The 57671-nt window shown below is 58.8% G+C and carries 45 protein-coding genes (1 of these 45 cut by a window edge); 8 read left to right on the top strand and 37 right to left on the bottom strand.

What is annotated here, in order from left to right; genetic code table 11:
- The 14 genes from AC2CGQ_RS05215 to AC2CGQ_RS05150 all read right to left on the bottom strand — a co-directional run.
- Positions 1-3731: the 5' portion of a nitrate reductase subunit alpha gene (locus AC2CGQ_RS05215; RefSeq protein WP_484593508.1), read on the bottom strand. It extends 31 nt beyond the left edge of the window; the window shows 3731 of its 3762 coding nt (coding positions 1-3731); the start codon lies at positions 3729-3731; the stop codon falls past the left edge of the window.
- Between the two features lie 455 nt (positions 3732-4186).
- Positions 4187-6046 (bottom strand): carbohydrate binding domain-containing protein, encoded by a 1860-nt coding sequence (locus tag AC2CGQ_RS05210; protein WP_033632793.1) that lies wholly within the window; start codon positions 6044-6046, stop codon positions 4187-4189.
- An 11-nt stretch (positions 6047-6057) separates the two neighbouring features.
- On the bottom strand, positions 6058-6801 hold the full coding sequence (locus tag AC2CGQ_RS05205) for a glycosyltransferase family 2 protein (RefSeq protein WP_015378195.1): 744 nt from the start codon (positions 6799-6801) through the stop codon (positions 6058-6060).
- 7 nt (positions 6802-6808) lie between these two features.
- Positions 6809-7864 carry a glycosyltransferase family 4 protein gene (locus AC2CGQ_RS05200; protein WP_076740743.1) on the bottom strand — a complete coding sequence of 352 codons (1056 nt, stop codon included), beginning with the start codon at positions 7862-7864 and terminating at the stop codon, positions 6809-6811.
- A gap of 1 nt (position 7865) precedes the next feature.
- Complete coding sequence (locus AC2CGQ_RS05195) at positions 7866-8771, bottom strand: glycosyltransferase family 2 protein (RefSeq protein WP_484593507.1); 906 nt, start codon at positions 8769-8771, stop codon at positions 7866-7868.
- A gap of 3 nt (positions 8772-8774) precedes the next feature.
- Entirely contained in the window at positions 8775-9929 is a 1155-nt protein-coding gene (locus tag AC2CGQ_RS05190) for a hypothetical protein (RefSeq protein ID WP_015378197.1), read from the bottom strand.
- Between the two features lie 6 nt (positions 9930-9935).
- A complete protein-coding gene (locus tag AC2CGQ_RS05185; RefSeq protein WP_015378198.1) occupies positions 9936-10784 on the bottom strand; it encodes an ATP-grasp fold amidoligase family protein in 849 nt (282 codons plus the stop codon).
- On the bottom strand, positions 10765-12063 hold the full coding sequence (locus AC2CGQ_RS05180) for a flippase (RefSeq protein ID WP_044031032.1): 1299 nt from the start codon (positions 12061-12063) through the stop codon (positions 10765-10767). The genes AC2CGQ_RS05185 and AC2CGQ_RS05180 overlap by 20 nt, the downstream gene beginning before the upstream one ends.
- Positions 12064-12067: 4 nt before the next feature.
- Positions 12068-14248 carry a polysaccharide biosynthesis tyrosine autokinase gene (locus tag AC2CGQ_RS05175; protein ID WP_015378200.1) on the bottom strand — a complete coding sequence of 727 codons (2181 nt, stop codon included), beginning with the start codon at positions 14246-14248 and terminating at the stop codon, positions 12068-12070.
- A gap of 27 nt (positions 14249-14275) precedes the next feature.
- Entirely contained in the window at positions 14276-15409 is a 1134-nt protein-coding gene (locus AC2CGQ_RS05170) for a polysaccharide export protein (protein ID WP_031299728.1), read from the bottom strand.
- Between the two features lie 45 nt (positions 15410-15454).
- Positions 15455-16504: a UDP-N-acetylglucosamine--undecaprenyl-phosphate N-acetylglucosaminephosphotransferase gene (gene wecA / locus AC2CGQ_RS05165; protein ID WP_015378202.1), complete on the bottom strand. Its 1050-nt coding sequence runs from the start codon at positions 16502-16504 to the stop codon at positions 15455-15457.
- Between the two features lie 173 nt (positions 16505-16677).
- Entirely contained in the window at positions 16678-17640 is a 963-nt protein-coding gene (locus AC2CGQ_RS05160) for an NAD-dependent epimerase/dehydratase family protein (RefSeq protein ID WP_031299729.1), read from the bottom strand.
- A gap of 179 nt (positions 17641-17819) precedes the next feature.
- Positions 17820-18719: a winged helix-turn-helix domain-containing protein gene (locus AC2CGQ_RS05155; RefSeq protein ID WP_041922254.1), complete on the bottom strand. Its 900-nt coding sequence runs from the start codon at positions 18717-18719 to the stop codon at positions 17820-17822.
- A gap of 771 nt (positions 18720-19490) precedes the next feature.
- Entirely contained in the window at positions 19491-20885 is a 1395-nt protein-coding gene (locus AC2CGQ_RS05150) for a NarK family nitrate/nitrite MFS transporter (RefSeq protein WP_015378205.1), read from the bottom strand.
- A 349-nt stretch (positions 20886-21234) separates the two neighbouring features.
- On the opposite strand from AC2CGQ_RS05150, the gene narX reads away from it, so the two are divergent.
- Entirely contained in the window at positions 21235-23019 is a 1785-nt protein-coding gene (narX, locus tag AC2CGQ_RS05145; RefSeq protein WP_350982352.1) for a nitrate/nitrite two-component system sensor histidine kinase NarX, read from the top strand.
- Between the two features lie 10 nt (positions 23020-23029).
- Positions 23030-23680, top strand: coding sequence for a two-component system response regulator NarL (gene narL, locus AC2CGQ_RS05140; protein WP_004934684.1), 651 nt, complete (start codon positions 23030-23032; stop codon positions 23678-23680).
- On the opposite strand, the gene AC2CGQ_RS05135 is transcribed toward narL, so the two are convergent.
- On the bottom strand, positions 23677-25188 hold the full coding sequence (locus AC2CGQ_RS05135; RefSeq protein WP_015378207.1) for a YchO/YchP family invasin: 1512 nt from the start codon (positions 25186-25188) through the stop codon (positions 23677-23679). The genes narL and AC2CGQ_RS05135 overlap by 4 nt on opposite strands.
- A 429-nt stretch (positions 25189-25617) precedes the next feature.
- Here AC2CGQ_RS05135 and AC2CGQ_RS05130 point away from each other — a divergent pair, with 429 nt between their 5' ends.
- Positions 25618-26286, top strand: a complete 669-nt coding sequence (locus AC2CGQ_RS05130) for a prepilin peptidase (protein ID WP_350982348.1) — start codon at positions 25618-25620, stop codon at positions 26284-26286.
- Here AC2CGQ_RS05130 and AC2CGQ_RS05125 read toward each other — a convergent pair.
- From AC2CGQ_RS05125 to chaB, 10 genes are all read right to left on the bottom strand, one after another.
- Positions 26283-27893 carry a hypothetical protein gene (locus AC2CGQ_RS05125; protein ID WP_484593506.1) on the bottom strand — a complete coding sequence of 537 codons (1611 nt, stop codon included), beginning with the start codon at positions 27891-27893 and terminating at the stop codon, positions 26283-26285. The genes AC2CGQ_RS05130 and AC2CGQ_RS05125 overlap by 4 nt on opposite strands.
- A 220-nt stretch (positions 27894-28113) precedes the next feature.
- Positions 28114-29688: an ABC transporter substrate-binding protein gene (locus tag AC2CGQ_RS05120; RefSeq protein WP_004934699.1), complete on the bottom strand. Its 1575-nt coding sequence runs from the start codon at positions 29686-29688 to the stop codon at positions 28114-28116.
- A 132-nt stretch (positions 29689-29820) separates the two neighbouring features.
- Entirely contained in the window at positions 29821-30492 is a 672-nt protein-coding gene (locus AC2CGQ_RS05115; RefSeq protein ID WP_015378211.1) for an ABC transporter ATP-binding protein, read from the bottom strand.
- Positions 30489-31331, bottom strand: a complete 843-nt coding sequence (locus AC2CGQ_RS05110; RefSeq protein ID WP_004934707.1) for an ABC transporter ATP-binding protein — start codon at positions 31329-31331, stop codon at positions 30489-30491. Before AC2CGQ_RS05110 ends, AC2CGQ_RS05115 begins: the two co-directional genes overlap by 4 nt.
- Positions 31321-32190 (bottom strand): ABC transporter permease, encoded by an 870-nt coding sequence (locus tag AC2CGQ_RS05105; protein ID WP_033632776.1) that lies wholly within the window; start codon positions 32188-32190, stop codon positions 31321-31323. Before AC2CGQ_RS05105 ends, AC2CGQ_RS05110 begins: the two co-directional genes overlap by 11 nt.
- A complete protein-coding gene (locus AC2CGQ_RS05100; RefSeq protein ID WP_277495871.1) occupies positions 32187-33242 on the bottom strand; it encodes an ABC transporter permease in 1056 nt (351 codons plus the stop codon). The genes AC2CGQ_RS05105 and AC2CGQ_RS05100 overlap by 4 nt, the downstream gene beginning before the upstream one ends.
- Positions 33242-34810 carry an ABC transporter substrate-binding protein gene (locus AC2CGQ_RS05095; protein WP_044031025.1) on the bottom strand — a complete coding sequence of 523 codons (1569 nt, stop codon included), beginning with the start codon at positions 34808-34810 and terminating at the stop codon, positions 33242-33244. The genes AC2CGQ_RS05100 and AC2CGQ_RS05095 overlap by 1 nt, the downstream gene beginning before the upstream one ends.
- Positions 34811-34985: 175 nt before the next feature.
- On the bottom strand, positions 34986-35939 hold the full coding sequence (gene cbl / locus AC2CGQ_RS05090; RefSeq protein WP_004934716.1) for an HTH-type transcriptional regulator Cbl: 954 nt from the start codon (positions 35937-35939) through the stop codon (positions 34986-34988).
- A gap of 301 nt (positions 35940-36240) precedes the next feature.
- Positions 36241-36936: a gamma-glutamylcyclotransferase gene (locus AC2CGQ_RS05085; protein WP_021504033.1), complete on the bottom strand. Its 696-nt coding sequence runs from the start codon at positions 36934-36936 to the stop codon at positions 36241-36243.
- 252 nt (positions 36937-37188) lie between these two features.
- Complete coding sequence (gene chaB, locus AC2CGQ_RS05080; protein ID WP_004934720.1) at positions 37189-37416, bottom strand: putative cation transport regulator ChaB; 228 nt, start codon at positions 37414-37416, stop codon at positions 37189-37191.
- A gap of 130 nt (positions 37417-37546) precedes the next feature.
- On the opposite strand from chaB, the gene AC2CGQ_RS05075 reads away from it, so the two are divergent.
- Both AC2CGQ_RS05075 and chaA read left to right on the top strand, forming a co-directional pair.
- Positions 37547-38365 (top strand): siderophore-interacting protein, encoded by an 819-nt coding sequence (locus AC2CGQ_RS05075; RefSeq protein WP_060559805.1) that lies wholly within the window; start codon positions 37547-37549, stop codon positions 38363-38365.
- 293 nt (positions 38366-38658) lie between these two features.
- Positions 38659-39762: a sodium-potassium/proton antiporter ChaA gene (chaA, locus tag AC2CGQ_RS05070; RefSeq protein WP_004934723.1), complete on the top strand. Its 1104-nt coding sequence runs from the start codon at positions 38659-38661 to the stop codon at positions 39760-39762.
- 36 nt (positions 39763-39798) lie between these two features.
- On the opposite strand, the gene lpxO is transcribed toward chaA, so the two are convergent.
- The 6 genes from lpxO to putP all read right to left on the bottom strand — a co-directional run bounded on the left by lpxO (position 39799) and on the right by putP (position 47485).
- Positions 39799-40701: a lipid A hydroxylase LpxO gene (lpxO, locus tag AC2CGQ_RS05065; protein ID WP_021504035.1), complete on the bottom strand. Its 903-nt coding sequence runs from the start codon at positions 40699-40701 to the stop codon at positions 39799-39801.
- Between the two features lie 235 nt (positions 40702-40936).
- Positions 40937-41725 (bottom strand): phosphate starvation-inducible protein PhoH, encoded by a 789-nt coding sequence (gene phoH / locus AC2CGQ_RS05060; RefSeq protein ID WP_004934726.1) that lies wholly within the window; start codon positions 41723-41725, stop codon positions 40937-40939.
- Positions 41726-42444: 719 nt separating this feature from the next.
- Positions 42445-43743 carry an iron uptake transporter deferrochelatase/peroxidase subunit gene (gene efeB, locus AC2CGQ_RS05055; RefSeq protein WP_021504076.1) on the bottom strand — a complete coding sequence of 433 codons (1299 nt, stop codon included), beginning with the start codon at positions 43741-43743 and terminating at the stop codon, positions 42445-42447.
- A gap of 11 nt (positions 43744-43754) precedes the next feature.
- A complete protein-coding gene (gene efeO / locus AC2CGQ_RS05050; RefSeq protein WP_166445198.1) occupies positions 43755-44891 on the bottom strand; it encodes an iron uptake system protein EfeO in 1137 nt (378 codons plus the stop codon).
- Between the two features lie 20 nt (positions 44892-44911).
- Entirely contained in the window at positions 44912-45757 is an 846-nt protein-coding gene (efeU, locus tag AC2CGQ_RS05045; RefSeq protein ID WP_004934730.1) for an iron uptake transporter permease EfeU, read from the bottom strand.
- A gap of 243 nt (positions 45758-46000) precedes the next feature.
- A complete protein-coding gene (gene putP / locus AC2CGQ_RS05040) occupies positions 46001-47485 on the bottom strand; it encodes a sodium/proline symporter PutP (protein WP_166445199.1) in 1485 nt (494 codons plus the stop codon).
- A gap of 570 nt (positions 47486-48055) precedes the next feature.
- On the opposite strand from putP, the gene putA reads away from it, so the two are divergent.
- The 3 genes from putA (at position 48056) to AC2CGQ_RS05025 (ending at position 52819) form a co-directional block, all read left to right on the top strand.
- Positions 48056-52027, top strand: a complete 3972-nt coding sequence (putA, locus tag AC2CGQ_RS05035; RefSeq protein ID WP_015378229.1) for a trifunctional transcriptional regulator/proline dehydrogenase/L-glutamate gamma-semialdehyde dehydrogenase — start codon at positions 48056-48058, stop codon at positions 52025-52027.
- 163 nt (positions 52028-52190) lie between these two features.
- Positions 52191-52394, top strand: coding sequence for a type II toxin-antitoxin system HicA family toxin (locus AC2CGQ_RS05030; RefSeq protein WP_015378230.1), 204 nt, complete (start codon positions 52191-52193; stop codon positions 52392-52394).
- An 11-nt stretch (positions 52395-52405) separates the two neighbouring features.
- On the top strand, positions 52406-52819 hold the full coding sequence (locus AC2CGQ_RS05025; RefSeq protein WP_015378231.1) for a type II toxin-antitoxin system HicB family antitoxin: 414 nt from the start codon (positions 52406-52408) through the stop codon (positions 52817-52819).
- Between the two features lie 29 nt (positions 52820-52848).
- Here AC2CGQ_RS05025 and tcyN read toward each other — a convergent pair whose 3' ends face one another.
- The 6 genes from tcyN to AC2CGQ_RS04995 form a co-directional block, all read right to left on the bottom strand.
- Positions 52849-53601 carry an L-cystine ABC transporter ATP-binding protein TcyN gene (tcyN, locus tag AC2CGQ_RS05020; protein WP_015378232.1) on the bottom strand — a complete coding sequence of 251 codons (753 nt, stop codon included), beginning with the start codon at positions 53599-53601 and terminating at the stop codon, positions 52849-52851.
- Between the two features lie 3 nt (positions 53602-53604).
- Positions 53605-54267, bottom strand: a complete 663-nt coding sequence (gene tcyL / locus AC2CGQ_RS05015) for a cystine ABC transporter permease (RefSeq protein WP_015378233.1) — start codon at positions 54265-54267, stop codon at positions 53605-53607.
- On the bottom strand, positions 54267-55067 hold the full coding sequence (tcyJ, locus tag AC2CGQ_RS05010; protein WP_015378234.1) for a cystine ABC transporter substrate-binding protein: 801 nt from the start codon (positions 55065-55067) through the stop codon (positions 54267-54269). Before tcyJ ends, tcyL begins: the two co-directional genes overlap by 1 nt.
- Before the next feature lie 115 nt (positions 55068-55182).
- Positions 55183-56175: a D-cysteine desulfhydrase gene (locus AC2CGQ_RS05005; protein WP_015378235.1), complete on the bottom strand. Its 993-nt coding sequence runs from the start codon at positions 56173-56175 to the stop codon at positions 55183-55185.
- Between the two features lie 124 nt (positions 56176-56299).
- A complete protein-coding gene (fliZ, locus tag AC2CGQ_RS05000) occupies positions 56300-56809 on the bottom strand; it encodes a flagella biosynthesis regulatory protein FliZ (protein ID WP_004934751.1) in 510 nt (169 codons plus the stop codon).
- 54 nt (positions 56810-56863) lie between these two features.
- Positions 56864-57586: an RNA polymerase sigma factor FliA gene (locus AC2CGQ_RS04995; protein ID WP_004934752.1), complete on the bottom strand. Its 723-nt coding sequence runs from the start codon at positions 57584-57586 to the stop codon at positions 56864-56866.
- Positions 57587-57671 lie beyond the last annotated feature (85 nt).

The following is a 57671-nucleotide window of genomic DNA, read 5'->3' as shown; positions in this document are numbered from 1 at the left end:
GCGTAGTCGTTGCCTTCATCGTCCAACCAATCAATACGGTTCATCTTGCGCACCACCACGAACTCGTCGCGGTTGGAGCCGACGGTGCCGTAGTAGTTGAAGCCGTAGGCCAACTGCGCATAGCCGCCGATCATGTGGGTCGGCTTCGGACAGGCGCGGGTCACCGAGTTGTGGATGCCGCCGCGTTGGCTGGTGATCTCCGAGCCCGGCAGATTCACGATGCGCTCCTGTGCGTGGTACATCATGGTCATGCCGGCCGGGATACGCTGGCTGACCACCGCGCGCGCCGTCAGCGCGCCGTTGGCGTTGAAGGCCTCGATCCAGTCGTTGTCCGCGATGCCCAGATCTTTGGCGTCGTCTTCGCTCAGCCAGACGATCGGCCCGCCGCGCGACAGCGTCAGCATCAGCAGGTTGTCGCTGTAGGTGGAGTGGATACCCCACTTCTGGTGCGGCGTCAGGAAGTTCAGCGCCTTCTCCTTGTTGCCGTTCGGCTTGCTGTTGAGCAGCGGCCGCGCGGCGCGGGTATCGATCGGTGGCCTGTACGCCAGCAGGCTTTCGCCGAAGGCGCGCATCCACTCGTGGTCCTGATACAGCTGCTGGCGGCCGCTGAGGGTGCGCCACGGGATCAGCTCGTGCACGTTGGTGTAGCAGGCGTTATAAGAGACGTGCTCGTCTTCCAGGCCGGACCAGGTTGGGCTGGAGATGATTTTGCGCGGCTGCGCCTGAATGTCGCGGAAGCGAATTTTCTCGTCTTCCTTGTTCAGCGCCAGATGCCGGTGATCGCGGCCGGTGACGTTGCTCAGCGCTTCCCAGGCTTTCACCGCCACCTGGCCGTTGGTTTCCGGCGCCAGCGACAGGATCACTTCCGCCGCGTCTATCGCGCTCTCGATCTTCGGCCGCCCCGCCGCCGGGCCGTCGGCCTTGACGTAGTTCAGCTGCTTGAGGAAATCGACCTCGGTCTGGGTGTTCCAGCTGATGCCCTTGCCGCCGTTGCCCAGTTTGTCCATCAACGGCCCCAGGGAGGTAAAACGCTCGTAGGTGGCCGGGTAATCGCGCTCCACCGCGATGATGTGCGGCGCGGTTTTGCCGGGGATCAGTTCGCATTCGCCTTTCTTCCAGTCCTGCACGCCGTAAGGCTGCGCCAGTTCGGCGGCGGAGTCGTGCTGGATAGGCAAGGTCACCACGTCGGTTTCCTGGCCCAGATGGCCGACGCACACCTCGGAGAAGGCTTTGGCGATGCCCTTGTAGATTTCCCAGTCGCTCTTCGAATCCCAGGCCGGATCGACCGCCGCCGACAGCGGATGAATGAACGGGTGCATGTCGGAGGTGTTCATGTCGTCTTTTTCGTACCAGGTGGCGGTCGGCAGCACCACGTCGGAATACAGGCAGGTGCTCGACATGCGGAAATCGAGCGTCACCACCAGATCCAGCTTGCCTTCGCCGCCCTGCTCGCGCCATTCCACTTCCTGCGGCTTCACGCCGCCCTGCTGGCCGAGATCTTTCCCCTGGATGCCGTTCTCGGTGCCCAACAGGTATTTGAGCATGTATTCATGACCCTTGCCGGAAGAGCCCAGCAGGTTGGAGCGCCAGACGAACAGGTTGCGCGGGAAGTTCTGCGGATTGTCCGGCTGCTCGGCGGCAAAGCCCAGCGCGCCGCTCTTCAGGCTGTCGACGGTAAATTCGACCGGCGACTGGCCGACGGCGCGGGCCTGCTCCGCCAGGCGCAGCGGGTTAGCGCCCAGCTGCGGCGCCGACGGCAGCCAGCCCATGCGCTCGGCGCGCACGTTGAAGTCGATCAGGCTGCCGCCGAAGCGCGATTTGTCCGCCAGCGGCGACAGCAGCTCATCGGCGCCGACGGTTTCATAGCGCCATTGGCTGGAATGGTTGTAGAAGAACGAGGTGCTGTTCATGTGGCGCGGCGGGCGTTGCCAGTCGAGGCCGAACGCCAGCGGCAGCCAGCCGGTTTGCGGCCGCAGTTTTTCCTGGCCGACGTAGTGCGCCCAGCCGCCGCCGCTCTGGCCGACGCAACCGCAGAAGATCAGCATATTGATCAGGCCGCGGTAGGTCATGTCCATGTGATACCAGTGGTTGACGCCGGCGCCGACGATGATCATCGAACGGCCGTGGGTCTTCTCGGCGTTTTGCGCGAATTCGCGGGCAATGCGGATGATGTTGTGGCGCGATACGCCGGTGATCTGCTCAGCCCAGGCCGGGCTGTAAGCCTTGACCTCGTCATAGTCGGCGGCGCAGTTGGCGTCGCCCAGTCCGCGCTCCAGGCCGTAGTTTGCCAACGTCAGATCGTACACGCTGGTCACCAGCGCTTCGCTGCCGTCCGCCAACTGCAGGCGTTTCACCGGCAGCTTGTGCAGCAGGATCTCGTCCAGCGCCACGCTGTTGAAATGCTCGCTGTCGGCGCCGCCGAAGTACGGGAAACCCACCTCGGCGACGTCGTCATGCCTGCCCAACAGGCTGAGCTGCAGCTCGACTTCCTGTTGCGCCTTGCCTTCGCGCTGTTCCAGGTTCCACTTGCCCTTCTCGCCCCAGCGGAAACCGATGGAGCCCTGCGGCGCCACCAGCTCGCCGTTGCGGCTGTCGATAGCGACGGTTTTCCATTCGGGATTGTTTTCCTGGCCCAATCCGTCCACCAGATCGGCGGCGCGCAGCAGGCGGCCGGCGGCGTAGTGGCCGCCTTCACGCGGCTCCAGCAGCACCAGCATCGGCATGTCGGTATAACGACGCACATAGTCGCGGAAGTAGCCGACTTCGCGATCGAGATGGAACTCTTTCAGCATCACGTGGCCCATCGCCAGCGCCATCGCGCTGTCGGTGCCCTGCTTCGGATTCAGCCAGTGGTCGCACAGCTTGGCGACTTCGGCATAGTCCGGCGTCACCGCCACGGTTTTGGTGCCCTTGTAACGCACTTCGGTAAAGAAGTGGGCGTCCGGGGTACGCGTTTGCGGCACGTTGGAGCCCCAGGCGATAATGTAAGAAGAGTTATACCAGTCGGCAGACTCCGGCACGTCGGTCTGCTCGCCCCAGGTCATCGGCGAAGCCGGCGGCAGATCGCAATACCAGTCGTAGAAGCTCAGGCAGGCGCCGCCGATCAGCGACAGGTAGCGGGCGCCGGCGGCGTAGGACACCATCGACATCGCCGGGATCGGCGAGAAGCCGATAATGCGGTCCGGGCCGAAGGTTTTGGCGGTATAGACGTTGGCGGCGGCGATCAGTTCATTGACCTCCTGCCAGCTGGAGCGGACGAAACCGCCGCGGCCGCGCGCCACCTTGTAGCTTTTGGCTTTTTCCGCATCGCCGACGATAGAGCCCCAGGCTTCGACCGGATCGCTGTGCTGCGCTTTCGCTTCGCGCCACAGCTTGAGCAGGCGCTTGCGCATCAGCGGGTATTTCAGCCGGTTGGCGCTGTAAAGGTACCAGGAGTAGCTGGCGCCGCGCGGGCAGCCGCGCGGTTCATGGTTGGGCAGATCGGGCCGGGTGCGCGGATAGTCGGTTTGCTGGGTTTCCCAGGTCACCAGACCATTCTTCACGTAAATCTTCCAACTGCAGGAACCGGTGCAGTTCACGCCGTGGGTGGAACGCACCACTTTGTCGTGCTGCCAACGGCTGCGGTAGCCGTCTTCCCAGTCGCGGTTGGTGTTCAAGGTCTGGCCGTGATCGCCAGAAAAAGGCTCCGCCAACTGCTTGAAATAGCGGAAACGGTCTAAAAATTTGCTCATCCGGAATGCTCCTGAAGGCTCTTGTCGTTATAAGAAGACATGCTCAATCTGCCGCCAGCCTACTGACGGCCAACCGGCGGCAAATTGATTGCGATCAAGAGAAAGCGGGAGGCGCCGCGCGCGTCGGCTGAGAAATACCACCAAAGTATAGGTGTGAAAGATTAAGTTAATTGATTGAATTAAAACGAGTAAAACAGAATATAGAAATAAAGGTGGGCAGGCGGGAGGCAAGGCGAGGTATTTGGGGGTAGGACGCGGGAGAAACCTCCCGCGTCAGACTGTTGACAAAGGGGGAAAAAGCGTGGTTTTTCCCCCTTTGTGGTGAGCGGCCGAAAATCAATAAATTGATTTTCCTTGTTTTTTATTTGGTGCTCTCTGCCAACCCGGCAAGGGTATAAGGTTTGTCATCAATCTCACGCGGGAGAAACCTCCCGCGTGATGCTGACTCGTCGCTTTCAGCGTTGAAGCCACAGCGTCGCGGTACCCACGGCGGGCAACGTCAGCTTGACCTCCGTGCCCTCTCCCTGCTGCCGCCAGCCCGCCGGAAGGCGCAAGCGGGTGCTTCCCTCCCGATAGTAAGGATTGGCTACCAGCAGCAAGGCGCGATCGCCCAGAATAAACATCCGCGCCGGCATTTGCGGGTCGCTTCCCGCCAGCGGCGTTGATTTTCCCGTCAGCAGATAAGGGGTGAAGGCGGCGATTTGCTGCGACACGGCAGCCACGCCACGCCAGGTGGCGTCAAACTCCCGTTGGTCGAAGCGGCCGGTTTTACGCTTATAAAACAGATCGGTATAAGAATAAAACAACAGCCCCTTGGCGCCGCCGATCAGCGCCTGCCAGGCCTGATTGCGAATTTCCGCCTCTGACGGCGGATGTGGCTTGCGGCGGGCGTCATAAGCGGCGTGATCCATGATTTGCATCACCACCCAGGCCCCGCGTGCCTGGCGGGCGGCCTGCACCGTCAGTGCGGTATAACGCGTGGTGCGCGTCAGATCGCTATCGTTCCCCACCGGATAAGGGTCGGTCGCCAAAATGTCGCTGCTGTTGAAGTGAGCGTCCAACTCCCCGGTTTTGTTCAGCACCTGGAAAGTCGGATGATCGCCGTCAAGTCGCTTTATTTGCAGGTTTTTTTCCTCGATTTTATCGAGATATTCCGGCCCCAGCTCATCGTTGATGTACCAGGCAAGCAGGTTGGGCTGAGAGCGCAAACGCTGCACGTACCAGGCAGTCAGCGCCGCGTAGTCGCCACCGCGGACGGCCGGCGCGAAGCGGCTGCCGCGGTACTGATCTTTGACGGAGTAAATGACCAACAGCCCGCGCTTGCGTGCGTTGCGGAAAAAGGCGTATGGATCTTTCTTTTCCCCGTAATCATAGTTCAGCACCGTGTTGAATCCCGCCGAGGCGATGCGCGCCAAATGCTCATCGGTAGCCACGTTGGCGTAAATGCCCAACGGGAAAAGCCGTTGACCGTCGCGCAGGGTAAAACCTTCGCTGTCGATCGCCACTTTGGCCGCAGGCTGCCCGACGCGAAAAGACAGCTCGCTGCCCTGAGCCTGGCGGGATTGTGGACCGGTAACCTGCTGACGCAGGCGGTATTCACCCTGGGCCAGGCCGGCCGGCGGTTGGTATTCGATACGGCGTTGTCCCTCAACCTGATAACGGTCGCGGCTACTGTGAACAACCTGCCCCTCGGCATTGAGCAATTCGCTGTCGACCTGCAAATGCTGCGGCTGCGAAGTGACGACCAGCGTGTCAACCTTCCCCTGCGCCGACGCGCCGAGCTGATATAACGCCGGCATAGACGCTCGAGCACAGGCATAGGCGTCGTCAAACCAGGCGGTACCGGTGCTCCCCTTACGCAGATAAACGCCAAAAGTGATTCGCGCCGCCTGCGGCGGCACGGTATAGCTGGCGTTCACCTGCCGCCAGCCGCTGTCGCCGGTTACCCCAGCCGGATAGCTGCCTTCCAGAAAGCGCCCCTGCGCATCAAAGCTCTGCAGATAAACCCCAGCGCCGCCGTCGCGGCTTTGCCCGCGTACGCCGCGAGTCTTGAGCCAGACGCCGAAATCTATCGTCTGTCCGGGCACAACCTGCAGCGCCTGGTTGAAGGTACGGTATTGCGCTACATCTGCATTGTCATAACGCAGACTCCCCCTGCCACTGTGCGTATCGCCGTCGGCCTGCGCGCCCTGCGCTCGCCAGCCGCTGAGCCCTTGCTCAAAGCCGGGGTTGGTCAACAGATTGGGTTGGCAGTTCTGCGCCAGAGCCGCTGCGCCCCACAAGGCGCAACAGCCCAGAGCCGCCCGCCGATACATCCCCCTCATGGTCATTTCCTTTTCACCACGGCATTGAACAGATAGGTGGCGAACAAATAGCAGGATTTCTGGTACGACAGCCCCAAATGCTGACGGTAAATCCGCCATTGCCAGTCCGCAGCGCGGATTTTGTTGCCCGACAGCGAATGAGTAGACAATCGGTAACAGGCCAGCGGTTCGGGAATGCAGTAGGCCAGGCCGTTACGCGCCTTCTGCAGCACCGCCAGCCACATCAAATAGTCCTCATGCCCCACTTTTTGCTGATACACCTTACCGATGCGCTTCTGGTTATAGATGCCGGTGAGATTGCCGATCCAGTTGCTTTTCAACATGTCCTGATAGCCGATAAGCTCATCCGCACCACGGGTGTTTTTGATCAACTTCAGATCGTCTTCGAAGGTGTAATAATGGGAACACACCACGTCATAGCGGCGGGTTTGCAAAATGCTCGCCTGGCGCGACAGCTTGTTGGGGAGCCATACGTCATCACTGTCGCAGAAAGCGATATAATCCCCGCTCGCCGCCTCAATGCCGATGTTGCGCGTTTCCGCCACGCCCTGGTTATGCTCATTGCGTATATAGGTGAGGCGATCGTGGATAAACGGCCGCACCACCTCGGCGGTGTTGTCGGTGGACGCATCATCGATCACATACAGGTGATAGTCGGTAAATTGCTGGTTCAGCACACCAAGAATCGATTCTTTGATTGAGTTTGCCGCGTTGTAGGCGGGCATTATCACGGATATCTTTTCCATTCGGTCCTCACTCAATGAGCTGTTGCCACTGGGGATAAATACGTTCGGGAGAAAAACGGCGAGACTTATCAAGCGCAGCGACAGAAAAGCGCTCGCGCAGAGCCGGATCGCGCATCAGTTCGAGCACGCCTTCGCTGAAGGCGGCGGCATCGTCATCGGGCACCAGATAGCCGTTGACGCCGTTGTCTATCAGCTCGGCCGGGCCGGTCTTGCAGTCGTAGGCCACCAGCGGCAGGCCGAAACTCATGGCTTCGATCAGCACCATCGGCAACCCCTCATAGCGCGACGTCATCACGTACAAACTGGCCTGGCGATAATAGGCCGCCACGTCGGCGGTGGCCGGCAGCAGGCTCACCTGCTGCTCCAGCCCGGCGCCTTCAATCTGCCGCCGCAGTGCGTCGCGCTCAAGGCCGTCGCCAATAATCAACAGCCGCCAATCCGGCATCTGCGCCGCCACCCCTCGCCACAGCGCGATCAGACGATCGAAGCCTTTCTGATTGCTCAACCGCCCCACCGCCAGCGCCACCTTTTCCTGCAGCGCCGGCGTCGGCGCCTGTGCGCCGAACGGCGAAACGTTCTCGATCACCCGGCATTTCCCGGCGCCCACCCAGCGAGCGATGGCGTCGCTATCTTGCCGCGTCAGGAAAATCACGCGATCGCTCAAGCGGTAAACCAACAACTTCAACCATTTAAATACGCGCGGATACTGGTGAAAGCTGACGTGTTCGCTCAATAACAGCCGGCTGCGGGCACAGAACAAACGTAGAAAAGGCGTCATCACCACCGACAGTTTTCCCATGGAAACGGTAATGATCACATCCGCGCGTTCACGCCGCAGAGCCAACGCCAGCCGCCATGGCCAGAACAGCGAATCGCCGCCGCCACAGCGTAACCGGACGTTGCTCGCCAGCGGAAAGAAGCTCCGTTCGCCACACAGCGAAAACACCGCCACCTCGTAATTCGGCAGACGCGCCAGCGCATTGGCCAAACCGCTGGCGACCCGTTCAGTGCCGCCCTTGCCCGCCATATTTTCGATGACGATGATTACCTTGCGTGCTTGCATATCATCTCCTGAATCCCTGGCGCACATTGCGCAACAGCCGGCCGCCAACCGAGAACAACCCCAGCCGCGTCAGACAATCGCCATACCATTTGATCATCTTGAACTTGCCGCTCAGGCTGTGCCGCACGATGCGCGACGAATAATAGTTGAACGCCTGGGCGTTTTCCGAATACAGCGAGGCCAGCAGGTGCTTGCAGGCGAATCCGCTGATATGGCGATCGCTGGGGCTGAGGAAGGTATTGATGAAGCGGTCGCTGGCCTCCAGATTAAGCTTCGCCGTCATGCGTCCGTAGCGCCCCACGTCGAGAAACACCCCGCCGCCGGCGTCATGCGCCACTTGCGCGCCCAAATTGGTGGCGTTGACCAGAAAGCCCCAATCCTGATGTTTGTTGAGAAACTCGGGAAATAAAAAGCGGCGATCGCTTTTTTTACGCATGCTGATGGTGGATGACCGAATATCACCCATTTCCAGAAAAAGAAAATCCTCACCGGAAGAACCGGATTTGTAGTGGAAATTGAAGTCGCGTACCGAATCACCACTCACCTCTGCATAATTACCGAAGATAATATCAATATGGCGATCTTCATGCTTCTTCATGCGGCGAATAATATAGTTGGTAGTGAAGTAATCATCCGAATCGAGAAAAAACACGATCTCCGATTGCGCTAAATTGGCGCCCAGGTTGCGCGATACCGCCGCATTGCTCTTTTGTTTTTTCTCATGCAGCATCACGTTGCCATTAGTCGCCGCTATCTGGCGAATATATTTGATATCATCCTCGTCAGAGCAATCATCAACCAAAATCACCTGATAGTCGAACCCTTGGCAAGCGTTGAAAATCCGCTTCAGAGTTTTAGGCAGGTAACGCGCACTATTATAAATAGGGATCACGATCGAGAAATCCATTTCTTAACCCTCCAACTTAGAATTTATCATTTCTTTTCCACGGCAAAGCAGCAATAACGACACGTTAAATACCGGGACCAAAAAATAGGTTTCCGTAAAAGTTGTTAGCAGGAAAACCACCACCACCCAGCGCATGAATCGACTCAGCCTGCGCATATTCCCCAACAGGTGAAAATAACAAAAAAGCATGACAACAGAGGCTATCCCACCAGCCGAATAAAACATGGCGATGAAGAAAAAATCGACCGGCTTATAGGGTTCGATATTCATGCCGAACAGCGGATTGGGTAGCCCCACCGCCTGAAACATCTGCCAGGAGAACCAGATGCGCCCGGTCAACGCCTGGTTCAACAGCGCGTCCAATGCCGGATTGTTCCCCCAGCGTATAACGCTGGCGAACTGAAAGCCTATGATAGCCAACGTCAGCGCAATGCAGACTTTTCTATTGGGGGTAAAACGCAGCAGCGGCGCCAGCCAAAACAGCAACAACATCAACAGCGCCAACATAAAACAGGTGCGGGAATAGGAATACATCAGCACCGGGATAATTAACGCCGACACCCCCAGTGAGGCGATATTTTTCATTCCACGCGTTAATTTTGCATGGTCGATCAGGCACAGCAGCATGGCGAACAAGGCAAAAGAATAATACGCCAAGGTGTTCGGGTTATCGAAACCCAGCGTTAATCTGTTGCCATAGCGCTCATCAAGATAAACAAATCCCTCGGTGTAAAAGGTATAGGGGATAACCATCAACAGCCCGGCAACCACAAAAGCGATAGCGAACATTTCAGCGCCGCGCACCATCTCGATGCGGCGGAATAAAATTATCACCGCCGAGCTGAATACCGCGCCAAAAAGGTAATCACCATGTCCGGTGGCGATATTAACCAGAAACAGCAGAACCAAAAAACCCGCAACCGCTTTTTCCGCCATCGTAGCGATGAAAAATGCATAGCCGACATAGAGCAACATTAGGGCATTAAGCCCCGTCACGGTTTTATTAATCAGCTCGCTGTTGAACGATCCCGAGGTCAGGAAAGTTTTCACGAAAAAGATCAACAGGAAGGTCAATATGATTGATTGATTGACCAAATCCCGCGACTGATTATAACCGACATTGGCATGCATGTGAAAATTGGAGGCGACTCTCTGCATAAGCGTTTACTCAGTAAAATAACTGCCCCATTCCTGCTCGATGTTTTCCGGCTTAAGCTTGCTTAACCCCGCACCAGGCGTAAACGTCAATTCACCGAAATAGACCTTCTCACCGACCTGGTAGAAATCCACGCGGACATAAGAGAACTGCTGCGCAACCTGGCGAGCCAAGCGCGTCATTTCTTCCAGCCGCGTAGGCCGCGGCATCGGTTCGTCGGCATTCGGCAAGCTGATGCGGATTTCGGTGCGGTTCCAGTCGATATCAAAAATGTCGCGCCGATGGGTGCCGAAACGCTGGTAATCCACCTGGATGAACATGCGAATTTCATGGTTGTCGTTGAAACAATGAAACTTGATATCGTTCGGCACCTGCTCACCATCCAGCAACATGCGTTCCACCATGATGCAGGGTTCGATGTCCAGATAATGCTTTTCGCGACTCTGCTCGTAAAAGTTGCTGCGCATCCACGAACTGCTGAGATCGTACAATTCCGCGTAGCTAACCTGTTGCTTGTCGAACACCAACCGGTTATAGCCGCTGCCATGGTTGGCCTTCAGCACGAAGGCGTCGGGCAACTGCCTGAACGTGTCGTAGCTGAGTTCCGTGCCATGCGCATACAGCTCCACCAGATACTCTTCGCCCCACAGGCCGGCAATAAATTCACGGACCTTGTATTTGTCCGACAAGGTGGTGTAGATGCTGCGCGGATAAATTTTGCGGCGCATGATCTTTTCGCTGAAGCCGGTCGGTTTTGACAGGTGCGGCAGTTTTTTGAAATAGAGCGCGTATTTAACCTGATGGTGCCAGGCATCGGGCAGGCGCTTGGAAATGCTTTTAACCAGGGTGTTTAACATGCTCTCTCCTTAATTTGCTGACAAGACGCGGCAGGCAGTAAAAACAGGTCAGCTGCAGTCGGGTAATTTTCCCGCCACGGAATAAACTGTTCAGAACGAAGAATGAAATGAATTCCGCCAGTAGCGTAGACACCGCAGCGCCGGTCAGGCCGTACCGCGGGATCAGCAGCAGATTCATCGCCACGTTCATCAGAGCCACCAACGGCATCTTGATGGCGATAAAGCGATAACCGGCGAACAGCACGATGCTGCGGTACGAAACCGTCCCCATCACTGAGAACAGCGAGGTCAGCGTACAAATAGCCAGGATGTCGGCGGCCGGTTGAAAAGCGGCGCCATACAGCAGCGCAATAGCCGGGTGGGCGAACCACCACAGCCCCAGCAGCACCGGCAACGACAGGCCCAATACCACCAGATACAGCACCCGGATGCGGTACTCCTGCTCCAACGGATCGCGACAGTTGGCAATACCCGGCATCAACGAGGTGATCAGTGCCATCGGCACAAAAACCCACCCCTGACTGAGGGTGGTAGCGGCGCTGAACCAGCCCACCGCCTGCTCGCCGACCAGATTGCCCAGCATGATTTGATCGATGCGGGTATAAATCACTATCGCCAGACTGGAGATGGCCAACGGCAGGCCCACTTTCAGCAAATAACGGCCATAGCGCCTGGCCTGGCGCGGCGTAACCCGCGGCGTGGCCGCAGCTTCCCCACGGAATAGCCAGAGGCGCGCCAGATAAGGTACGGCGCTGCTGAGGATGTAGGGTACCGCGAACCACACCAGCGGCAGCGCAACGCTCACCAGCGCCAGCCGCAGCCCGATCGACAGCAGCAGCGCCAGGTTGTTGATCAGCGTATTGCGTTTCGACTGCAGGCGGGCATCGTAATAAATTTTGTACACGTCCTGAATCGAGAAATAGGCGCTGATAAGCAGCAACAGCGTCATCAGTTGACTGGCTGGCGGCTGGCTGAAATAGCTCCATATCAGCATCGGCAGCGCCACCACCAGGAACAGCCGGCGGCGCAAACGCATCGAAGCCAACATCAGGCGAATGCCGCTCGGCTGGCGGCGGGCGACGCGGTTGAAAATGATGCTGTCGGCGCCCAGCTGCACCAGCGGCACCACGATGGCGATCGTCGCCAATAGATAGTTGAGAGCGCCAAACTGGGCGGGCCCCAGATAGCGCGCAACGTAAATGGAGACGAAGATGCCGGACAGGCTGAGCGAAACGCGTTCCAGCATCAGCCACAGGGCGTTGGTGATAATGGCCTTCACCCGCTTATTCCTCTGCCTGCCGGTGATCTTCCCGATGGCTTGGATAGGCGAAGTTGTAATAGCTCATGTCGGTCGCCGCCCTCTTCACGATGCCGTTGAGGATTACGCCTCTGATCGCCACGCCATTTTGTTCGAAACGGCGCATGCTGGTTTCGATCTGCTTGACGGTGTTCACCTCAAAACGCACCACCAACAGTGACGTACCGGCGTGATTGCCGACGATGGCCGCGTCCGTCACCGCCAGAATCGGTGGCGTATCAATCAGCACCAGATCGTAGTTTTGCCCGGCCCAGCGCAGGAAATCGGCGAAACGGCGATGCATCAGCAGCTCGGACGGGTTCGGCGGCACCTGGCCACGCGGTACGAAATCCAGATTGGCAATGGCGGTTTTCCGCACCGCCTGTTCCGTCGTCACTTTGCCCACCAGCATGTCGGACAGCCCTTGATGAGCGTCGTCCGATAGCCAACGATGCAAAAATCCTTTACGCATATCCGCGTCGATCAACAGCACCCGCTGCCCGGCCTGCGCCACCACCACCGCCAGGTTGGTGCTGGTAAAACTCTTGCCGCTTTCCGGGCTGGCACCGGAGACCATCAAAATGTTGTTTTTGGCCTCCAGCATAGCGAAATGCAGGCTGGTGCGCAGGCTGCGAATGGCCTCCACCGACAGATCCGCCGGCTCGGCCACCGCCAGGATCGGCAGGCGACGACCGCCGGATTTGGGCAACAGCAGGCGTTGTTCGCGATTGCGTTTCGCCTGCCATGGCGACAGCGGCACGGTGGCGTAGACGTTGATGCCTCGCTTCTCCAGCGTATCGATATCATTGATGCCGCGATGGAAGGCCGTACGCAGCAGCACCACGGCCGCGGTGCCTGCAGCGCCCAATATCAACGCCAACAACACGATGAGCATCTTTTGCGGCTGAATCGGTCGGATAGCGGTTTCCGCCTCGTCAACGATGCGAATATTACCCACCGTGCCGGCCTTGCTGATGCTCAGCTCCTGCTGTTTGTTCATCAGTTGCATGTAAACCTGCTGATCCACCTGCACGTCGCGGGTGAGGCGCAGGATCTCCTGCTGCATTTTCGGCAGCGTCTGTACCTGTTTGCCGAGCCGCGCCTTTTCCGCCTCCAGCGTGGCGCGCTTTTCCATCAGCGCCCGGTAAGCCGGGTGCACGCGGGTATAAAGCTTGGAAATCTCCGCCTCTTTGAAGGTCAGCTCGTTGAGCTGGGCTTCGAGCTGTACCTGCGTGTCCAGCACCGACTTGGCTTCCAGCGACAGATCCACCGAGTCGTTTTGCTGGCGGAACTGGTTGAGCTGGGTTTCGGCGTTGTTGAGCGAGGTTTGCGTTTGCGGCAACTGCTCCTGCAGGAAGGCCAGCATCCGCTGCGCCTCTTCCGTTTTGCGATCCACGTTCTGCTGCAGGTAGTTATCGGTGATGTTCTTCAGCACCGCCTCGGCACGCTGCGGATCTTCGCTCGGCAGCGTAAACGTCATGATGCCGCTGTCTTTGCCGCTCGGCACTACGCCCAGGTATTTACGCAGATCGTCCACCGCTTCTTGACGCGCGACTTTAACCACGGTGAAACTGGTGCCCGGCGCCGCGTCCAGCGCCGAAACGGTCATGCCCCACTCGCCCTGCGCCACCGGTTGCCCAACCACGCCGCTGAACAATTTGGCGCCGTCATGGCTCAGCTCGTAATGTTGCCCATCGCGCACCGTCAGCGTCAGCGCTTCGCCCTGCATGTCCGCCGGCGTTGTCAGCGTGGCGATGTCCAATACCGGCGCCTTTTCACCGCTCAGTCGGGCAAAGCCTTTACCGAATACCGGGAAATAGTCCGGTTCGACGCGCACCGTCAGGCCGAGGGCATCCACCGTTTTGCCGAGCACGTAGCGCGACTTGACCAGCGTCACCTCATCCTGCGTCGCCGCATTTTGCCCCAGCGAACTGTCCAGCGTTTCACGCAGCAGCGAATCGCCGGACAGCTGATTCTCCACCTGCACCACCGCCGTGGCCTGGTACACCGGGGTAGCCAACAGAGCGTAGGCGACGCCCAGCGCACCGACCACGCCGGTCACGACGGCGATCCGCCAGCGGTTATCCCACAGCGGCCCTACCAGACGCTCCCACTCCAGCTTTTCATCTTGTTCGGCCACCATCACGGACAGCGCATTATTTTTCATCTTCTGTTCCTTATTCACCCTGCTGAGTTACCAGTTGCGCACGCGCAAGGTAGCCTCGCTGAGATCGTTAAAACTGCTGATGGTCGGCACCAGCTGGCTGATCAAACGGTTCCAGCGCGCGACCGGCGCCGCGGTGACGTACACGACGTCGTAAGGGTGCAGCTGAAATTCAGCGCCCATCGCCAGCGCGCTGGCGTCGGAGAGATCGAACTGATACAGCGTCGCCAGCCGCTGCGGGGGATTGCCGCCGCTCGGCCGGATCACGAACACCCCGGTCGCATCCGCCACCGTCTGGCTGATCCCTTCGGAAGATCCGAGGGCTTCGGTCAGGGTCATGCCGCTGCGATCCATCTTCAGCGTCGCTTGCTTGCCCACCTCGCCCATCACGAACACTTTCAAGTTGTCATTGCGCGGAATGTAGAGGATGTCGCCCGGCTGCAGCAGCTCGTTCTGGCTGATGTCGCCACGCTGCATCAGCGCCTGCAGCGAGATGGCCCGCTCTTTGCCCTGATGGGTCAGCACCACGTTGCGCCAGTCGGCATTGTCCGTCAGGCCGCCGGCGGCGTTGATCGCATCCAGAATGGTCAGCGGCACGTTGGTGATCGCCTGCTGACCGGAGGTTTTCACCTCACCGGTCACATAAGCCTTCTGCGAACGGAACGCGGCGATGCTGACATCCACCTGCGGGCTTTCCACATACTGCGCCAGACGGCCGGCGATCAGGCTGCGCACTTCGGTGACGGTTTTACCCACTACCGCCACGCGCCCGATATAGGGGTAAAAGATCGTGCCATCCGCATGCACCCAGTTACCGGTGTCGCTGGCGCTGCGATATTGCCCGGCCGGCGTGGTCAACTCGGGGTGATCCCAGACGGTGACGTTCAACACGTCGCCGACGCCGATACGGTATTGGTAGCTCTGCAACCGCTGATCCAGTGCCGGATTCGGCTGGGCGACCGGTTCAACGCGCCGCATTTTCTGCAGCAGCATCGGTGACATGCGATAAACCTGTACCTGGCTATTCAAATCGAAATCGTCGTCTTGTTGCACGACGATGGCTTTTCCGCTGGTCGATAAATGTGAGCCGGGAACCACCGTACAACCGCTCAACAACGCGGAGGTGAAGGCCAACGGCATCAAAAGAGGCAAATGAAAATTCATGGAAGTACCGTGATAAACGGGCTGCTGCCGCAGCCCGTGAGAGGATTAACGCCCGACGGTTGGATTATCGCTGAGCATCGTCGCCTGACGCGGTTCGCGCAACATGGCGAAATAACCGCAAAAACAGAACAGAAACGCCACCAGCATCAGGCTTTCCTGCAGTTGCAACACTTCACTGCAAATGCCGATGCAGGCCAGCGTCACCGCCAGCATGGTGCTCATCGCCAGTGCCTGACGCGCATTGAGCCCGCGACGCATCAGAATATGGTGCAAATGATCGCGGCCCGCTTTGAAGGGGCTTTGGCGGCGCAACAGGCGGCGCACCATCACGGTCACCATGTCCATCAGCGGAATGGCGATCAGCCACAGCGCGGTGACCGGGCGCATTACCGCCTGCTGCCCCTGCGTCGCCAGCAACACCAGCCACAGCACGCTGAAGCCGATCACCATGCTGCCGGCGTCCCCCATAAAGATTTTGTTACGCGCGCCGAACAGGCTCAGGTTGAACAGCAGATAAGCCGCCAGCGCGACGATCATGCCCAGGCACCACAGCGCCAGATCTTCCCGGCCACCCAGTCCGAACACGATGGCCAGCGCAACAAAGGTCACGCAGGACAAGGCGCCCAGTTGCCCGTCGATGCCATCCACCATGTTGTAGGCGTTGATCGCCCCCCATACCGCCAGCGGCGTGAGCAGCAACGCGCCATAACCGAGCATCACTTCCTGATGGCCCCAGGCATGGCCCAATGAGGAAAGCTGCATCCCTGCCGCCAGCATCATCGCCAGCGCGATCCCTCCCTGCACCATGACGCGCGGCGCCACGGGCAGATCAAAGCGGTCATCCAGTACGCCCAACACCACCAGCGCCGTGATGCACAGCAGGTAGACGGTGTTGTCGGGCAGCCAGACGGGTTGCCACAGCGTCATCAGCATCAGTGTCAGGTAAACGGCGATGCCGCCGACCAACGGAATATGTCCCAGATGTTGCTTGCGCGCATTGGGCTTATCCACTAATCCCACCGTCAAGGCGACCCGGCGGGCAATAAGGATCCACGCGACCGCCAGCACAAATATCACGCTCAGTTGATATAACATCGTTCCTCCAGCGAATAAGCACGCTACCGCCCTTGAGTTACAGCTCCCAATGCGCTATTAACAAAAACAAAATTGATCCTGCCAGGATATAAGTCAGCATGAATTTATCCTGAAAAATACAGATTTATCCGCTTGTCGGCGGAATAATCAAATAACGTCAGCGTGCGATTAAGTTATCTATCAGAAAACTCATGTTTAATGGTTCTTTCGATTGCCGAATCAAGTTCAACAGGCGCCACGAAATTATTTTGCACATTACTTTTAAACTGCGTTCTGGCGCAGAATTTCTGTACTCTGACACGACTGATTGGGAATTTCTTTCGACTTATTTTACTCACAACATCCAATGCGGTTGCGCCGCATATGCCTACGGCATAAGGAATGCGAATCGTCTTATTTTCTCTCCCCAATGAAGAGGAAATTACGTCAACCAATTGATTCATCGTAAAGTCCGGTTTATCGACGTAGTTGCTGACCTGATAACTTGACTGTTGATCCAGTGCATATTCCAGCCGCGCGGCAATATTTTCAACGTAGGCCATCGACTTCATATTATTGCCGCTGCCAATCATCACGAAACGTCCGCTGGCGATCTGACGGAACAGGTTATACACATTGCCACGGTTGCCTTCGCCGAATACCACCGTTGGGCGGATGATAGTCAACCGATTTTCCTCATCGGCCTTGCGCCAGGCTTCATAAACGTATTCCGCCTCGAGCTTGGATTTGCCGTAATGGTTGAAAGGCTCGAAACGTCCTTCTTCGCCGGTCTCCTGTTTGACGAAGCCGTAAACAGCGACCGAGGAGGTGAAAATGATTTGACGGATATTCAGGGCGGAGGCGGTCATGCAGACATGGCGCGCGCCTTCGACATTGACCTGATAATAGAGCGAAATAGGATCGACATTGTCCTGATGCTCCGCCGCCAGATTAATGATGGCGTCGCAGCCCGCCAGCGGTTCTTGCAAGGTCTGGGGTTGCGTCACATCGCCATACTGATAAAGGGATGGAAAATGTGCACTGGGTTGCTTATCGACGATGACCAATGTCAGATCATCGCGCTTACTGAGACGCTTAGCCAGGCGTGTTCCGATAAAACCGGAACCCCCGATAATAGCTACTTTACGCTTATCCATAATTTGTCACTCAGCAGGTTATCATTATTCCCGTCACCCGATTGGGACAGGACGCTAATACGCGTTAGGTAATGATTTCCAGACTGGACAAATCGAACCTGGCTTTCAAATAACAAATAATGAAATAAAAGATTTTATCAAATGTAAAATTATCGCTAAAGATAAAACCTCATTTAGCGTTAATTTTTAACATCGTAAGCAACTTGATATTGCAAGGTTTTATTCGGCAATATAAGATTAATCCGACCTTTGCCCGGCGTCGAAGAGGTCTCATATTTTACCGGCAGTTTCAGATGACCTTGCTTAGGATCGACACATTCGATGGTGGCTTGATCCATGTTCTCTCCCTGATACAGACAGACCAGCGTTTGCGGGCTGTTGGTATGGGGGTTATTCAGCGTCAGCGTCAACACCACGCGCGTGTTGTTCTGAATATCATTGATCACCGGGGGGCGGGTTTGGTTGCCGAGCACATATGAAAAATGTGAAATAACCAGCAAAGAGGCGAGTAGCGTCAGGTATTTCACTACACTGCTGGCGGGCATGCTGAAAAAGCGACGCGCCGCCGCCGACTTTTTTTCACGCGCCGGTTCTTTGGATGACTCCACCGTTGCCACAGGCGCAGCAACCAGCGTCGATTTATGCGGCTTATCTATTTTTTCATCGTTTGTTTCAGACGACTCACTTTCACTTTCAGAAAGTTCCGCTTGAATATCAACGCCAATATCTTCACCGCCATTTAATATATCATCATCAGCGTAGTCTTCATCCTCGGATATAAAGTGAAAAGCCGCTTGATTTTCCACCTTGTAACCCAAACGAGGAATGGTTCTGATAAGCGTGTGTTCCGTGTCGCTAATTTTTTGGCGAATAGATTTAATTGTTTGATTTATCGTTGAATCTGAACAATAGGTTCCTTTCCAGATATTTTCTATAATTTCCGTTCGGGTAACCAGTTCTGGCGATCTGGCGACAAGCAGCGAAAGAATTTGATACTCCTTCCAACGCAGACGAAGTTTCTCCCCGGCAGGAGTCAAAACATCGAGATTCCTAATCTTTATTCTTTTATCAAGATTCACTTTTAATTTCCTTAGCGTGCCTGTCCTGCACACTTTGTATAGAAATATCAAAAAATGTTCAAGAAATTAAATGTAAACTCAACAGGTTGCATTCATCGGATATTGGCCTTTATAAAAATTTTCTGATTTCATTTTTTACATTAGGCCATATTAAGGATGTTCCGTTTATCCAAATGACTCTTTTTCCCTGTTGGCAACATGGATTTCTTTCATGGTTACCGTAAAATTCAAATGAACACCCCATTGATTTAAAAAGAAAAAACTAACCATACTGTTCGATTGTTAACCAAATGAAATTGTGAAATTTCATTCTTATCCGTGAATTCATGGTGTTTTCCCACCTAATCTGATTGTCAGATAGACTACAAAAAGCCGAAAAAAACAGAATGAGAGTTGTCTGATTTAACCCCGTTACACATTCCGCTCGGCGTATGCTGCATCTAAGACAAAATCCTATTACTGATTTTATAACAATCGCACTAATTATGCTTTGCCCTCCCGGAAATTTCATTTAATCTGCGAAAAGACATTAACGCCTTAATGTAAGAATACTCTCAATAAAACGAAAAAAACGTGCAAATAATATAATCCGTTTTGGCGAAAACATTCTCACATTGAGAGATAGTGCTATAAAAAAAGAAAAAAACGGCAAGCGAAGATGAGAATTTTACCTAAAGACAGAAAATTTCACTGAGGAGGTGAGGAGAGATGACTCGGAATGAGAGAAATATCCCTCCCCTGGCGGGAGGGATTGAGAAAGCAGTTTGATCCTCAGGCCTTTTTCTTGCGGCCATACACCGCCCAGGTGATGACCACACACAAGATATAGAACACCAGGAATACTTTCATTGCCCCCGCCGGTGAGCCGGTCAGCGCCAGCGAGGTACCGAATGCCTGGGGAATAAAGAAGCCGCCTGCGGCACCGATCGCCGAGATAAAGCCCAATGCGGCGGCGGAGTCCGTCACCGCTTCACGCTGTGCGCTCTCGTCACTGCCGCCGGCCGCTTTCACGCGATCGACAGTGATTTTACGGAAAATGACGGCGATCATTTGGAAAGTCGACCCGCTGCCCAGCCCCGCCGTGAGGAACAGCACCATAAAGATGCCGTAGAAGGCGATGAACGAACCACCCTCGCCCGCCGTCGGCAAGGTCAGGAACAACAGCGCGGCGAACACGGCCATCACCACAAAGTTGATCAACGTCACCCGCACGCCGCCGAAACGGTCAGACAGCGCGCCGCCGACCGGCCGCGCCAGCGCCCCGAGGAACGGCCCGAAGAAAGCGTAATGCAGGATCACGACCTCCGGAAATTGCGTCTTCGACAGCATGGCGAAACCGGCGGAGAAACCGATGAAAGAACCGAAGGTCGCGAGGTACAACAAACTCAGCATCCACAAATGCCCACGTTTGAGCACTGGCAGTTGCTGGCGCAGCGATGCCTTGGCCGCCGCCAGATCGTTCATGCCGAACCAGGCCGCCAAGGTGGCAACCAGCAGGAACGGTACCCAGATCCAGGCGGCGTTTTCCAGCCATAACAGCCCCCCTTCTGCCTGATCTTGCGCCGTGCCGCCAAACAGACCAAACAGGCTGAAAGAGATCGCCAGCGGCGCGACCAGTTGCATGACGCTGACTCCCAGATTCCCCAACCCGCCGTTGAGACCCAACGCGCCGCCCTGACGCGCTTTCGGGAAGAAGAAGCTGATATTGGCCATGCTGGAGGCAAAGTTGGCGCCCGCAAAACCGCACAGCAGGGAAATGATGACGAACACGCTGTACGGCGTGCTGCTGTCCTGCACCGCGAATCCCAGCCACAAGCACGGCACCAGCAGGAAGCAGGTGCTGATAGCGGTCCAGCGACGGCCGCCAAACAGCGGGATCACGAAGGAATACGGCACGCGTAAAATAGCACCCGAGACCGACGGCAGCGCTGTCAACAGGAACAGTTGATCGGTGGAAAAGTTGAAGCCAACCTTGTTCAGGTTGACCGCCACGGCGCTGAACAGCATCCAGACGCAGAAGGCCAGCAGCAGACAGGGAATGGAAATCCACAGGTTGCGGGTGGCGATGCGATGGCCGCGCTGCAGCCAAAAGGCGCTGTCTTCAGGATGCCAATCCTGAATCAGCGCACCGGTTTTCTTTGATGAAGGCGTTGCAAGTTGCGACATAAAAACCTCAGACACGGGGGATTATTCCGACACCCTAGGGGGCGGCCCCGGCGGCAAAGTTGATGTATATCAACCCGAATGCAAGTAGTTGGCGGCACAAATAGCGCCTTCATCCCCTTAGGGGTACGTTCCGGATAAAAATTAAATCATTTATAATCAATAAATTACAATCAATCGCTTCGTCATCCTCACCGCTTCGCCGCCCCGCTGGAAACTAATGGGTACTTCATTCGAGGTATGGGGTTATGCTCAGGGATAATCAAAAATACGGCTGAATCGTGACTTGTTTACCCCGTCGCCGCCCTCGCCCCTGAGCTTCAGCGGCGCCAAATGCCAGGAACCCGCGCTTATGAAACGCCTGTTGGCCCCGCTTTCGATCGTGAATCAGGTCGCCCTGCTGATGTTGCTGTCGGGCATTCTGGGCGTGGCCGGCATGGGGATTTCCGCCTGGATGTCGCAAAGCATTCAGGGCAACGCGCATGCCATCAACAAGGCCGGCTCGCTGCGTATGCAAAGCTACCGTCTGCTGGCGCAGGTGCCGCTGGATGAACGGCATGAAGCGTTGATCCGCGAACTGGAGCGCGACGAAAACAGCCCCGACCTGCAGCGTTCGGTGGAGCAGGAAGGGTTGACGCAACCTTTCGACACCTTGCGCGACTACTGGCAACAGACCCTGCAACCTCGCCTGCGTAGCGCACAGCGCCCGGCCGACGCCGCGCCGCAGGTGGCGCACTTCGTGCAGCTGTTGGATAAGCTGGTCTCGGATATCGACAGGCAAACCGAGCGCCGCCTGCTGATGGTGACGCTGGTGCAGGCCGGCTTTATCGCGCTGACCCTGCTGCTGCTGATCGGCACCACCTGTTACCTGCGCCGCCGGTTGCTGCATCCGTGGCGGCAGCTGGTGGAAATGGCGCTGGCGGTGGGCCGTGGCGACTTTAGCCGCCGCTTCGCGCAGCGCGGCCATCAAGATGAAATGGCGTCGCTCGGCGGCGCGTTGAACACCATGTCCGACGAACTGTCGGCCACCTACAGCGGGCTGGAGCAGCGCGTAGCCGAGAAGACCGCGGACCTGCAGCAAAAAAATCAGATGCTGAGCTTCCTCTATCGCGCCAGCCGCCTGCTGCACGCCAGCGAGCCATTGTGCAGCCGCCTGACGCCGCTGCTCAACCAACTGCAAATCCTGACGCCGCTGCGCGCCATTCAGGTGCGGCTGTATGAAAACGACAGCCGGGAGCCGCTGCTGCAGCTGAGCGGCAACCAGCCGCTGCGGCCGGAGCATTGCCATAATCCGGTGTGCAGCGCCTGCCTGCACGACAGCGACCGCCAGCATCCCGACAACCCGTCGCTGAGCTGGAGCCTGAGTGACAAACTTGGCGATTACGGCGTGATCGTGGCGCAACATGCGCCGCAACAGCCGCTGAACGATGAGCACCGCCAGCTGGTCAACACTCTGGTGGAGCAACTGACCAGCGTGCTGGCCATCGAACGTCAGGTAGACCACCAGCAGCAGCTGATGCTGATGGAAGAACGGGCGGCGATCGCCCGCGAGCTGCACGACTCCATCGCCCAATCGCTCTCCTGCCTGAAAATGCAGATCGCCTGCCTGCAGATGCAAGGCGAAACGCTCTCGTCCGCCAGCCAGACGCTGGTGCAGCAGATGCGCGAAGAGCTGAACGGCGCCTATCGCCAGCTGCGCGAGCTGCTGACCACCTTCCGCCTGCAGCTGACCGAACCGGGCCTGCTGGCGGCGCTGCAATCGACGGTAGCGGAGTTCAATCCCAAACTGGGCCTGAACATCAGCCTCGATTACCAACTGGGGCCGCGCACGGTGCCCGCCTACCAGGCCATTCATCTGCTGCAGATCGCCCGCGAGGCGCTCAGCAACATCCTTAAGCATGCCGCCGCCAGCGAGGTGAGCATTCAGGTCATCAACAAACGGGGTGAAGTGACCCTGAGCGTATGCGACAACGGACGCGGCCTGCCGGCCGAAACATCCCGCCCCGACCATTACGGCTTGATCATCATGCGCGATCGCGCCAAGAGCCTGCACGGCCGTTGCGACATTTTACCGCGCAGCGGCGGCGGCACCGAGGTGCGAGTCAGCTTCACGCCGGATAACCACGCCATCGACTAACGGAGACACCATGACGACAGAAACCGCCGCCACCATCTTACTGATCGACGACCACCCGATGCTGCGCAACGGCGTAAAACAGCTGATTGGCATGGACGCTCGCCTGCAGGTCATCGCCGAAGCCAGCAACGGTGAGCAAGGGGTCGCGCTGGCGGAGCAGCACGATCCGGATCTGATCCTGCTCGACCTCAACATGCCCGGCATCAACGGGCTGGAAACGCTGGATCGTCTGCGCCAGACAGACCTGTCGGGGCGCGTTGTGGTGTTCAGCGTGTCCAACCATGAAGACGACGTCGTCAGCGCACTCAAACGCGGCGCCGACGGTTATTTGTTGAAAGACATGGAGCCGGAGGATCTGCTGAAGGCGCTGCATCAGGCGGCGGCCGGGCAGATGGTGCTCAGCGAAACGCTGACGCCGATCCTCGCCGCCAGCCTGCGGGAAAACCGCCCCAGCGCCGATCGCGATATTCAGCAATTGACGCCGCGCGAACGGGATATTCTGAAGCTGATCGCCCAGGGGCTGCCGAACAAGCTGATCGCCCGCCGCCTGACCATCACCGAAAGCACCGTCAAGGTACACGTCAAACACCTGCTGAAAAAGATGAAGCTAAAATCCCGCGTCGAGGCCGCCGTGTGGGTGCTGCAGGGCAAAAACGGTTAGTCGCCGCCGTACAGCGGCCCGGTTTGCGCCGGGATCGGCGGCGGCGTCAGGGTTTTGATCGGCGGCAGGCCCGCGTCATCACCGGCGGTCGCCGTCAGCGGCGGCGCCACTTTCAGCTCTATCCAGTTGGACGTCACGCGCTGCTGTTTATCGTCCTCCAGCGTGACCGATAGCCGGTAGCTGTTGGCGGCGCCCGGCGCGTCGTCCCACGGCGGCACGATCGCCGTCCAGCCCTGCGGATCGTTGGCATTGTGCGGCGGCGTCAGGCTCAGCGCCTGCGTATCCCCCTGCCAACTGACGTGAGAAATCCCGTTCAATGCCTTGATTTCCAGCACCAGCGGCACGGTTTCCCCCGCCTGCAGGCTCCACGGCGGCGTAGCGAGGAACACCTGCAGCGTTTTGCGCTGGCGGAACTCCAGCACCGGCACGTTCTTGCGTTCGATAGGATCGTAGCGGCTGCCGCGCAGCGACTTGGCCTGCGCCACATATTCCGGCGAAATCTGCTTCACCAACGGCACCCCGAGCCGATAGCTCAGCGCCAGCTCGATCTGATCCTGGCTCTGCCCGCCCGCGCCAATCTTATGCAGCGCCTTCATCGTCACCAGCGGCACCGGGGTGTAATTGAGCCCCAGCTGCATCGCGCGCGGATCGTTTTGTTTTTTGCCGCTGCCGAACAGATCGACATTATCGCCGAGATACTGCTCATAGCTGAGCGAACCGCCGATCTGGCGATAAAACGGCAGATAGCCTTGCGTCGTAATGTCGTAACCGCGCGCCGGGCGGCTGAAAAACACGCCATCGCCAGGCTGTTGCGCCAGCGCCGACAGCGGGTAGTAATAGTTGGTGGAGAAACGCAGGTAGTCTCCCCAGGCCTCCGCGCCGACGCTGCCGCGATTGCGCTGCCGGGCGAAATCGCTGTCGAGCGCCGTGTTGTACCCCAGCAGCCAGTCACCGGCGATCCAGCGCTGCCCCAGCGCGAAATTACCGAGCGCCCCGGCGCTTTGCTGCAGCCAGCCGATCTGGCTGTAGGTCAGCAATCCGTCGACGTCGTACAGCGGGCTGAATAACTGCCCGTTGCTGCCGGTAAAGTCCCCCTCACCGGTCATCTTCAGCGATAATCGGGCGGTGCCCAGCGGCGACAACAGTTCCTGCGCCTGCTGTTGCAGCGCGCCGGTCGCCTGGCCCAGCAGATAATCCTCGGCGCGGCTGCGCATCTGCTGACGGGAAACGTTATTCAGATCTTTTTCGCCGAACTGCTTGGCCATCTCGGCCCACTGCTTCTCGCGCGCGGCGTCATCGGGCGCGCCGCCCAGTTCGGGCAAATTCGCGGCCGGATCTGCGGCGGCCTGTGCGGAAGAGACAACGCTCTCCGGCGCCGGCGGGGATTCGGCGCAGGCGGGCGCCGCGCCGGCCAGCCACACCAGCGCCCCGGCCAGCCACACCGCCTGGCGGCTGTGCCAGCGTCGTTTTTTGGTTTTGATGAGTCCCGCCTGAATTTCGTCTTTCATGGCACCGTTGGCCACCCTCCCTCCTGGAGCAGGCCAACCCACTGCTTTGCTGTCGCCTTTCCCGCGGCAGATCTGGAAACCCTACGCCCCGTCCAGGCCGGAGCGCCTCTCCCTTAAAGCCTAACGGCTTGACGAACAGAAACAATAGGATAAACCCCAATCACTCTCCAGTGACGCCGTCACTTACGCCCTTTACCGATCCATTCCGGCCGCCAGGTGAATTCACACCATTTCAGCACCGATTTTGCCGATAAAAAGCGCAACAACCCGCTGTTGCGCGCCTCCGCGCATGACATTGCCTCACTCTGCAATACGTGAAGTGGCGATGCGTACAACTGCGCATTCCTCACAGCCCACCGCATTTCACCCCGATGAAATACGCATTTTGCCGTTATTTTAAACATCTATTTCACGACTTATGGAGCCCCGATGTTTCTTTCCTTACTGTGGCCCGCGCTGTTTTTCACCGCGCTGCTGTCGGCAGGTGTGGTCGCCTTCGCGCTCATCACCCGGTTGGAGCGAACGGCGGCCGGGCGCGCCAGCCCACCGAAATTGCGCCGCCGTAGCCTGCTGCTGACGGCCTTCGGTTTGGCGTTGACGGCGCTGCCCTTCGACCTGCCGGCAGCACACCGGCTGTGGTTGCCGCCGGCCGCGGCGCTGCTGATCGCCCTGGCCTGGCTAGACTGGCGCCACCGGTGGTTGCCGGACCGGTTAACCCAGCCGCTGCTGTGGGGCGGGATGCTGTGTAATCTTGACGCTCGCTGGGCGACGCTGGGCGACGCGGTTATCGGCGCCGCCGCCGGCTACGGGGGGTTGTGGCTGCTCAACGCGCTTTATCGGCAGGTGCGGCGGCGTAACGGCATCGGCCAGGGTGATTTCAAACTGCTGGCGGCGCTGGGCGCCTGGCTCGGTTGGACGATGCTGCCGCTGCTGGTCTGTCTGGCGGCCATGTTCGGATTAGGCATGGCATTGACGCGCAGCCGCCGCAACCGCCGCGCCTGGCGAACGCGGCAACCTTTCGGCATCGCCTTGGCGGCTGCCGGCTGGCTGTTGCTCTTGATGGACGCCGGCCAGAACGCGCTGGCGTTATTCGGTTAGTTCTTCAGTGTCTCGATCAGCCGATTGAGCAATCCGGCCACTTCCGCAGTGCTGGCCGTTGTCGGATTGGCCAGTGGCTGGATCACTGCGAGCCTGGTGGTGGATAACACCTCATCGCTGCGGATTTCCAACGCATCGGCGGGTGGCGAGCTCAATGAAACGCCGTCCGGCCGCCAGTAGCTGCCGCGCGTAGTCTGCACCTGATAACTGCCAAAGCCGAAATCTTTCTCGACGCGGTAATATATTTCGCAGCTTAACGGCCCGGTGCGCCGCAACATAAAGGCGCCTTTCGCGCTATAGCTGCCTTTATTGACGACAAAGGCGGTCGCCTGCGAAGACAGATCGAACGTGATATATAAATCGCACGCCAGCACCTTGGTGCTTACGCCCTGTTGAAGAGTAATGCGCGTTGTAGGTTGCCGATCCGGCGCGGTCAGGGTGCCTAAAAAAGTCCACGATTGCTGTTTCGAGATATTGCGTGGCAAATGGTTGCTGGTGGCGGAAGGGGCAATTCCCCGCTCGCCCAGACTGTACATCGCTTCGACCCCGCTTAAAAACGACGTAACGTCGACGGTGCTATTGCCGGCCACCGGAACGCCGCCGTTGTATACGTTACTGAAGGTTACCTCGGTATTGTTGCTGCAGGCGGCGATCGCCGCCGGGAACGGCGTCTTCGAACCGCTGTAAAGAGTCAACTGACCGATGTCCCAACGAGATTCGTTGATGAATCGGCACAACACGCTCCCGCTCTCCACATTCTGCGCGTCCTGGATATTGATATTGCCTATCGTGCCCTGGGCAAAGTTGGTGGACAACACGCTGACATTGGCGGCGCGCTGCGTGTTGCGGTTCTCGCAGCCCAACGAATTGATCGTGCCGTTAAAATCTTTGAACGAGTAGATATCGCCGATGCAGTCATCCGCAGCCAACGAGCCGATAGTAGAGTAAAACCCTGAAATTCTGAACGCAGTCCCCTTGGCGCGAGCGGCGTAGAGGCCGTCTATAAAATTGGTGGTGCCGGACTTGTCCATCCACAGCACCCCATCGCCCGGGCGATTGGCGTTTGCCTCCATCTGCACGTTCACCAGCCAGTTAATGAACATGTCGCCCGAGACAAACAGCGAATAACCGCCGACCTTGGTGTAGATGTCGCGAATATCAAACTTCGTCATATTGCGATCGCTGAACCACACGCCGTGAGTGTCGTCTACGCCGGTATCATCCCGCAACGTCAAGCCGTGCAGCGTCAGATTGGCGAAGCCTTTCACCACGATCACCGCTTTCTTCGTTTCGCCCTGTTCGTTGTTGTAACTGCTGTCCGCAGTCTTGACAATTTTGGTCGCCCGTCCCAATCCGACCACCCGCAAACCGATGCCGCCGTAGATGTCCGTTGTCGTCTGAATGAGTACGTGTCCGGCGACCGTATACACCCGCTTCCCAAGGGACAGCGTACCGCCGGCTTGCAGCGCCGCCGCCGCCGCTTTGTTGATCGCCGGCCCCCAGTTGCTTCCGTCGCTGTCCTGATAAAACTGTTCCGGCGTAACAACCTCACCGGTGGCGATCAAGGTTGCTGCGCGCGCTCCTGAAGCGTTTTCGTTATTGTCCATAATATCTCCTGACGTGATGTGTCCGCATCATTGCGGACGGCCGCGGTGAAAGGCGTCAACAACGCCGCCTTTCAGTGCCAATCTATCACCGTCATATGAGCGCGTTATGAAATTTCATTTTATTTCACCCTGACACAACATCTCGCGATCCGAGGTAGCAATAGCCAGCAATTTCACTCGCCGTTGGCCTTTGGTGCGACAGAAAGCTCGGACAGGCCCGCTACTTGCTGACCCGATCCAGATACAGCATGCTGTTGGCGATATCCAACCGGGCACCTTCGACGTTGTCCCGCAATGCCACCAGCGTTTGCCCCTGCAGCGCCACCACATACGGCGAACTGGCCTGCAGTTCCCGTTGCAACGTGACGTAACGTGCGCTGCGCGCGGCGCTGTTCCCTTCCGCAGCCGCGGCGCGCGTTTCCGCGCTGATGGCGGGAATGTTCCACTGGGTGCGCCAGGCCAGGGTTTTCGGCCCACCGGGCACGTTATAGGCAAAGGCGCTGGCGTTGGTGTTCGGATCCAGGTAGTCGGCGCCCCAGTAGGTGAAGATCGCCTGAAAATCGCGGCCGCGCATCTTGCCCCACAGATCGCTTTCTACCACCGGATGGATATCCAACCGCAGCCCGGCCTGCGCAAAACTGGCCTGCAGCGCCTGCGCGATGTCGGTATACGGCGGTTGGTTGATGACGATAAGATCGATGCGCGTGCCTTCAGCGATGCCGGCATCGCGCAGGATCTGTTTGGCTTTGTCCACGTCGAGCTTAAACGGCCGATCGTCGAGTGCCCCGTCCAATCCCTGCGGCAAGAAGGCCTGATGCACGCGATATTGCCCTTTCAGCAGTTGCTCGGCGATGCTCTGATAATCGACCAGCCAGCGCGCCGCCTGCCATAACGCCGGATTGCCCAGCGCCGGATTGTCTTTGCTGCCGGTGTTGAAACCGAGGTAATAGATCCGGGGCGCATCGGCCTGCTCGATGCGCACGCCAGACGCGTTACGCAGTGAGTCGAACTGGTCAGCCCCCAGATCGTAGGCCACGTCGGCATCCCCTTTCAGCAACAGCAAACGGCGGGTACCGGCGTCGCTGACGTTCTTGAACAACACCGTTTTCAACCTTGCCGGCGACGGAGCGTAGTCATTACGGCCAAACAGCAGCGCTTCATGCGGCACATAGTTGTTCACCCGATACGGGCCGCCGCCGGCGGAATGGCTGCGCAGCCAGCCGTTACCGTAGTCCCCCTGCTGCGCGTGCTCGTTCAACAGCTTTTCATCCACGATCGAAGCCACATTCGCCGTCAGCAGCCGCAGCGCCAACTCGCTGCCGATGTTGGCGGGCCAACTGAGTTGCACCTGGTTATCTCCCACCTTCTTCAGCTGTTGCTCAACGTTATCCGGCGTCCAGCCAAACTCGCCGAGAATAAACGACGGCGCCTTGTTCAGCTTCACCGCGCGAACCAGCGAAAAAATCACATCTTCTGGCCGCAGCGGGTTGCCGGAAGCGAAACGCTGCTGCGGTTTCAGGGTAAAGGTCAGGCTGCGGCCATCGGCGCCCGCTTGCCAACTGCCTGCGGCGTCCGGCGCCAGCTTTTGCGGCGCGGCGCGATCCGGCGCCACCAGGCGCTGATAGAGGTTGACCAGATTGGCCGAACTGACGGTTTCAAAGCTCTCCGCCGGATCGAGGCTGATAATGCCCTCCAACGAACTGACCACTACCAAGGTATCCTGCGGGGTGGCAGCCTGCGCACCAAAAGCGGCCGCCAGCGCGCCATACAATAAGGTTGGAATTAACCGTTTCATCGATACACTCTCCACAATCACGCGGTTGCGCTGTTTTTCGAGTGTAGGGGGTAAGAATTAACAGAAGAACGACGATAAATTGCTTTATTTATTACCAAGATGGATATGCCCGCCGCGTTGGCGGGCACAGGTTTAAATGCTGATGCGGCCGTGCGCCATTGCCACCGAACGATCGCACATATGGTCAATCACGTCCGCATCGTGGCTGACCAGCACCATGGTCAGATCGCCCGCCTGCTTCAGCTCGTTGAGCAGATTGAGGATCTCCGCCTGCACCGACATGTCCAACGCCGAAGTCGGTTCATCCAGCAGCAACAACTTAGGCCGCAGCAACAATGCGCGCACGATCGCCACGCGCTGCCGCTGGCCGCCCGACAGCTGATGCGGGTAGCGATCCAGCAGGCGCGGATCCAACCCCACCTGGCGAAAGCCCGCGCTGATCTTGCGTTCGATATCGCTTTCCTGCAGCAGCTTGAGCGGCTCCGACAGCGTACGCAACAGCCGGTGCTTGGGGTGTAGCGAAGCATAGGGATCCTGAAACACCATCTGTACCTCACGCCGCAGCTCGCCGGTAAATGCCTGCCCCGGTTGCAGCCGCCGCCCCAGCAGCTCAAAACCGCCCTGCCAGCTGCCATTCAGCCCGGCCAGCACCCACAGCAACGAGGACTTGCCGCAGCCGGAAGGCCCCACCAGCCCGAAACACTCACCCGGTTCGATGTGCAGGTTAACCTCATGCACCACGGTGCGCAGCTCGTAGCCCTGGCGGTGACTGACGCTCAGGTTCTCCAGTGCGATTACGCTCATTTCAACGTCTCCAACAGCGCGCGGTCCAGCACCGGCAGCGGTTTGCCGCGCGTCTCGCGGCTCGGCCGGCACGCCCACAGCGTGCGAGTGTAAGGATGCGTGGCCTGCGCCAGCTCTGCTGCCGGCAGTTGATCCAACAGCTCGCCTTTGTACATCACCAGCACCCGCTCGCAGTGGTGCGCCACCTGCTGCAAATCGTGGCTGATCAGGATCAGCCCCATGTTGCGTTGCGCCACCAGATTGTCTATCAGTTGCAGCACCTGATCGCGCATCTGGTGATCCAGCGCCGAAGTCGGTTCATCGGCAATCAACAGCTGCGGATCGTTGATCAACGCAATGGCCAGCATCACCCGCTGCCCCATGCCGCCGGAGAGCTGATGCGGATAACGGCCCCACAGCGCCGCCGGATCGGGCAACCCCACCGCCGCCAGCATCTCCAATACCTTTTCACGCCGCTCGGCGCGGCTCAGCTTGGCATGCAGCACCAGCGGCTCCTCCACCTGACGGCCGATCGGCTGATTGGGATTCAGCGCATGTTTGGGATCTTGCATCACCATCGCCACCCGGTCGCCGCGCAGGCGGCTCCACTGGCGTTCGCTCAGGCGCGTCAAGTCTTCATCGCCCAGCGTCAGGCGCTGCGCCTGCAGCTGCAACGGCGGCGGCAATAGCCCCATCAGCGCACGCGCGGTCAACGACTTGCCGGAACCGGACTCGCCGACCAGCGCCAGCCGCTCCCGCCCCATGCTGAACGAGATATTCTTCACCAGCGCCGCCGGCTGCGGCCCCGGCACGCCGATCGCCAGCCGTTCGACGGTCAATAAAGTGTTATCAGTGCCCATGACGAGGATCCATTTTGTCGCGCAGGCCATCGCCCAGCAGGTTAAACGCCAGACTGGCGAACAGGATCGCCCCGCCTGGTGCGGCGGCGACCCACCATTGGTCGAAAATCACTTTACTGCCTTCGGCCACCATCGAACCCCATTCGGCGGTCGGCGGCGCGACGCCCATGCCGAGGAACCCCAGACCGGCGGCGGACAGGATGATGCCGCCCAGGCTCAGCGCCGCACGCACCACCGCGCTCGGCAGGCATAAAGGCAAAATGTGGCCGACCATCAGCCGCAACCCGTTGATGCCCTGCATGCGCGCCGCCGCCAGGTAGTCACTGCGGCGCAGCGCCAGGGTTTCGGCCCGCGCCTGGCGGGCAAAGGCCGGCCAGCTGGTCAATGCCAGCGCCAGCGCGCCGTTCATCAGCCCCGGCCCCATCACCGCCACGAACGCCAGCGCGATCACCAGACTCGGCAGCGACAGGAAAATGTCGGTCAGACGCATCAAAATGCGCTCGACCCAGCCGCCGAGGTAACCGGCGCAAATGCCGACCAGCAGGCCGATGGGAATGGTCAACACCAGAATCAGCGACACCAGGATCAGCGTCGGCCGCGCGCCGTAAATCACGCGGGAGAGCAAATCGCGGCCAAAGCCGTCGGTGCCCAGCCAATGTGCAGCCGAAGGCGGCAGTAACCGCAGCTCGATATGCTGCAGATTGGGATCGAAAGGCGCCAGCCACGGAGCCAGCAGCGCGGTGACAATCAGGATCGCCACCAGCGCCGCACCCAGCGTCAGCGTGGTCAGACGCCGACCGCGGCGGTCACCGACGGCTGGCTCGCTTTGCGGTTCGTGTTCAGAGAGATATTGGCTCATCGAGTTCGCGGATCCACTAAATAGGTCAAGGCGTCGGCCAGCGCATTCAACAGCACGAAACAGGTGCCGATCAGCAGCGTGGCGCCGAGGATCGCCGGCGTGTCGGCAGCAAACAGCGCCGAGGTCAGGTAACGCCCGACGCCGGGCCAGGCGAACACCGTTTCGGTCAATACCGCGCCCTCCAGCAGGCTGGCGTAGGAGAGAGACAGTACGGTGATCAGCGTGCCAAACACATTGGGAAATACATGGCGCAGCAGAATACGCAGGCGGCCGGCGCCCTTGGAACGCGCCAGCGTCACGTATTCCTTGTTGCACTCTTCCAGCATCGCCGCCCGCAGCAGCCGGGTAATGCCCGCCATCGACAGCAGCGCCAACGCCACCACCGGCAGCCACAGGTGGCCGATGGCGTTGTAGAACATTTCACGATCGCCGGACAGCCAGCTGTCGATCAACACGAAACCGCTGCGCGGCTCCATGCTGTACAAGTAAATGTCGTCCAGCCGCCCCGGCCCCGCCGACCAATGCAGCGTGGCGTAGAACAGCAACAGCCCGAGCAGGCTCAGCCAGAAAATCGGCACCGAATAACCGATCAGCGACAGCAGACGCGCCGCGTTATCCAGCCAGCTGCCCGGTTTGAGCACCGCCAGAAATGCCAGCGTAATGCCGCCGAGGGCGCCGAGGATAATGGCGCAGGTGGCCAGCTCCACCGTCGCCGGGAAGGTACGCAACAGATCGCTCAACACCGGCTGCGCGGTAATACGCGAAATGCCCAAATCGCCGTGCGCCAGGTGCACCAGGTAACGCCAAAATTGCACCGGCAGCGGCTGATCCAACCCCAGCTCGTGCCGCACCTGCGCATAGGTGGCTTCGCTGGCGTGATCGCCCGCCACCTGCAGCGCCGGATCGATCGGCGCCAGGTGCGACAGCATGAAGGTGAACAGCAGCAGGCCGAGCAGCGTTAACGCCAGAGACAGCGCGCCGCCGAGCAGTCGCCCGCCCCAGCGCCAATACCGCCGGGCCGCCCCGGCGCCGGCGGACAGATCAGCGGCCATTACTTGCTGACCTTGCTGTAGAACACCATGTCAGGGTTGATGCCCTGCACATAGCCCTTGAGGTTATCACGCACCGCAATCAGGCTGCGCGCCTGCAGGCCGATGACAAACGGCGAGCTTTGCTGCACCTGTTTTTGCAGTTGCTGGTAGTCTGCCACCCGTTTGGCGGTGTCGTTTTCCGCAGTGGCGGCCAGCGTCAGCTTGCTCAGCGCCGGGATCTGCCAGTTGGCGCGCCAGGCCAGCGTCTTGCTGCCGTCTTCCGGGTTGTAGGCGAAGGCGGCGGCGTTGGTGTTAGGGTCGAAGTAATCCGGCCCCCAGGAGGTCAGCGTCGCATCGTAGTTAAGCGCTTTCACCTTGGTGGAGACCTGCGAACTGATGCCCGGCACCAGTTCGACCTTCACGCCGCCCTGGGCAAAACTGGCCTGCAGCGCCTGGGCAATATCCAGATACGGCGGCTGGTTGTTGACGTCCAGGCGGAAACTGACGTTGCTCAGCCCCGCTTTGGCCAGTATTTCTTTGGCTTTCTGCGGATTGAAGCTGTACGGCTGATCCTTGAGCGCGCCCAGATAACCGTCCGGCAGGAATGCCTGATGGCTCTGGAACTGCCCTTTCAGCAGATCGTCGGCGATGCCTTGATAATCGAACAGCCAGCGCGCCGCCTCCCAGAACGCCGGATTGCCGAGCGCCGGCGACGCCTTGGCATTGAACTGCAGGAAATAAAGCGAGGCGTAAGGAATGGCCAACGGTTTGACGCCCGGCTTGCCCTTCAGAGCCGCCATCTGGTCTGCCCCCAGGTTGCGTGCGATATCGGCATCGCCCTGCTCAATCAGCAAACGGCGCGCCGCCGGATCGGGCACGTTTTTGATCAGGATGGTTTTCAGCGTCGGCGCCCCTTCCGGCGAGCCGGGATTGGCGTCCAGCACCACCACTTCGTGCGGCACATAGGTGCGGATTTTGTAAGGGCCGCTGCCGGCGGAGTGGCTGTTCAACCATTGATGCCCCAGATCGTCGCCCTGCTGGTGCGCCAGCGCCTCTTTGGCGTCGACGATCGAGGATACCGGCGCCGACAGCAGGCTGAGCACGAAGGCCGGGCTGACGTTCTCACTCCAGCTGATTTTTACCGTGTGCTCGTCCACCTTGCTCAGGTGTTGCTCCACGTTCTTCGCGTTCCAGCCCAGCTGCGTCAGGATAAACGACGGTTCGAGATTGAGTTTAACCACCCGTGAAAGCGAGAAGATCACGTCTTCCGGCCGCAGCGGATTGCCGCTGGCGAACCTGGCGTCCGGGCGCAGGCTGAAAGTCAGGCTGCGGTCGTCGGCGCCGGCCTGCCAGCTGCTGGCCAGGGTTGGTTTAAGATCGATGGGATTGTGCGGATCTGACTGGATCAGACGTTGATACAGGCTGTTGAACGACTGCACCGTGGTTAACTCAAATCCCTGGGCCGGGTCAAAGCTGACCACGTCATCGATAGATTGCGCGATCACCAGCGTGTTGGCCGGCGTCGCCGCCTGTACGTTAACGCTGGCCGCCACGGCCAAAAACAGCAAAGAAGGAACGAGCGCTTTCATCTGAAACTCTCCAAGCGGATGGAATTTATAATAATTTTGCGAGTGTATGCGAGCACGATCGGCAGCTGAAGGTACTTAAATCACTATAGATATTCTTTTTATGTATATAGATGGGATTTTGATTATTAGGCAGGCGATGCAGAATGCGCGGCAGGAATTGCCTGCCGCTTATCGGTTAAATCTGATAGTCAATCACCGCATCCAGCTGCGACGAGAAGACCTTGTCTTTGATTTCGGTCAGCGACAACGTCGGGTTGCACAGCTGAATAAAGCGCCAGGCATAGTTGCGCTGCAGTTGGCTGCGTTTCAGGCCCAGCCAGACCGTATTGGGTTCAAACAAATGCTCGGCGTTGAGGCTGACCAACCCGCGATCGCGCTCTTTTTCATACGACATGTCCGCCAACACGCCCACGCCCAACCCCAGCTCGACATAGGTTTTAATCACGTCGGAATCTTGCGCGCTGAGCGCGATGTCCGGCGTCAGGCCCGCTGATTTGAACGCCGCATCCAGCTTCGCGCGGCCGGTAATGCCCTGGCGGTAAGTGATCAACGGCAAGGTGCTGAGCATCTCCAGCGTCACCTGCGGCTGCCGCGTCAACTCGTGCCCTTCCGGCACCAGAATGGTGTGATGCCACCGGTAGTAGGGGAATGCCGCCAGCGACTCGTCGCTCATCAGCCGTTCGCTGGCAATGCCGATATCGGCTTCACCGGCGGCCAGCATAGAAACGATCTCCTCCGGGCTGCCCTGATTGAGCACCACCCGCACCCGTGGATAAAGCGCGCGAAACTCTTTGATCACCCCCGGCAGGCTATAGCGCGCCTGGGTGTGCGTCGTCGCGATATGCAGTTGCCCCGAATCGTTGCTGCTGAAGACATCCGCCAGGCGACGGATGTTGTTCGCGTCGTTAAGAATGCGCTCCGCCACCACCAGCAGCTCTTTGCCGGGCTCGGTCATGCCCAACAGCCGTTTGCCGCGGCGAATGAATATTTCAATGCCCAGCTCTTCTTCCAGCTCGCGAATATGCCGACTGACGCCGGACTGCGAAGTAAATAAGGTATTGGCGACCTCGGTCAGGTTGTAGTTGCAGCGCGCCGATTCGCGAATAATTTTTAATTGTTGAAAGTTCATCCCCGTCTCCCTGTTTCTTGCGGTAGCGTTTGCCATATTGATACGGAGACCTGCGGGGCTGAACAAATAAGAAATAACCTTTACTTATGCAATTTAATACTAAGTGAATTATTTATCGTGGCTCTCGGGGGGTGAGGATGTGGGAAAATGATGAATGTCTTTAAAAATAATGAGATAAATAACCACAAAAATAAAGAGCCTTAAGTCATCATGCAGAATAAAGTTATTAAATAGAGGTATTAGATATATGAAAAGGGCTCAGCATGCTGAGCCCTTCAGTGTCTGCTGCCCTGCTAACGCCTCAGGCGGTAGCCTCGGCCCCGAAAGCGCCAGGGCGGTTCTGTTGCAACCACTGCTGTACATAGCGCACCAGATCGCCGATGCAATCATCCTGCATGCCGTGGTGTTTCAGCTCGTTATCCAGCGCAAACAGGTATTGCGCGTTGGTACCCAGCGGGCCGCTGGCGCTGGCGATCAATGGCGCGATCACCTGGTGGCTGGTGTCTGCTTCAAACAACGGGTGCTGCGCGTTCATCACGAACACCAGCGCCGTGACGGTCTCTCCGCCATCCAACTGCAGTTCACACCAGGTCGGCACGTAGCAGTCGGTCACCATTTCGCGCTTCCAAAGCAGCTCCAGCTCTTCACGCAGCTTACCTTCCGGCAGACGAAACGCCAATCCGGTGGTCTGGCCGCCCTCTTTCAGCGCCAGCATGCGCCCCGGCTGATGCAGCGTGCCGCGCCCGGCGGTCAAACGCATGCAGAACGCCCGATGCCAGCCCTGCAGCATGGCGGGCCGCACTTCTTCAGATTCGAAAACCGGATTCCACATCAGCGAACCGTAACCGAATACCCATACCGGGCTGTGATCCGGCCGGCGCGATAACGTGCATTCCAACGAGGCTGCGCGCTGTTCAGGCGTCAGCAGCAGCGACTCCTCAATAGCGCCAAAGGCGGTTTTGCAATCCGCTTTTTGCAGAAAATCTCGCGTTAACACTGTTACAACCTCCCGGGAATACGATTTCTCGTCCTCCCTCGCCACTACTGAACCTTTGCAATTTTATTTTTTGGTGCGGAATTTTATTAATTCAATAACCGCGCCGATTAATAATGACCATATTCTTTTCCCGCCGCGCAATCAAGTTGCAAAGCGGCGTTAACGTGGAAAAGTATTTGTACTGAGCAGCAATAATATTAATTGCCGAGGTCAACATAACGTCTGCGCGTTTTTTACCGGGGCATAAAGGCGTTACTTTTTATGCCAGCGTTCGTCGTCGCCCTTGCGATAGCTTTGCTTGACCGCCGCCCAGGCCACCTTATGCGCCGTCTCCTCCCGGCTGTCGTCACCGCGCCGATCGTCGGGATCCCGGTATTGTTGCCAGGCGCTGTTGAACGCTTCTTTATAGATCGCCTGCGCATGTTCCGGTAGCACATGCTTTACATTGTCCGGCAAGTCGCTCGTGTCTTGGTATGGCATCACGTCCTCCCGTGCGTATTGCGTGAACCTTAAGCCTAGCTCACACGCGGTTGCGCCTCAATGAGCAAACAATTCTCATTATCAAACGGCATGGTATACTCACCGCCAAACGAACTATAAGGAGATCCTCGTGACTACCGAAGCCCCTCGCTCACGCGCCCCCTACCTGATCGCCGTCAGCGCCGTACAGGACATTACGCCGCACCTGCGCCGCATCACCTTTACCGCGCCCGATCTGCGCTACTACCCGGCCAACGCCGCCGCCGCGCACATCAAGGTCTTTTTGCCGCTCGCCGGCCAAACGCAGCCGGATCTGCCGACGCTGACTGAAAACGGCCCGCGCTGGGCTGCGGATGCCGTGCGCCCGATCGTGCGCACCTATTCCATTCGCGCCGTGCGCCCGGAACAGGCGGAAGTGGACATCGAATTCGCCATTCACGATCACCAGGGCCCGGCGGTCGACTTTGCGCGCCAGGCGAAAATCGGCGATAAAATCGGCATCAGCAATCCAGGCGGCCCCAAACCGATGCTGCCGGCCGCCGACTTCTACTGCCTGGCGGGCGATCCTTCCTCGCTGCCTGCGTTGGCCGCGCTGCTGGAAAACCTGCCGCCGCACGGCGCCGGGCGCGCTTTCATCCGCGTCGACAGCACTGCCGACGTGATTGACCTGAAAAAACCCGCCGATGTTGACGTCAATTGGATCGTCGGCGGCACGGAAAAAACCGACGAATTGATCGCTCGATTCCGCGCGCAGTCCCTGCCGCAGGGGGAAGCGCACTTCTGGCTCGCCGGTGAAGATCGCCTGGTGGTGGAGCTGCGCCGTTACCTGCGGCGCGAACGTCAATGCGATCGTAATCGTCTTTATGCCGTGCCTTACTGGCGTGAAGGGCTAAATGAAGAGGGATACCACAATAAACGGCATGAAATCATGGACAATATTGACGACTAGCGTTCATATTTTCCTTGAATAACCACGAACTAAATAAGTAAACACGACTTTTCTCAAATCTAACGTTGTAAATTGACGTTATTGCGTAAAAGTAAGTAAATAAAACCGCACCCCGTGCGGTTTTTTTGTTACTCTGATCACATAAAGCAAGCAATTGCTTTCTCAGATAAAAACAACATCACACCGGCGCCGCGGGTGTATCCTAATATAAATACCTACTGGAAACGCAGAGTTGCCGCATCACGGCGACCGGCGCTGACGGGCTACGCTGTTTGAGAAGGAGTGCCACCCTCATGAAGTCGCAACACGATCCTGGCCGATCCACCAAGTCTCGCCACACCGAATACTCACTGATCTTCCCCATCGCCGCGCTGGTGGTGTTGAATTTATGGGGCAGCACCGCTAACTTTCCGCTGATCGTCGGCATCAATATTCTCGCGCTGGTGGGGATCCTCAGCAGCGCCTTCAGCGTGGTGCGCCACGCCGACGTGCTCGCCCACCGGTTGGGCGAGCCCTATGGCTCGCTGATCCTCAGCCTGTCGGTGGTGATCCTCGAAGTCAGCCTGATCTCGGCGTTGATGGCCACCGGCGACGCCGCGCCGGCGCTGATGCGCGACACGCTGTACTCCATCATCATGATCGTTTCCGCCGGCCTGGTCGGCTTCGCGCTGCTGCTCGGCGGGCGCAAGTTCGCCACCCAGTACGTCAACCTCGGCGGCATCAAACAGTACCTGATGGCGATTTTCCCGCTGGCGGTGATCGTGCTGGTGTTCCCGAGTGCGCTGCCGGGCGGCAACTTCAGCACCGGGCAAGCGCTGTTGGTGGCGCTGATTTCCGCCGCCATGTATGGCGTATTCCTGGTGATCCAGACCAAAACCCACCAGAGCCTGTTCGTGTACGAGCATGAAGACGACGATGGCGATCCGCACCACGGCAAGCCCTCTTCGCACAGCAGCGCCTGGCACGCCGCCTGGCTCATCGTGCACCTGATCGCGGTTATCGCCGTCACCAAGTTCAACGCCAATCCGCTCGAAGGCCTGCTGACCAAAATGAATGCACCGGCGCAGTTCACCGGTTTCCTGGTGGCGCTGCTTATCCTGTCGCCTGAAGGCCTGGGCGCGCTGCGCGCCGTGTTGAACAATCAGGTGCAACGCGCCATGAACCTGTTCTTCGGTTCGGTGCTGGCGACCATCTCCCTGACGGTGCCGGCGGTGACCATCATCGCTACCCTGACCGGGCAGACGCTGATCTTCGGCCTGCAAACGCCGCATATCGTGGTGATGTTGACGGTGTTGTTGCTGTGCCAGCTGTCGTTCTCGACCGGCCGCACCAACGTGCTGAACGGCACCGCCCACCTGGCGCTGTTCGCCGCCTACATGATGACTATCTTCGCCTGATCAAAAAGGGGCGCACTCTGTGCGCCCCTGCCTGCGTTATACCGAGAAGAATATCGCCGCGGCGATCCCCCCGAACAAAATCCACTTGATGATGTAATAACCGGTGCGGTTCCAGGCCTTCAGCCGTTTCCCCACCCGGCGAATTGCATAGATGTATTTGAACATCTTGTTGACGCCGCCGGTGCGATCGCCCTCTTCATTCGGCGCGGTGGCGGCGCTCATCAGATTGCGCCCCAACCAGTGGTTAACCGCCTGCGCCCAGCGGTAGCGCATCGGCCGTTCGATATCGCAGAACAGGATCAGGCGATTCTGCCCGCTCTGGTTTTCCGCATAGTGCAGATAGGTTTCATCGAACATCACCCCTTCACCGTCACGCCAGCTGTAGCGCTCACCGTCCACCTCAATGAAGCAGCGGTCATCATTGGGGGTAATCAGCCCCAGGTGATAACGCAGCGAACCGGCGTAAGGATCGCGATGGCGCGGCAAACGGCTGCCGTCCGGCAGTTCGGCGAACATCGCCGCCTTGACCGAAGGCAGACTGCGCAGCAGTTCCGTGGTCTGCGGGCACAGGGTCATGGCGGAGGGATGGCTGTCCTCATACCATTTCAGATAAAAGCGTTTCCAACCGGTCTTGAAGAACGAGTTGAAACCGGCGTCGTTGAATTGATCGGACGCTTTGATCTGCTGGATCTCCATCAGCTTCTGTCCTTCGTCGCGGATGGTTTCCCAGTTCTCCCGCAGTACCGTCAGCTCAGGAAATTGCTCCGGCTTCAGGTACGGCGTGGTCGGCACACGGGAAAACAGATACATGAAGACGTTCAACGGTGCGGTAAAGGTGGAATGGTCAGACAGCTGCCGCCACACGTTGTAGCGCACCCGCCCGCGGTAATGCACATAGACGACGCATAAAATAAGCAAAAGCAGAATGATGTATTTCATGTTTGAATCGCAGCAAGGAACCCACACGCTATGCGCCGCGCGGCGCACACCCCAGAAAATGTCCTTTTGGCGGCGCACGCAAACTGCGCGCCAATCTGGAACCCATTAATCATTAACGCTAACTCAACGAAAATCTATACAAATAACCACAATAATTTACACAAAGGTTAAACGAAATGGTAAATAGGCGGCGATAAAAAAGGCCGCCGAAGCGGCCTTTCCATTAGCGGATAGGTTAACTGTAAGCGTTGAGCGTGCGCTGGCACAAAGCGGAGCGTACGCAGTCCTGTTTTTCAAAGCGGATGACGCCGATCATCTCGTCCTCTTCGAAGCGCTCCAGGGCATCGCTGAGACCGGATTTTACGCCGCGCGGCAGGTCGCACTGGGTCACGTCGCCGTTAACGATAACCGTCACGTTTTCCCCCAGGCGGGTCAGGAACATTTTCATCTGGCTGGCGGTCACGTTCTGGGCTTCATCCAGGATAACGACCGCATTTTCGAAGGTGCGTCCGCGCATATAAGCGAACGGCGCAATCTCTACCTTGCCGATTTCCGGGCGCAGGCAGTACTGCATAAAGGAAGATCCTAAACGGCGCACCAGAATGTCATACACCGGGCGGAAATAAGGCGCGAATTTCTCGGCGATATCCCCCGGCAAGAAACCGAGGTCCTCATCCGCCTGCAAAACAGGACGGGTAACGATAATCCGATCCACCTCTTTATGGATCAGCGCCTCCGCCGCCTTGGCGGCGCTGATAAATGTTTTGCCACAGCCGGCTTCGCCGGTGGCGAAGATCAGCTGCTTATTCTCTATGGCTGATAAGTAATGACCCTGAGCTTCGGTTCTAGCCTCGATGGGTGAGCTATCGCGCTTGTCTCGCGCCATGCCGATAGACTCGACTCCCCCCATTTGCACCAGCGAGGTCACAGACTCTTCTTCCAGCTGGCGATGACTACGAGCGTCACGACGAATAACGCGTTTCGCTTCACGACGTGCTTTGATCACTGCTTTCTGTCTACCCATAGTGGCACCTTACAGTTTGTTTCACCTACCGCAACGGCCAGGCCGCGCGATTATGTTTCACACACGTATTAGGTTTTGGCCTCCTCCGAGCCAATAAGAGCCAAGGGACAAAGTGAATCGACGGCAACGCTTAAGCGCTGTGTCTTCACGGGACAACGCGGACTGCATCAATAAACGTGGAGTAAAAAGTGATGAGATTCGGTAGCGATAAGGGTGCGGAGTTGCCGGTAAAAGAGAGTCGGAGAGAGAACCCTCGTTACAACGAGAAATCAGGGGAGATGTGTTATTTTTTCTTTCCAGCCCAACCAAGGACTTTACCATTAGCGATCCCCGCAGTGATATTTACAGCTTCAAGCTGTGCACCGTGTGAAAACTACCGCCAGATGATTACAGTATAATGACATTCAATCCTGTCGCGTTACTAAAATGTAAAAAAATTTTATATGTTTTGTTTTTAGTTATCGCTAAAACACTATATCACGCCCAAGACATCATTCCATAGAAAATTATAATCAATAAATATCAATGAATTACAATTAAAATCCGCGAATGACACTTTGGTTTCCAGATTAAATTTTGCGCAATCAAAAGCAGCAGAGATGGGTGTTTTTTTTATCTGCTGGCAAAGCATTGAATTGCGTTTCATCGTTAACTGCCCCCCTGCAGCGGGTAAGACAAACGTAAAACGAGGCGGAAGATCCCGCCTCGTTATTCCGGTTTCAGGCCTTGAGCAGGCCGCTGGCCAGATAATCGCTGCCCTCTTTCACGCCCGGCAATACGAAGAAATACCCGCCGCCAATCGGCTTGATGTATTCCTCCAGCGCTTCGCCGTTCAGCCTTTTTTGCACCGTCAGGAAGCCTTTCTCCAGATCGGCCTGATAGCAGACGAACAGCAGCCCCATTTCCAGCTGGCCGGCATTGGAGACGCCAAGGGAATAGCTGTAGCCGCGCCGCAGCATCAGGTTGCTTTGGCTTTCCGGCGTGCGAGGATTAGCCAGCCGGATGTGCGCATCCATCGGGATCACCTTGCCGTCGGGATCGTTCGCGTAGTCCGGCTCGTCATGTTCACGCTTCATGCCCAGCGGCGCCCCGCTGTGCTTCTCGCGGCCGAAGATGGTTTCCTGCTCCTGCAGCGGCGTGCGATCCCAAAACTCGACGCGAAAACGAATAATGCGCGCCGCCTGATAGCTGCCGCCCGCCGTCCACGCCGGCTCACCGACGTTGTCGCCGACCCACACCACCTTATCCATCAGCGGTTTGTCGTCGGTTTTCGGGTTCGCAGTGCCGTCTTTGAAACCCAACAGGTTGATCGGCGTCTCTTTGCCTTTGCTGCGCGCCGCGTGCGCGGAGATGAACCCCTCCCGCTTCCAGCGCACGCTGAGCAGATCCGGCGAATGCTTAATGATGTCGCGCAGCGCGTGAATCACCGTTTCGTTGGTGTTGGCGCAGATCTGCAACAGCAGGTCGCCGTGACAAAGCGCGGCGTCCAACGCATCGTTGGGGAAGCGGGTCATTTTCTGCAACCGCAGCGGCTTTTGCGCCTGCAGACCAAAGCGTTCATCAAACAGCGATGCGCCGACCGAGACGGTGATGGTCAGGTTGTCCGGGTAAATCTCCGGCCCCATGATGCCGGAATCGAGCGGCGGCAGCTTGGCGTCCACCTCCGGCGCCTTACCGCCGTGGGTCAGGAAGGCGATGCGATCGGTCAGCAGCCGGAACAGGCGCTCCAGCCCCGCTTTGTCGGTCGCCAACACATCGAACGCCACCAGCATCATCGCCGCCTGTTGCGGCGTCAGCACCCCTGCCTGATGGCGGCCATAAAACGGCTGTTTCTGCCAGCGCTCATCCTGCGGCGTCGCCAACGGCTCCGCCGCGTTACCCGCCGCCTGCGCCAGGCGGCTGCCGCCCAGCGCCAGCGCGCCCAGCCCCAGCCCTTGCAGCAAACGGCGGCGCGAAGGCGATGCCGCCCCCTGCGATTGCGGATGCGGCCCGTTATTCGGGCCTGCCTTGTTGCTCATAACCGTATGCCTCAGTCCAGACCCAATACGCCGCGCAGCTGGGAAAGATCCTCCGCCAGCGTGGTGATCGGCCCTTTCAACGCATTGCGATCGGCATCGGTCAGCTTCTCATAGGACTCATAACCCTCTTTGGTTTGGTACTTCGCCAAAATGGTGTCCACGGTTTTGAAGTTGGCGTCGATTTTGTCCAGCAGCGGCTTATTGGCCTTAACCAGCAGCGGGCGCAGCAGATTGACTATCTTTTGCGCGCCGTCGACGTTGGCCTGGAAGTCCCACAAATCGGTGCGGCTGTAACGGTCTTCTTCACCGCTGATCTTGCTGGCCGCCACCTCTTCGATCAGCCCGGCTGCGCCGCCCACCACTTTGCTCGGCGGGAAGGTCAGTTCACTCACGCGTTTTTGCAGCTCAACGGTGTCGTGATACAGACGATCGGCATATTGGCTCATGTCTTTGGTCGAATTGTCGGCAAACAGCGCCTTCTCCAGACGGTGGAAGCCGGTGAAGTTCGGGTCCGCCGCTTTCTTCTCGTAGTCGTCTTCACGGGCGTCGATGCTGCCGTCCAGATCGGAGAACAGCTCGGCGATCGGCTCAATGCGCTCATAGTGCTGGCGGGTCGGCGCATACAGCCTGCGCGCCTGCTCCACGTTGCCGGCCTTCACCGCGTCGGTAAACAGCTTGGTCTGTTTCACCAACCCATCGACTTCTTTGGTGACGTAAACCTTGTATTCAGCGATCGGGCCGACCAGGTCCAGCGCGTTCGGCTTGCCGTCGGTGGCGCCGTTGGCCGCGGCGGTGACAGTCAGTTTGCCTTTCGGATTGCTCAGCAGCCCGCAGGTCATGTCATATTCGCCCGCTTCCAGCGTGGCGGTCATTTTCTGGGTAAAGCCCGGCGCGATGTTCTCGCGCTCTTCCACCACCATCACCCCTTTCAGGATTTCCCATTCGACGTTTTTCTGGCTGGTGTTGTGCACCACAAACTGTGTCTTGCCGGCCGGGACCGTCAGTTGCATCGGTTCGCACTGCTTGTCGTTAACCGTAACCTTGATCTGCGGCACGTCCGCCGCCAAGGCGCCGATGCTCAGCGCAAACGCCGGGATAGCCAGTAATGCTGCGTGCAACGCCTTGCGGCGAAATAACGGAGTAGACATACGAGATTCCCTATTAAACATTAATGATTGATTTTACGTTGCGCCGGGGCCGCTGCCGGCTCCGCGCGCTGCGGCAGGAAAAAGAAAATCAGCGCCGGGATCAGATACAGGAAGTAGACCGCCACTTCGCTGACCGTCGGCGCTTCCTGGTAACCGAGAATGCCTTCCAGCAGGGTGCCGAACAGCGAATGGGTCGACAGGGTGTTGCTGAAATCGAAGGCGATGTCCTGGAAGTGGTTCCACAGGCCGGCTTCGTGGAAGGCGCGGATCGCCCCGGCGGCCAGGCCGGCGGCGACGAACAAAATGAACAGACTGGTCCATTTGAAGAATTTGGCCAGGTGCAGCTTCACCCCGCCCCAGTAAATCATCATGCCCAGCACGATGGCGGCCACCAGGCCGAGCACCGCGCCGATCGGCGCCGCGGCGCCCACGTCTTGCTGGAACGCCGCCAGCAGGAAGAACACCGACTCCAGCCCTTCGCGCGCCACGGCGAAGAACACCATCGCCACCAGCGCCCACCCCTGCCCTTTACCGGCGCTGAGCGCCTGATCGATAGCCCCTTCCAGATGCACCTTGACCGATTTGGACACCTTACGCATCCAGAACACCATATAGGTGAGGATCAGCACCGCCACCGCCGCCACGATGCCTTCGAACAGCTCTTGCTGTTTCTGCGGGAACTCGCCGGTGGTCTCATTGATGAAGATGCCGAGCGCCAGACACAGCGCCGCGGCGACAATCACGCCGATCCACACCGCGCCCAGCCATTGGCTGCGCTGCGTGCGCTTCAGGTAGCTGGCGATCAGGCTGACGATCAGCGCGGCCTCCAGCCCCTCACGGAACATGATAAGAAAGGGAACGAACATAACTAATCACCCCTGAAAAGACCGCGGCGGCAGAGAAAACCGGCTCGAAATGAGCCGCGGCGAGTATGTAAAGAAACGTAAAATACAACGAGAGTGATTATCATTCTGGCAAAAAGAAATACAAGAGGCGCAAGCGTGATTTTTTCTAATCAAATGTCGCCAGGTGTTACAGCCGAATGACGGGCAAACAGGCAAAAAGAAGGGGCGCTCTGCGCGCCCCTTGCCGACTGACATCAAACGGCGTTATACCGTTTTGTATTCGGCTTCCGCCTGATCGAAACGTTCGGTCATGGTTGAGGATGGCTGGCGGCCCATCAGGCTCACCACCACAATGGCCAGACAGCCCAGGATGAAGCCAGGGATGATTTCGTACAGGCCCAGCCATTCGTACTGTTTCCAGACGATCACCGTCACCGCACCGACCAGCATGCCGGCCAGCGCGCCGTTGCGGGTCATGCGCGACCACATTACCGAGATCAGCACAACCGGGCCGAAGGCGGCACCGAAACCGGCCCAGGCATAACTCACCAGGCCCAGCACGCGGTTCTCCGGGTTGGCCGCCAAGGCGATGGCGATCAACGCCACTACCAGCACCATCACGCGGCCGACCCACACCAGCTCACGCTGGCTGGCGCCCTTGCGCAGGAACGCCTTGTACAGGTCTTCGGTGATCGCGCTGGAGCATACCAGCAGCTGGCAGCTCAGGGTGCTCATGACCGCCGCCAAAATCGCCGACAGCAGCACGCCCGCCACCCATGGGTTGAACAGCAACATCGCCAGTTCGATAAACACGCGTTCGCCGTTCTGCGACACGTTACCGGCCTGATCCGGGTTATTGGCGAAGTAAGCGATACCGAAGAAACCGACGGCGATGGTCCCGGCCAGGCACAGGATCATCCAGATCATGCTGATGCGGCGCGCGCTGCGGATGGTGCGGTGAGAATCCGCTGCCATGAAACGCGCCAGGATGTGCGGCTGGCCGAAGTAGCCCAGGCCCCAACCCAGCAGCGACAGGATGGCGACGAAGTTCAGCCCCTTCAGCATGTCGAGGTTGGCCGGGTTCTTCGCCTGGATCACCAGCATCGAGGTATCGATGCCGCCGACGGCGAAGATCACGATCACCGGCGTCAGGATCAGCGCGAAAATCATCAGGCTGGCCTGTACGGTGTCGGTCCAGCTCACCGCCAGGAAACCGCCGATAAAGGTATACAGGATGGTCGCCGCGGCGCCGGCCCACAGGGCGGTTTCGTAGCTCATGCCGAAGGTGCTTTCGAACAGGCGCGCGCCGGCCACGATGCCGGAGGCGCAGTAAATGGTGAAGAACACCAGAATGACGATGGCCGAAATCACCCGCAGCAGCTTGCTGTTGTCTTCAAAACGGCTGGTGAAATAGTCCGGCAGCGTCAGGGCGTTGTTGTTGGCTTCGGTATGCACGCGCAGCCTTCCTGCCACCAGCTTCCAGTTCAGGTAAGCGCCGATGGTCAGGCCGATGGCGATCCAGCTTTCGGAGATGCCGGAGAGGAAGATGGCGCCCGGCAGGCCCATCAGCAGCCAGCCGCTCATGTCGGAAGCCCCGGCGGACAGCGCGGTCACCACGCTGCCCAAACTGCGGCCGCCGAGAATATAGTCATCAAAGTTGTTGGTTGCCCGGTAGGCAAGCAGGCCGATCAGCACCATCCCGAAAATGTACACCAGGAAGGTCACCAGCATAGGTGTGCTCATTGTCATTTAATTCTCCACTTTCATTATTATTCGCGTTTCGCTCCGGCCAAGCCGGCGCCGGTAAACCCACGCGCAATGCATTTCACTGGCCGCCGCGCCGGAACGTGACGCAGCCTGCGAGCGAGTGCAGGTAAAATAGTTTCTGCCCGTAATTGTTGACCGTCGGTTATCCTAGATGAGCCTTTCATCAACCAACAAGATATTTAACAACAAAGTTACACAAAGTTTACCCTGCGTCACATTTACCGGGCTCAAAGGTTGCACTCACGACAAGCAAAATGAGTTGCACCTTGCCATTACCCTTATATACCGCAGGGTAAAGCGCCTGCGACGTAATAAACCCCGCCGCATTCGCTCAATAACGCAACATTCATGCCAACTGCCCGTGTTAAAAAATCGATGAAACTCACACTTCGCTCATCAGCCTGATTTAACAAGGTTGCACAAAGTTGCAACATGCAGGATATTGTCTGCATTCTTAACCCACACATCTCACGAACCTATCCCAACAGGCTTTCCGGCCTGCTGTTTGTCTAGCCTGATGGGATAGGTTCTAAACACAGGAGTTGGACAGGCATGGGCACTACCACAATGGGCGTGAAACTCGACGAGGCAACACGCGACCGGATCAAGAGCGCCGCGCAGCGCATCGATCGCACGCCGCACTGGCTCATCAAGCAGGCCATCTTTAATTACCTCGAGCGTCTCGAGAGCGGTACCGATATCCCTGAAATTCCAGCGCTGGCCGCAGCGGGCCAGCCTGAAGCGGACGACATTATGCCGCAAGCGCAGGAAGAGTCACACCAGCCATTCCTCGATTTCGCCGAACAAATTCTGCCGCAGTCGGTGACCCGCGCCGCCATCACCGCCGCCTATCGCCGCCCGGAGACCGAAGCGGTGCCGATGTTGCTCGAACAGGCGCGATTACCCGCCGATCTTGCACAGGCTACTCATAAAATGGCCTATGGCATCGCCGAGAAATTGCGTAACCAAAAAAGTGCAAACGGCCGCGCCGGCATGGTGCAAGGCCTGCTGCAAGAGTTCTCCCTCTCCTCGCAGGAAGGTGTGGCGCTGATGTGCCTGGCGGAAGCGCTGCTGCGCATTCCGGACAAACCGACCCGCGACGCCCTGATCCGCGACAAGATCAGCAACGGCAACTGGCATTCGCACCTGGGGCGCAGCCCGTCGCTGTTCGTCAACGCCGCGACCTGGGGCCTGCTGTTTACCGGCAAGCTGGTGTCCACGCATAACGAAGCCAATCTGTCCCGATCGCTGAACCGCATTATCAGCAAGAGCGGCGAACCGCTGATCCGCAAAGGCGTGGACATGGCGATGCGCCTGATGGGCGAACAGTTCGTGACCGGCGAAACCATCGCCGAAGCGCTGGCCAACGCGCGCAAGCTGGAAGAAAAAGGCTTCCGCTACTCCTACGACATGCTGGGCGAAGCCGCCCTGACCGAAGCCGACGCCCAGGCCTACCTGGTTTCCTACCAGCAGGCGATCCACGCCATCGGCAAAGCCTCCAACGGCCGCGGCATCTATGAAGGCCCCGGCATCTCCATCAAGCTGTCCGCCCTGCACCCGCGCTACAGCCGCGCGCAGTACGAACGCGTCATGGAAGAGCTTTACCCGCGCCTGCTGTCGCTGACCCTGCAGGCACGTCAGTACGATATCGGCATCAATATCGACGCCGAAGAGGCCGATCGCCTGGAGATCTCGCTCGATCTGCTGGAGAAACTGTGCTTCGAGCCGCAGTTGGCCGGCTGGAACGGCATCGGCTTCGTGATCCAGGCCTATCAGAAACGCTGTCCGTTCGCCATTGACGCGGTGATCGACATGGCGCAACGCAGCCGCCGCCGCCTGATGATCCGTCTGGTGAAAGGCGCCTACTGGGACAGCGAAATCAAACGCGCCCAGATGGACGGCCTGGAAGGCTACCCAGTCTACACCCGCAAGGTGTACACCGACGTTTCCTACCTGGCCTGCGCCCGCAAGCTGCTGTCGGTGCCGAACCTGATCTATCCGCAGTTCGCGACCCACAACGCCCATACGCTGAGCGCCATCTATCACCTGGCCGGCAACAACTACTACCCTGGCCAGTATGAATTCCAGTGCCTGCACGGCATGGGTGAGCCGCTGTACGAGCAGGTGGTGGGTAAAGTGGCCGACGGCAAACTGAATCGCCCTTGCCGCATCTACGCGCCGGTCGGCACCCATGAAACGCTGCTGGCTTACCTGGTGCGTCGCCTGTTGGAAAACGGCGCCAACACCTCGTTCGTCAACCGCATCGCCGACGCCACCCTGCCGCTCGACGAGCTGGTGGCCGATCCGGTCAGCGCCGTGGAAGCGCTGGCGGCCAGCGAAGGTCAAATTGGCCTGCCGCATCCGCGCATCCCGCTGCCGCGCGAGCTGTACGGCGAGAAACGCGTTAACTCCAGCGGTCTGGATCTGTCCAACGAACAGCGTCTGGCCTCGCTCTCCAGCGCCCTGCTCACCAGCGCCAGCCATCCGTGGCGCGCGGAACCTATCATCGACGCCGAATTGGATCAGGGCGTGGAGCAGCCGGTGATCAACCCGGCCGAGCCGGGCGATGTGGTCGGCTACGTGCGTGAAGCCACCGAAGGCGAAGTCAGCCGCGCGCTCGACGCCGCCGCGGCCGCCGGCCCAATCTGGTTCGCTACGCCGCCGACGGAACGCGCCGCGATCCTCGAACGCGCCGCCGAACTGATGGAAAGCCAGCTACAAAGCCTGCTGGGCATTCTGGTGCGTGAAGCGGGTAAAACCTTCAACAACGCCATCGCCGAAGTGCGTGAAGCGGTCGACTTCCTGCACTACTACGCCGGCCAGGTGCGCGACGACTTCGCCAACGACAGCCACCGCCCGCTGGGCCCGGTGGTTTGCATCAGCCCGTGGAACTTCCCGCTGGCGATCTTCACCGGCCAAATCGCCGCCGCGCTGGCGGCGGGCAACAGCGTGCTGGCCAAACCGGCCGAGCAAACGCCGCTGGTGGCCGCGCAGGCGGTGCGTATCCTGCTGGAAGCCGGCATTCCGCAAGGCGTGCTGCAGCTGCTGCCGGGCCAGGGTGAAACCGTTGGCTCGACGCTGGTCAACGACGCCCGCGTCCGCGGCGTGATGTTCACCGGCTCCACCGACGTCGCCGGCATTCTGCAGCGCAGCATCGCCGGTCGTCTGGATCCGCAAGGCCGGCCGACGCCGCTGATCGCCGAAACCGGCGGCCTGAACGCCATGATCGTCGACTCTTCCGCCCTGACCGAACAGGTGGTGACCGACGTGGTGGCCTCCGCCTTCGACAGCGCCGGGCAGCGTTGCTCCGCGCTGCGTATCCTGTGCATTCAGGAAGACGTGGCCGAGCACACGCTGCAAATGCTGCGCGGCGCGATGGCCGAATGCCGCATGGGCAACCCGGAGCGCCTGTCCACCGACGTGGGCCCGGTGATCGACGCCGAAGCCAAAACCGGCATCGAACGCCACATCCAGGCGATGCGCGCCAAAGGCCGCAAGGTGTACCAGGCCGCCAAAGGCAGCGCGCAGGATGAAAAAGAGTGGGCGCGCGGCACCTTCATCAAGCCGACGCTGATCGAACTCGACAGCTTCGACGAGCTGCAAAAAGAGATCTTCGGCCCGGTGCTGCACGTGGTGCGCTTCCAGCGCAACAATCTGGACGCGCTGGTCGATCAGATCAACGCCGCCGGTTATGGCCTGACGCTGGGCATTCACACCCGTATCGATGAAACCATCGCCCGGGTGACCGAACGCGCCAAGGTCGGCAACCTGTACGTCAACCGCAACATGGTCGGCGCAGTGGTCGGCGTGCAGCCGTTCGGCGGCGAAGGCCTGTCGGGCACCGGCCCGAAAGCCGGCGGCCCGCTGTACCTGTACCGTCTGCTGGCTAACCGTCCGGACGACGCGCTGCAACGTACGCTGCACCGCCAGGACGAAGAGCGCCCGATGGAAGCCACCGCGCGGCCGCAGCTGTTGGGTGCGCTGCAATCGCTGGAGAAATGGGCGGTCACCAGCCAGCACGGCGAACTGGCGGCATTGGCGCAACGTTATGCGGAACTGGGCCAGGGCGGCACCGTACGTCCGCTGCCGGGCCCGACCGGCGAGCGCAATACCTATGCCCTGCTGCCGCGTGAACGCGTGCTGTGCCTGGCGGATAACGAAACCGACGCGCTGATCCAGCTGGCCGCCGTGCTGGCGGTTGGCAGCTGCGCGCTGTGGCCGGAAGCGGAACTGCAGCGCAATCTGTTCCGCCGCTTGCCGAACGATGTGCAGGCGCGCATCGCCTTCAGCAAAGACTGGCAGCAGGACAAGGTCGAGTTCGACGCCGCCATCTACCACGGCGATGCCGACCAGCTGCGCACCCTGTGCGAGCAGATCGCGCAGCGCGGCGGCGCCATCGTCTCGGTGCAGGGCTTCGCTCACGGTGAAACCAACATCCTGTTGGAACGCCTGCTGATCGAACGTTCGCTGAGCGTCAACACCGCCGCCGCCGGCGGTAACGCCAGCCTGATGACCATCGGTTAACGCATCCTCAAGGCGGCAATACATTGCCGCCTGATTTGCTAACCGCTACGCAAACCCTGCACTTGTGCAGGGTTTTTTATTGTCCGCAGCCCGGTCAGCCGTTAGCGTATTAATCTTCTTGCCTGATAGTGTGTATGGTGTGTAGATTAAGGACAATAACATCGTGAAGAGTTCAGAACTGATTGCGCTGCTGGAAAGCCACGGTTGGGTATTGCGGCGGGTAAAAGGCAGCCACCATCAATTCAAACATCCCGATTTTGCGCTGATCATCACCGTGCCGCATCCAAAGAAAGATCTCAAGCTGGGCACGCTGCGGCAGATACTTAAAGACGCGGGGTTAAGTGCGCTTCACATCGCCACGCGTTAACAGGAGAGACCATGTTTTATCCCGCTTATATCCATACAGAATCAAACGGCAGCGCCAGCGGTTTCTTTCCCGACGTCCCTGGCTGCTACTTCGCCGGCACCAGCCTGGACGACGCTTTTGCCGATGCCCAAAGCGCACTGGATGCGCACTTTGAGTTGTTGAGCGAAGACAATCAACCGCTACCGCGCCCGCATGCCGTCGCAGCCCATCTTGCCAAAGATGCGGGATCCTTCGAGGGAGGACAATGGCTATTGGTCGCTATCAATATGGATAAATTTGACGGCCGAGCCGAACGGATTAACATCACGTTGCCCCATCGCCTGTTAAGTCGCATTGACTCTCTGGTTCGGCAACATCCGGGATACGGCAGCCGCAGCGGATTTCTCGCCGCCGCCGCGCGCAATGAATTGTTGAAAGCAGAGTGAATTCAGTCGGGGGAAACACCCCCGACGCCTTATTGATTCCGGAACTTGTCGAGGAATTGCTGGGTGCGCTGATGCTGCGGATTGGCGAACAGCGCTTTGGCCGGGCCCTGTTCGACGATGCGGCCGTGATCCATAAAGATAACCCGATCGGCCACGTCGCGGGCGAAGCTCATTTCATGGGTGACGATCACCATGGTGCGTTTCTCTTCCGCCAGTGAACGCATGGTATTGAGCACTTCTCCCACCAGCTCGGGATCGAGCGCCGACGTCGGCTCATCGAACAAAATCACCTCCGGCTGCATCGCCAGCGCGCGCGCGATCGCCACCCGCTGCTGCTGCCCGCCGGACAGCCGACGCGGATAAGCCGCCTCTTTGCCGCTCAGCCCCACCTTGGCCAGCAACGCGCGAGCGCGCTGTTCGGCGCTGGCTTTCGCCTCACCTTTAACGATAACCGGCCCTTCAATGATGTTTTCGAGCACCGAACGGTGCGGAAACAGGTTGAAGTTCTGGAACACAAAACCGACCTGCTGGCGCAGCGCGCGCACCTGATTTTTCTGTTTGCTCAACGGCTTGCTGCCATCGATCAGGATATCGCCGACGCGAATGGTGCCGGAATCCGGCTCCTCCAGTAGGTTGATGCAGCGCAACAAGGTGGTTTTCCCTGAGCCGCTCGGGCCGATGATCGCCACCACTTCACCGGCATCCACCGCCAGATCGATCCCATGCAGCACCGTCTGACCTTTGAACTGCTTGGTCAATTGCTTAACTTCAATGGCACTCATGCGTTACTCCTGATCCTGGCGGTTAACGTGGGCTTCCAGACGGTTTTGCAGTGCGGAAAGCAGGGTCGCCATCACCCAGTAAATCAGCGATGCCGCCAGGTACATGGTGAACACTTCCAGCGTGCGCGAGGTGATGAGCTGCGCCTGGCGGAACAGTTCCGGCACCTGAATGGTAGCGGCCAGCGAGGTGTCCTTCACCAGGCCGATAAAACTGTTGCCCAGCGGCGGCAAGGCGGTGCGCGCCGCCTGCGGCAGGATCACCCGGCGCAGGGTTTGCCAACGGGTCATGCCGATACTGGCGGCGGCTTCCCACTGCCCTTTGTCGATCGACGAAATCGCCGCGCGCAGCGTTTCTGAGGTGTAGGCGGCGGTATTGAGCGACAGGCCAATCAGCGCCGCCGGGAAAGGATCGAATTCGATGCCGAACTGCGGCAGACCGTAATAGATCATAAACAGCTGGGCGATCAGCGGCGTGCCGCGGAACAGCGATACGTAAATGCGCGACAGCCATGACAGCGGCCAAAGCGGCGAAAGGCGCATCAGCGCCAGCAGAAAACCCAGCAACAGGCCGAACGCCATACCGCCCAGGCTAAGCTGCAGCGTCAGTATGGCGCCCTTCAATAAAAATGGCGCTGAATCCAGCGCCAGTTGAATACTTTCGTGCATTATTTAGTTACGTCCGCGCCAAACCATTTCTCGGAGATCTTCGCCAGCGTGCCGTCTTTTTGCATCTCGGCGATCGCCTGGTCAATCGCGGCCAGCAGCTCTGGGTTATTCTTGCGCAGCGCCACGCCGGACTCCTGGCGGGAGAATGCCGGGCCGGCCACCGCCAGCGTATCGCCGGTTTTCTTCACCAGATCCAGCGCCGCCAGGCGGTCCACCAGAATGGCGTTGATGCGGCCGACGCGCAGATCCTGATACTTGGTCGGATCATCGTCGTAAGTGCGCACGTCCACGCCCTGCACATTCTCGCGCAGCCATTGCTCATAGTTGGTGCCCAGGCCAACGCCGACCTTTTTGCCCTTCAGGTCATCCGGCTTGGTAATGGTGCCTTCGTTGCCCTTTTTCACCAGCGCCTGAATGCCGGAAACGGTGTAAGGGGTGGAGAAATCATATTTCTTCTTGCGCTCATCGGAGAGCGTCACCTGATTGATGACCACGTCGATGCGCTTCGAATCCAGCGAAGCCAGCATACCGTCCCATTTGGTCGGGTTCAGCTTGGCTTTCACGCCCAGATGTTGCGCCAGCGCGTTGGCGAAATCCACTTCGAAACCGGTCAATTTGCCGTCTTCCCCCTGGAAACTGAACGGCGGATAAGTACCTTCCAGCCCGACGATCAGCGTGCCGCGCTGTTTCACCTGCTGCAGCAGGTTATCGGCGGCGTAGGTTTGCGTCGTCACACCGGCGGCCAACGCAATACCCACCACGCCCAACAACCATTGACGACGAACTTTCGCAAACATCATAAACACCCCTGTATGTTGTTTATCTTTTTTGATATCAGCACTTTAACAGTGCAACCGCCCGCATAAAGGAATATAACCTTATAAATATAGTTCAAAATGGAATAACACGCGGTGTTTACACCTGCGGATGGTAGGCGAACAGCGCCGGTGCACCGCCGGTGTGAACAAACAGGATGGGACCTTCGTCGCGGAAGCGCCGCTGGGCGATGCCGTCGATCAAACCGGCCATCGCTTTGCCGGTGTACACCGGATCCAGCAATACCCCCTCTTGCTGCGCCAGCAACTGCACCGCCGCCATGCCCTCTTCGTTCGGCATGCCGTACTGCGGCGCGAAGTAATCATCCCACAACGCGATCGGCGCCAGTTTGTCAATATTCAGCGAACAGGCCAGGGCTTTCTGGATTTGTTCCACCTTCGGCAACTGATCGATCACGGTGCGCGAGACGGTCACGCCGATCAACTCGGTTTCGGGCAGCAGCTGCTGCAGCCCCACCGCCAGCCCGGCGTGGGTGCCGGCGCTGCCGGACGCCACCACCACCGAACTGAACGCCACGTTGCTGCGTTGGCTCTGTTCGGCGATTTCCAATGCGCACTGCACGTATCCCAGCGCGCCCAGCGCATTGGAGCCGCCCACCGGCACCACGTAAGGCCGGAAGCCCTGCGCCTCGAGGCGCGTCGCCAGTTCCGCCAGTTGCTGCTGCGGATCGTGCAGCGCTTCGCACATTACCACTTCGGCGTTGAACAGGCCGAGCAACAGACGGTTGCCGTTGGTCAGGTAGTTTTCCGCGCGGGTATCGATCGGGTTTTCCAGCAAAGCGACGCAGTGCAGGCCCAGTTTCGCCGCCACCGCCGCCGTCTGGCGCACGTGGTTGGATTGAATGGCGCCGGCGGTGACCAGCGTATCGGCGCCTTGCCGTAACGCATCGGCGGCCAAAAACTCAAGCTTTCTCAGCTTGTTGCCGCCCATCGCCATAGGCGTGACATCGTCACGTTTAAGGTAAATTTCACGGCCGAGGTAATCGGAGAGACGGGACAGTTTTTCCAGCGGTGTGGCGACGCCAACCAGATCCAGACGCGGAAATTGCGCCAGTTGTTGTTGCAGGTTCACTACTTCCCCCCAGGGAATCGAATATCAACATCTGATAACCGATAGATTTAGCAGATGTGAACTGAATAATCATCCTTTATCACGGGGGAAACAGCAGACCCCGGCCCAGCGGCCGGGGAAAGTCTCAGTAGCTGCGCTGCCAGGCGAGATACTGATCGTACTTGCGCAGCGCAATGCGGTAGTTGTTGTGCGCCGCGGTAGGCAGATCGTCGATGATGCGCTGATGACTGGCGCTGTTGGCGAATTTGTCCGCCGGGTAATTCCGCGCCACCAGCATTTCATCCAGCCGGCGCAGCCGCACCACGTACTCGCGAATGGTGCTGTGGCTCATCTCGGTCTGTTCGAACAGATACTGCTTGAACGCCATAATGTCGAAATAACTCGGGTGGCTGTTGCAGGAAATCTCGCTGCAAAAGCGGCACAGCGCGGTCAGCTCGTGCTGCACGTTTTGCCAGACCGCATCGTCGATCGGCTGATCCATGCGCGCGATGGCTTCTTTATTGATTATCTTGCCGCGAAACACCAGCGCCATGCGGTCCAACAGTTTGCCGCACTGGGAGCAATGGGTCTGGCTGTGCTTGTAGTCTTTCAGGTAACGGCTAAGCGGCCGTTTCTTCAACAGTATTCCTGGCATAAGGGGCAGTCCGATTGTCGCATGAGTCATCGAGTTGGGGGCGGCGCTCCGCCGTCAGGTATCGTTCGCCAGCCGCGCGCGCAGCCGTTTGATCGCCTGACTGTGCAGTTGGCTGACGCGGGATTCCCCCACGTCCAGCACGGCGCCGATCTCTTTGAGATTCAACTCTTCCTGGTAATACAGCGTCAGCACCATTTTTTCGCGCTCCGGCAACGCCTCGATGGCGTCGATCACCCGCTGGCGCAGGCTGCCTTCCAACAGGTGATGCAGCGGGTTGGCCTCTTCATGCCCTTCCAGCATCGGTTCCGCGTTCTCGCCATGCTCCTCGCGCCATTCGTCGTAGGAGAAAAGCTGGCTGTTATTGGTGTCCAACAGAATTTGACGGTACTCATCCAGCGAGATGTTCAGCGTCTGCGCCACTTCCGTCTCGCTCGCCGGACGGCCGTAACGCTGTTCCAGTTGCCGCATCACCTGCGCGACCTCGCGCGCGTGGCGCCGCACGCTGCGCGGCACCCAGTCGCGGCTGCGCAACTCGTCGAGCATCGCGCCGCGAATGCGCTGCACCGCATAGGTGGTAAAGGCGGTTCCCTGTAGGGCGTCATAACGCTCAACGGCGTTTAATAGCCCGATTCCCCCGGCCTGCAACAGGTCGTCAAGCTCCACGCTGGCGGGCAGCCTGACCTGCAGGCGCAACGCCTCGTGGCGCACTAACGGCACGTAGCGCAACCAGAGAGAATTTTTGTCCATCACGCCTTCGGCGGTATACAGATCGCTCACTATGTCTTAAACCTGCGGATAAGAGAGTCAGCGCTATTATGCGTAGGGGGCGGAATGCCAATCGGCTGAACAGTCGCACAAAACG

This window comes from Serratia sp. DFXYC6, assembly GCF_057196085.1.
This window is presented reverse-complemented; position numbering and strand designations above follow the sequence as displayed.

What these genes read in the sequence shown, in the direction of transcription:
- AC2CGQ_RS05100 (WP_277495871.1), bottom strand. Translation starts at nt 33,242, where the DNA reads ATGGCCGCTGATCTGTCCGCCGGCGCCGGGGCGGCCCGGCGGTATTGG.
- narL (WP_004934684.1), top strand. Translation starts at nt 23,030, where the DNA reads ATGACGACAGAAACCGCCGCCACCATCTTACTGATCGACGACCACCCG.
- wecA (WP_015378202.1), bottom strand. Translation starts at nt 16,504, where the DNA reads ATGTTATATCAACTGAGCGTGATATTTGTGCTGGCGGTCGCGTGGATC.
- AC2CGQ_RS05110 (WP_004934707.1), bottom strand. Translation starts at nt 31,331, where the DNA reads ATGGGCACTGATAACACTTTATTGACCGTCGAACGGCTGGCGATCGGC.
- lpxO (WP_021504035.1), bottom strand. Translation starts at nt 40,701, where the DNA reads ATGAAATACATCATTCTGCTTTTGCTTATTTTATGCGTCGTCTATGTG.
- AC2CGQ_RS05130 (WP_350982348.1), top strand. Translation starts at nt 25,618, where the DNA reads ATGTTTCTTTCCTTACTGTGGCCCGCGCTGTTTTTCACCGCGCTGCTG.
- chaB (WP_004934720.1), bottom strand. Translation starts at nt 37,416, where the DNA reads ATGCCATACCAAGACACGAGCGACTTGCCGGACAATGTAAAGCATGTG.
- tcyJ (WP_015378234.1), bottom strand. Translation starts at nt 55,067, where the DNA reads ATGATGTTTGCGAAAGTTCGTCGTCAATGGTTGTTGGGCGTGGTGGGT.
- cbl (WP_004934716.1), bottom strand. Translation starts at nt 35,939, where the DNA reads ATGAACTTTCAACAATTAAAAATTATTCGCGAATCGGCGCGCTGCAAC.
- putA (WP_015378229.1), top strand. Translation starts at nt 48,056, where the DNA reads ATGGGCACTACCACAATGGGCGTGAAACTCGACGAGGCAACACGCGAC.
- efeB (WP_021504076.1), bottom strand. Translation starts at nt 43,743, where the DNA reads ATGAGCAACAAGGCAGGCCCGAATAACGGGCCGCATCCGCAATCGCAG.
- chaA (WP_004934723.1), top strand. Translation starts at nt 38,659, where the DNA reads ATGAAGTCGCAACACGATCCTGGCCGATCCACCAAGTCTCGCCACACC.
- narX (WP_350982352.1), top strand. Translation starts at nt 21,235, where the DNA reads ATGAAACGCCTGTTGGCCCCGCTTTCGATCGTGAATCAGGTCGCCCTG.
- efeO (WP_166445198.1), bottom strand. Translation starts at nt 44,891, where the DNA reads ATGTCTACTCCGTTATTTCGCCGCAAGGCGTTGCACGCAGCATTACTG.
- AC2CGQ_RS05160 (WP_031299729.1), bottom strand. Translation starts at nt 17,640, where the DNA reads ATGGATAAGCGTAAAGTAGCTATTATCGGGGGTTCCGGTTTTATCGGA.
- AC2CGQ_RS05210 (WP_033632793.1), bottom strand. Translation starts at nt 6,046, where the DNA reads ATGTATCGGCGGGCGGCTCTGGGCTGTTGCGCCTTGTGGGGCGCAGCG.
- fliZ (WP_004934751.1), bottom strand. Translation starts at nt 56,809, where the DNA reads ATGCCAGGAATACTGTTGAAGAAACGGCCGCTTAGCCGTTACCTGAAA.
- AC2CGQ_RS05135 (WP_015378207.1), bottom strand. Translation starts at nt 25,188, where the DNA reads ATGAAAGACGAAATTCAGGCGGGACTCATCAAAACCAAAAAACGACGC.
- putP (WP_166445199.1), bottom strand. Translation starts at nt 47,485, where the DNA reads ATGACAATGAGCACACCTATGCTGGTGACCTTCCTGGTGTACATTTTC.
- AC2CGQ_RS05115 (WP_015378211.1), bottom strand. Translation starts at nt 30,492, where the DNA reads ATGAGCGTAATCGCACTGGAGAACCTGAGCGTCAGTCACCGCCAGGGC.
- AC2CGQ_RS05205 (WP_015378195.1), bottom strand. Translation starts at nt 6,801, where the DNA reads ATGGAAAAGATATCCGTGATAATGCCCGCCTACAACGCGGCAAACTCA.
- phoH (WP_004934726.1), bottom strand. Translation starts at nt 41,725, where the DNA reads ATGGGTAGACAGAAAGCAGTGATCAAAGCACGTCGTGAAGCGAAACGC.
- efeU (WP_004934730.1), bottom strand. Translation starts at nt 45,757, where the DNA reads ATGTTCGTTCCCTTTCTTATCATGTTCCGTGAGGGGCTGGAGGCCGCG.
- AC2CGQ_RS05200 (WP_076740743.1), bottom strand. Translation starts at nt 7,864, where the DNA reads ATGCAAGCACGCAAGGTAATCATCGTCATCGAAAATATGGCGGGCAAG.
- AC2CGQ_RS05120 (WP_004934699.1), bottom strand. Translation starts at nt 29,688, where the DNA reads ATGAAACGGTTAATTCCAACCTTATTGTATGGCGCGCTGGCGGCCGCT.
- tcyN (WP_015378232.1), bottom strand. Translation starts at nt 53,601, where the DNA reads ATGAGTGCCATTGAAGTTAAGCAATTGACCAAGCAGTTCAAAGGTCAG.
- AC2CGQ_RS05150 (WP_015378205.1), bottom strand. Translation starts at nt 20,885, where the DNA reads ATGTCGCAACTTGCAACGCCTTCATCAAAGAAAACCGGTGCGCTGATT.
- AC2CGQ_RS05095 (WP_044031025.1), bottom strand. Translation starts at nt 34,810, where the DNA reads ATGAAAGCGCTCGTTCCTTCTTTGCTGTTTTTGGCCGTGGCGGCCAGC.
- AC2CGQ_RS05170 (WP_031299728.1), bottom strand. Translation starts at nt 15,409, where the DNA reads ATGAATTTTCATTTGCCTCTTTTGATGCCGTTGGCCTTCACCTCCGCG.
- AC2CGQ_RS05175 (WP_015378200.1), bottom strand. Translation starts at nt 14,248, where the DNA reads ATGAAAAATAATGCGCTGTCCGTGATGGTGGCCGAACAAGATGAAAAG.
- AC2CGQ_RS05185 (WP_015378198.1), bottom strand. Translation starts at nt 10,784, where the DNA reads ATGTTAAACACCCTGGTTAAAAGCATTTCCAAGCGCCTGCCCGATGCC.
- AC2CGQ_RS05125 (WP_484593506.1), bottom strand. Translation starts at nt 27,893, where the DNA reads ATGGACAATAACGAAAACGCTTCAGGAGCGCGCGCAGCAACCTTGATC.
- AC2CGQ_RS05190 (WP_015378197.1), bottom strand. Translation starts at nt 9,929, where the DNA reads ATGCAGAGAGTCGCCTCCAATTTTCACATGCATGCCAATGTCGGTTAT.
- AC2CGQ_RS05025 (WP_015378231.1), top strand. Translation starts at nt 52,406, where the DNA reads ATGTTTTATCCCGCTTATATCCATACAGAATCAAACGGCAGCGCCAGC.
- AC2CGQ_RS05105 (WP_033632776.1), bottom strand. Translation starts at nt 32,190, where the DNA reads ATGAGCCAATATCTCTCTGAACACGAACCGCAAAGCGAGCCAGCCGTC.
- AC2CGQ_RS05195 (WP_484593507.1), bottom strand. Translation starts at nt 8,771, where the DNA reads ATGGATTTCTCGATCGTGATCCCTATTTATAATAGTGCGCGTTACCTG.
- tcyL (WP_015378233.1), bottom strand. Translation starts at nt 54,267, where the DNA reads ATGCACGAAAGTATTCAACTGGCGCTGGATTCAGCGCCATTTTTATTG.